Consider the following 57304-nt stretch of genomic DNA (forward strand, 5'->3'; position numbering starts at 1 on the left):
CGATCTTCAAGGCCGCCGAGGTCACGTCCTTCGTGCTGGACAGGGCCGTCCAGATCCACGGCGGGTCCGGCTATATGCGCGATACCGAAGTGAACCGGCTCTACCGCACCGGGCGTGTGCTTGAGGTGGGCGCGGGCACCCAGGAAGTGCGCAAACTGATCATTTCTGGCGAACTGCTGAAAAACTGAGGGGGGAAACATGAGCGAAGCAAAAGGACGGCGTTACGCGCCGGATCTCATGGCGGGCAAGGTGGCACTGGTCACCGGATCTGGATCAGGTATGGGTCGTGCGACGGCGCTCGAGATGGCCTCTTGCGGGGCCAAGCTTGTGCTGTTCGCACGCCGAGAAGAGCCGCTGGAAGAAACTGCCGAGATGATCCGCGCTGCGGGAGGCGAGGCGTTTGTCGTGCCCGGGGACACCCGCGACGAGGACAGCATCGAAAACGCGATGGGGCGGATCAAGGAACACTACGGACAACTTGACGTTCTGGTAAATAACGCAGGCGGACAGTACATCGCTGCCGCCCGCGATATCACCAACAAGGGCTTCGAAGCCGTGATCCGCAACAACCTGATCGGATCCTGGCAGATGACCCGCGCCGTTGCCGATCACTTCATGTATGACAACGGCGGGTCGGTCGTGTTCGTCACCGCCATTTCAGCGCGCACTGCGCTTACCGGTTTCACCCATACCGTTGCCGCGCGCGCTGGTGTGACGGGCATGATGAAGACGCTGGCAGCTGAATGGGGCGAATACGGTATTCGTCTGAACAGTGTTGCACCGGGAACGATCAAGACCGACGCTCTTGGCCGCTATCCAATTCCGCCCGAACGTTGGAAGGAACTGAACCGATCGGTCCTGAACCGGATGGGCCTGGCTGAGGATATCGCGGGAACGATCATCTTCCTTGCGTCTGATCTGGGCGGGTTCATCACCGGCGAAGACATCTATGTGGACGGCGGGGAAACTCTGCACCTGGGTCACGACGCCCGCGACATGATCAACCCCGACATGTTCGAGAAACGCGAACGCGGAGACGGTAAAGATGAATAAGTCACCAGTCCTTCTGGACATCTCTGACAGGATCGCCACGGTCACACTCAACGATCCGGAACGTCGCAACCCCGTCACCGGGAATGACATGATTGCAGCCCTTCTCGAAGCATTCGAGAAGGTCCAGGCTGATCCCGAGGTCAGCGTCATGATCCTGACCGGCGCCGACCCGGCCTTTTGCGCCGGCGGCGACGTCAAAGAGATGAACAATCCGGACAGCATCTTCCGCAAAGAGCCCCTTGGGGCAGCGCAGAGCTATGTCGACGGCGTGCAGCGTTTGCCGCAGGCGCTGTACAACCTCGACATACCGACCATCGCGGCCGTCAACGGCCCTGCGGTCGGGGCAGGATGCGATCTGACCATGATGTGCGATATGCGCATCGCTTCGGAAAATGCAAAGTTCGGCGAGGTGTTTCTGAATCTCGGGATCATTCCGGGCGATGCGGGCAGCTGGTTCCTGTTGCGCCGTCTTGGCCATCAGCGCGCTGCGGACCTGACCTATTCGGGACGCATGGTTGGCGCCCAGGAGGCGCTGGAAATCGGCATGGTTCTGGAGGTCGTGCCCCACGCCACGCTTCTGGACCGGGCGCGCGAACGCGCCGCTGTCATTGCCGCGAAACCACCGCGCGCTGTGCGTGTCGCAAAACGTCTGATGCGCAATGCCGAACGGATGGATCTGCCGGATTTCCTGAATTCCGCGGCGGCCTATCAGGCCCTCATGCATCAGACCGAAGACCACCACGAGGCGGTCGCTGCGTTTATCGAAAAACGAAAACCTAGCTTTACTGGGCGCTAAAGGAAAGACTGCATGGCTGAGATCACTCAGAAGAAGATGGAGCAAATCGCGCTGATGTGGAACGCGCGAGGCAAGGGTTTGATTACCCACATGGCGCTGGATATCGAAGAGGTTTCGACCGAAGGCGTTCGGGTGCGGATGCCATTCAATCCGGACTTTTGTGTCGATGCGGATCAAACCCTGCTGCATGGTGGCATCCTGACAGCCCTGCTGGACAGTGTCTTCGGACTGGCAAACTTTGTGGCCATTGACGGCGTCAGCACAATGGCCACTCTTGACCTCAGAGTTGACTACTTGCGCCCTGCCCGATCACGCGCCGATGTCATCGTTACTGCGCATTGCTTTCGGAAAACCCGCCACATCGCCTTTGATTCCGGCAGCATCTGGTTTGATGGCCATGAAGAAGCAGAAATCGCCCGTGGAACCGCGTCGTTCGCGTTGACGCGCGGTGAAACCAGTCTGTTTGATGCGATGACGGAAGGGAAAGCGTCATGATTGATCTGGAAACCGTCAATGCCAACGTATCCCGGGTGCCATTCTTCCGCTTTCTGAACATTGAAGTCTGTAGCCTGGACAGCCTGCATGCCGACGCGGAAATGACATTTGCTGACCGCCATATCGGAAACCCGGTGATGGAATATTACCATGGCGGCATTATTGCCAGCTTCATGGAAGCCACAGCCGCCATCGCGGTCCACCCCGAATTTGCGGATGTGCCGGCGAAACCGATTAATCTCACCGTGGATTATCTTCGACCTGCGCAAAAGGGACCGCTGTATACCCGCGCAAATGTCACCCGCAAGGGCAAGCGCATCGCGAGCGTCAGTGTCATTTCCTGGCAGACATCCCAGGAAAAACCCGTGGCGGAAGGGCTGTATCACTTCCTGATGGTCTGATTTCAGCGTGCTAGATCTGATCGCGGCGGGGGCTGCGATCAGTGAACCGTTTCTGACACCGGGTAAGCGGTGTTTTCCCTGTCGCAGATCCCTTCAAGAAGCAGCTTGATCAACATGCCCGAGAACTCGGGCAGGGAAAGATACCCTTCTTCGTCGGGTTTGTTCGGGTCAAACCATTCGACCGTCCAATTCAACGCACCAAGCATCACCTGGCGCAAGGGGACAATCTTGATATCCGACCTGATGGCGTCATCTTCCTGTGCTTCGCGCAGGATGCCGTCCCAGAGTCGCCCGTATTCATGACGAATTCCCCTGTGTCTCTCTCTAAACTGATTGGGCAGCATCCCGTAGCTTCGTATGTTTGCCGAGGTAAACTCGCTCGCCTTGAACAGAAAGCTCAAATGCGTCCAGATCGCCGCCGCTATCCTGGTATGATGGTCGTAGGGGGGATGGAATTCCTGAACGGTCGCGGTGACGCCCGATAGCAGATCGTTCAATCCGGCGTTCAGAACCTCGTCCACGATCTCATCCTTGGACTTGAAATGGTAATAAACACTGCCCGCTTTCAAATCCGCTTCTTCGGCAATCTGTCGCAGCGTCGTCGCCTTGTAGCCGTTGTCCCGGAGCGCGCGCGCCGCCGCCTTCAGGATTTGCGCGCGGGATTTCTCGGCCTTGCCAATGCTGTCCGGCAGTTCGACGGGAACGATCACGCTTGTCTTCAAGTCGTTCGTGTCTGCCCGGCGACGTGTACACATACCGTCCAGTATCAGTTTGCTCATTCGGTCAGCCAGAATGCTCACCGGATACCGATCCACGTCATACCATTCGACCGTCCAGTTCATCGCGCTCAGGATAAACTGTCGGATCGCAGTGACAGAAATGTCGTTGCGCAGAAATCCGGCCCGTTTGGCGTCATTCAGGAAACTGCTCCAGGCCCCGGCATAAGACGCACGCAGCTCGCGGTGCGGCGCGCGTGTTTCATCCGACAGCATTGGATAGTTGCGGATGTTGGCCGATGTGAAATCGCTGGCGGTCAACAGAAAGGTCAGGTGCGTTTCGATCAGCAATGCAAAGGTCTTGCGAAAATCTTCGGGATTTTTCTTTGCCGATTGAACAATTTCACTGACTTTTTCGTACAGCTGCCGTACGCCCAGTTCGAGAACCTCGCTCAGGATCTGATCCTTGGATTCGAAATGGTAGTAGATGCTGCCGGCTTCTATTCCGGATTCCTGCGCAATGTCGCGCATCGTTGTCGCGTAATAGCCTTCACGCCGAAAAAGGCGAGCTGCCGCAGAAAGAATGCCTTCGCGTGTTCTCTCCGACTTAGTCAGGTCGTCCTCGTTTTTGTCGGCCGCATCACTTTTTTCCATCTTTTATCGGTACTTTTCAGCCAGAAGACTGTCCATTGCATTAAATCTAACAAATGTTAGAATAAGGTAAGGAACGCATCGAATCAAGTTCTTTACTAAGATGTTAGCGGAAGAGGAGGACCTCCATATGCGAGGGTTGAGTGGAAAACGGGTAATCGTTACTGGTGGCGGCAGCGGCATCGGGCGCGCAGTTTGCGAACGGTTTGGACAAGAAGGCGCCGAAGTTGGCGTTTTTGACCTGAACGAAGATGGCGCCAAGGAAACGGCCCGCCTGATCACCGAGGCTGGCGGCAAAGCGCAGGCCTTCAAGGTGGATATCACCGATCGCGCGCAGGTCGACAAAGCAGTTGCCGACTTTGAGGCCGCAGGCCCGATCGACGTGCTGGTGAACAACGCCGGCTGGGATGTGATCAAACCGTTCCTCGATACAGATGCCGAAATCTGGAAAAAAGTCATCGACATCAATCTTTACGGTCCGCTGAACATGCATCACGCGGTGCTTCCGGGCATGGTCAAGAATGGCGGGGGCCGCGTGGTCAACATCGCTTCGGACGCTGGCCGCGTCGGATCATCCGGCGAAGCTGTCTATTCGGCTTGTAAGGGCGGTATCATCTCGTTCACCAAGACCGTGGCGCGGGAATTGGCGCGCAAAGGCGTTCAATTGAACGCTGTCGCCCCCGGCCCCACCGACACGCCGCTGTTTGCCCAGGTTGCCCAGGGTGAAGCTGGTGAAAAGATCGCCGAGGGCCTCAAGCGGGCCATTCCGATGAAGCGCCTGGCACAGCCGACAGATTATCCTGGCATCATCTGTTTCCTGTCGTCCGACGACGCCGGATTCATCACCGGCCAGGTGATTTCGGTTTCCGGTGGATTGTCGATGCACGGTTAATCCCTGGGTGCAGCGCCTGTCACAAGGCGCTGCGGCCAAGGCGTGCCAAGAATTACGTCCCCCGACTGGCCGCGCCTACGGTGCGGCCTTTTTCGCGTTGAAGAAAGGTGAAAAATGTTCCAGCCCGACTCTGACATTCAGCGTTCAAGCACACTTGCCGCGTTTTTGAACGACAGTGGCACCGACAGTTACGAGGATCTCGCCCGCCGCGCCAATGACGAACCCGAATGGTTCTGGGGCCGGATTATCGACTATGCGGGCATACGGTTCGATCGCCCCTACACCCAACTTCGCGATATCACCGAAGGTCCGGAATCGATCAAATGGGGCGTCGGTGGCACGCTGAATTTGACGGAAACCTGTCTCGATGCCCGCATTGCCGACGGCTTAGGTGAGAAGATTGCAATCGACTGGGTTGGCGAGGATGGGAGCCGCCGCCGCTGGACCTATTCTGATCTTGCCGCCGAAACCGCACGCGTCGCATCCGCCCTGGCCGCGCGCGGCGTAAAGCCAGGTCAGGCGGTGGGTATCTACATGCCAATGATCCCCGAGATCGAAGCCGCCCTTCTGGGTATCGCGCGACTTGGTGCCATCGCCGTACCACTGTTTTCCGGCTTTGCGCCCCACGCCATCATCTCGCGCCTGAACGATGCCGAGGCCGTGGCGGTGTTGACAGCGGATGCCACACCCAGACGGGGCAAACCGGTCTGGATGGAAGCCACGTTGGCCGAAGCATTGGCCGAAGTGCCTTCGGTCCACACCGTGTTCAGCCTGCGGCGCTTTGGCGGCGCGGTCGCAGACCCGGCCCGCGATCTTGACTGGGCCGAAACCGTGGGCACTGCCAGCCCGGAATTTGCGGCCGTTCCCGTCAAGACCGACGACACCTTCCTCATTGCCTATACCTCGGGCACGACCGGTCGCCCCAAGGGTGTCGTGCATAACCATCTGGGGGTGCAGGCCAAAGCAACGGCCGATTTCCTGCTGGGTCTCGACATGAAGCGCGACGACCGGCATCTTTGGATGACTGACATGGGCTGGGTCATGGGCCCGCTGACGCTTTTGTCGGTGCTGCTGTCGGGGGCCACGTTGGTTCTGGCCGAAGGCGCGCCTTCGATGCCCGGCGATCCGTTTCGGCTGCTGCGTCTCGCCGCTGACATGAAGGTGACCCATATGGGCATCGCGCCGACCCTGGTGCGGCAATTCATGACGCAAGATCGCGTCCCCCTGTCCGACTATGACCTGTCGCCACTGCGCATCGTCGCCTCGACAGGCGAACCCTGGACCGATGACGCTTGGCTCTGGCAGCTGGATCATATCTGCCGCCGCCGCGCGGTGCCTTTGAACATCTCTGGCGGGACCGAGCTTTTCGGTGCGATCCTGACGTCGACCGTACTGCACGAAGTCAAACCCGGCGGGTTCTCTGCCCAGGCACTGGGTGTCGGGGCCAAGGTGCTGCGCGAAGATGGCAGCGAAGCCGCGCCGGGCGAAGTGGGTGAACTGGTGGTAACCCAGCCGCCCTTGGGCTTGACCCCGGCCATTTGGGGCGACCGTGAGCGCTACCTTGAAACCTATTGGTCCACCTTCCCGGGCATCTGGCGGCACGGTGACTGGGTGCGCTGCGATCCGGACGGCACATGGTATATTCTGGGGCGCTCTGATGACACGCTGAACATCGCCGGAAAACGCATTGGCCCGCCCGAAATCGAGGCTGCCATGACCGAGACCGGGGAGGTGGTGGATGCTGCCGCTATTGCAGCGCCCGATGATATCAAAGGCGTCGCCGTGGTCTGTGTCTGCGTCGCGGCACAGGGTGTGTCACCGGACGAAGAGCTGGTGAACCGGCTCAAGGACAGGGTCGGAGAGATCGTGTCGAAACCCTTCCGCCCGCGCGAAATACACTTCGTCGAAGCGCTGCCCAAGACCCGCAGCATGAAGACCATGCGTCGAATCGTGCGCGCAGCCTTCCTGGGTGAAGACCCGGGCGATCTGTCGTCGATCAGCAACCCAGAAACCATCCAGCCCATCGCGGAACTGAGAAAGGACCAGTCATGATTACTGTTTTCGGAGCCACAGGCACTACCGGCGCCCCTCTTGTGGATACGCTGCTGGCCAAAGGCGCGAACGTGCGGGCCGTCACCAGCGATCCGACCAAGCTCGACGCGCTGAAAGCCAAGGGATGCGAAGCTGTCACGGCGAATTTTACCGATACCGCCGCGCTGGAGCAGGCCTGTGACGGGGCCGAAAAGATATATCTGGTTACGCCCGCACATCTGGACATGCGCCAGTGGAAAGCGAATGCGATCGAGGCTGCCAAGGCCGTGGGCGTGCGCCACGTTGTTATGGCCACTGGGCTGGGTGCGTCGCCCAAGGCGGGGCTGACCTTTGGCAAATGGCATTCCGAAAACCAGGAACAACTGAAGGAAAGCGGTCTTGACTGGACCTTTGTCCAGCCGACCTATTTCATGCAGAACCTTCTTTGGCAGGCCGACAGCATTGCAAAGGACGGCGTTTATCATGACGATCTGGGCGGACCCGTGGCCTGGATCGACGCCCGTGACATTGCCGATGTCGCCGCCGAGGCGCTGACCGCTCCGGGGTACGAAAGCAAGGTTCTTGGCCTGACCGGCCCCGAAGCTTTTGCCGCAGATGATATCGCCGCCATCCTGTCCGAAGTGACAGGTCGCACCGTTACTTCCGCGCCCCTGTCAGCCGATGAGGCCAAGGCAGCCATGATGGCCGGCGGGATGCAAGACGAGGTCGCCGCGGCCATGGTTGAACTGGCGTCAATCGCGCCCAAGGGCTACCTCGCCGGTATAGAAACCACGGTCAGTGACGTGCTGGGTCGCCCGGCGCGCCGCTTGCATGATTTCGTCTCCGAGAATCGGGATGCCTTCGTCTGATGACCTGACGGCTGCACCGCTCTACCTAGAGTTGGCGCCGCCTGCGGATGCGGCGGCGCAGGTGGACCATCTTTACGTCTTCCGCGACACCGGCGCGTTGAGCGGCCGCGGAAGCGGGCGGTTCGCGACAGACCTTTTCGCCCTTTCGGTCACGCGCGATGTCGACGCCGACGGTGCGCGTGTATCGCTTGCGCCACCGCGCCCGGAATTCACGCCGCGCCAGACGCCCTTCTGCGGCATCGTGGCGGGACTACGGCTGGCGTCGCGACCAGAGCGTTTGCCCGAGGCTCAGACCTTGGAGCAGTTGACTGCCAGACTTGAACGGGTCTGGCGTGGCGATGACGACCTGCCTTTGCTGATTTCTGCGCTGGATGATATTGCAAGGCAGCTGAGCTTCGCCCTGCCCCCGCAAACGTTCAGTGACCGGACCGAACGCCGCAAGACGCTGGCGCAGACCGGTGTGTCGCGGCGACGGCTGACTGCCACACGGCGTTTTCGCCTGCTGCTTGGGTCACTCGCACGTCCCGCCCCGCAATTGAGCGATCTGGCGCTGGATGCAGGATATTACGACCAATCTCATATGGCGGCGTTTTGCCGGGCTTTCGCCGGTAAATCACCCGGCGCGTTGCGCGCTCAGGCGGCACCGCGCCAATTTGGCCATTCGTTACAAGATACGCGCCTCAAGGACCGTCTAAGATTGGTCATCAACGAATGAAAGCGAGGAGCAAGACACGCCATGGCGCAGTTCGAGCCGAAAAATCCTGACTACGACGCACGCGTACGTGATAGTTTCAACCGCCAGAATGTGATGCACACACTGGGGATCAGCATTGCCGATCTGACACCCGGCCATATCGTATTGGAAATGGCGCACCGCGCCGATTTCACTCAACAGCATGGGTTCGTGCATGCTGGCATCGTGTCTACTGCGCTGGACAGCGCCTGTGGATATGCCGCTTTTTCACTGATGCCCGCCGAAGCAGCGGTGCTGACCGCAGAGTTCAAGATCAACCTGCTCAACCCCGCGGACGGCGAACAATTTCGCTTTGTCGCCGATGTGGTAAAGCCGGGCAGAACGCTGACCATCTGCGAGGCGCGCGCCTATGCGATCAAAGGCAAAGACGAAAAGCTCATCGCCACGATGACCGGAACGTTGATGGCGCTAGTGGGGCGGGCGGGCGTCGCGGGCTGATGTGCCGCGGGGCAAAGGCCGGGCCCTCCCCCCCAAGACGGGGGGCCCAAAGTTTGACCGGCCGCCAGACATTCGGGCGGCCGGGTATTGTGCAAAGCTGCGCGATCAGCTGTTCCAGCGTTTTGCGGTTTCCACCAACCGCTGGCCGTAGGAACGCGCCGTGTCCAGATCGCCGCCCGCCGGAAACTCATCGGGGGCGCTGTCAGAGGGGGCAATCGCCAGCAGGCCAGCATATCCGCCCGTCCAGTTCAGCTTTTCGGGACCGTCCGCCTTGGTGTTTGCCGGCATCAGGCCGACACCGCACCATAGCTGGCCGTGCTGCTGCGACAGCGTAATAAAGTACTGGATGGTCGAAAATTTGTCGCCGTTGATCGTAGCAGACGTCGTAAACCCGCCAGCGATCTTGTCTTTCCAGTTCTGCGTGAACCAGGGTTTTGAGCTGGCGTCGGCGAATTTCTTGAACTGCCAAGCTGGACCGCCCATGTAGGTCGGGCTGCCGTAGACGATGGCATCAGCGGCATCAAGCGCCGCCCAGCTCGCCTCGTCCAACTCGCCGTCGTCAGACAATTTCAGCAGTTCTACCTCGGTGCCGTCGACACCTTTGGCGCCTTCGGCAACAGCTTTGGCCTGAACTTCCGTGTGGCCGTATCCGCTGTAATAGACAATCGCGACTTTCGTCATGGCTCAGTGCACCTTTTGGTTGGAATCGGAATAGCTCCGAAATACGCGTCTGGTTACAAAATGAAAGCGGGTTATGTTTTGAAACCTTCGCCGACCCATCTAAGGCGAAACTTTAAGATCCACCCATAAGGCACTAAGATTAAACTATATTACCTGACATACCAACCAAGAGTCATCGGGGTTGCAAGCACAACTGCACACGCATTGTGCGCCAAGTCAGGCATCAAGTGCGCGTTTTTTCATCCGCGATCCAGGTTTCAAGAACGTGTCGCTGGACCTTGCCGCTGGTCGACCGGGGGAAGTCTTCAAACGGAATGAACCGAACTTCGCGTGGTCGTTTGTAACCGGCCAGATGTTTCCGACACAGTTGCATAAGTTCCGCCGCATCCGGCCCGTCGTCGCCACAAGCGACAAAGGCCACCGGGCTTTCGCCCCATTTCATGTCAAATGCCCGCACCACCGCCGCATCGACCACCCGTGGATGTGCCAGAAGCACACGTTCTATTTCCGCAGGATAGACGTTCTCTCCGCCAGTCTTGATCAGGTATTTCGCCCGATCCACGAAGTCGACCGTGCCATCGCGATTGCGCCGGAACAGATCTCCCATGTGGAAGAAGCCGTTGCGAAAATCGCTGGCGTTGGTGTCATCGGCATTCCAATAGCCTGAAAACAGTGTCGGTCCACGCACCGCCATTTCGCCCGGCGTTCCATCGGGCACTTCGCGGTCCTCGGGGTCGACCAGCCGTACCTCGCAGAATGCACTGATCCGCTTGGACAGACGATCGGGCGTGACGCCCGGTGCGATTCGATCTGCTGTCCCAGGTGGCAGGCCGGTTTCGGTTGCCCCGAAAGAATTCAGATAGGGCGTGTCCAAAAGCCCCGTCAGTTCTGCGATTTGATGCGGGGGTACCAAATCGGCCATCGCGCCACAGACCTTGATGCCTTTTATGGGCAGTGGGTTGGCGCGTCGTTCGGCGATGAAAGCGTCCAACGCGCCGGGCATCATCACAAACCAGCCAATTGTGTAGCGCGACAGCGCTTGGTTCATGATCTCAGGCTGCAACCCGTCTATCATAACGACAGTGCCCCCGCGCAAGATCGTCGCCAACGCATGGTCGGTGGACACCATGTGAAACATGGGGGCCCAGGCGATGAACCCGTCGGCAGGATCAAGTGCCAGTTGCGCGGCGAAAGCCATGGATCGCGCGATATGAGCACGGTGGCTGATGAGCGCGCCCTTGGGCAAACCTGTCGTGCCCGATGTGTAAAGTATCGTCAGACCGGCTTCGGGGTCGTTCACCAGGGTGCCCGTGCGTGGATCCGGCCTGGCCGCGGCGACAGACGTGTCCAGCTCCGGCCCGATTTCCAGACAGGGCGTCGTCGATACGGCGTGGTACGCATCGGCAAGTTCTGGCTCGACGACCGCCAAAACCGGTTCAACCAGAGTGATGCAATGCCGCAGTTCGTCGGGGGCAAGGCGCCAGTTCAGGCACGCGACGATTGCGCCGATTCCCGCAGCAGCCAGTTCGACCTCAAGGTATTCGGAGCGGTTGTGCGACAGGATCGCGATCCTGTCGCCCGGCGCGACCCCCCTGGCCAGAAAGACGGCAGCCAGCTGATCGACGCGCTTCAGCAAATCGCCGTATGTCAGCCGTTTGCGGCCGTCTTCGACAGCCAGAGCATCCGCGCAGTCGTGCGCACGGGTCCGAAAGATGGAATACAGATCGGCGCGCCCTGCACGCATGACCTCGGGCAGCATTGCATCCTCCTTTGCCGTGGCACCTGTTCAGAGACTTTGCGCCAAACGCACCCCTTCATCAATGGCGCGCAGTGCATCAAGTTCGGCGGCCTCTTTTGCGCCGCCGATCATTGTGACGGTAGTGCCGCGCGCGGTGAGGTCTTCGGCCAAGGCCCGTTCCGGTTCCTGACCGGTGCACAGCACGATGGTATCGGCAGGTAGAACCTTTGGTTCTCCATCGACAAGAATATGAAGCCCCGCGTCATCGATACGGTCATATACGACCCCGCCCAGGGCCTCGACGCCATGCTTGCGCAACGCGTTGCGTAGGATCCAGCCCGTCGAAACGCCAAGCCCCGCGCCCGGTTTCGTGGCCTTGCGCTGAAGCATGACAACCTTGCGGCGCGAAGATTTTGCGGCCAGCGGATCGCCCGCCAAGGCGCCCGCCATGGCGAAATCCGGATCCACGCCCCATGTTTCGCAGAACGTGTCGGTGTCGTGGGCCTCGGCCGATTCGGTCACCAGGAACTCGGCAACGTCATGGCCGATGCCCCCTGCCCCCATCACCAACACCGTGTCGCCCGCCGTGCGCTCCCCCGACAGGATCTCGGCGTAGGTCGCGACACTAGGATGGTCCACCCCCGGCAGATCGGGAATGCGCGGCGTGACCCCGGTGGAAATGACCACATGGTCAAAGCCCTTCAGATCATCCACCCCGGCCCGTTGCCCAAGACGCAGCTTGACGCCGTGCTTTTGCATCTTGCCGGTATAATAGCGCAGTGTTTCGTCGAATTCGTCCTTGCCCGGTGCGGCGCGCGCCAGATTCAATTGACCACCCAGCTTGTCCTGGGCTTCGAACAAAGTGACGTCGTGGCCCAGACTGGCGGCCTCGGCGGCCGTAGCCATGCCTGCGGCGCCGCCGCCAACGACGGCCACCTTCTTTGGTGACTCTGTCGGCGTATCGCGGAATTCAGTTTCATGCCCGGCCCGAGGGTTGACCAGACATCCGACCGGCCGATCCGAAAACAGGAAATCGAGGCAGGCCTGGTTGCAGGCAATACAGGTGTTGATCTCGTCCGCGTGACCTTCGCGCGCCTTCTTGACGAAATGCGGATCGGCCAGAAATGGCCGCGCCATCGAAATCATATCCGCCCCGCCAGAGGCAAGAATGTCTTCTGCAAGCTCGGGGGTGTTGATTCGGTTCGAGGCAACCACCGGGATCGATACCGCAGCCTTTACGTTCGCCGCTGCCTGACGCCAGGCCCCGCGCGGAACCGGATACGCAATGGTCGGCACGCGTGCTTCGTGCCAGCCAATCCCGGTGTTCAGGATATCCGCGCCTGCGGCTTCAATCTTGCGCGCCAGGTCTGCGATTTCATCAGCGGGCGCGCCGCCGTCGACCAAATCGGCGGCCGAAATCCGGTAAATGACAAGGAATTCGGGCCCGCAGCGTTCGCGCACCGCGCGCACGATTTCGACCGGGAAGCGGTGGCGATTCTCGGCGCTGCCGCCCCAGTCGTCTTCGCGCTTGTTGGTATGGGTGACGGTGAATTCGTTGATCAGATAGCCTTCGGACCCCATGATTTCGACGCCATCGAATCCCGCTGCCTGCGCATTGGCGGCAGATTTGGCGAAATCTTCGATGGTACGGCGAATGTCGGCATCGGTCATTTCACGCGGAACATAACGGTTGATGGGGGCGCGAATCGCACTTGGGGCAACGCAGCCTTCGATCTTGGCGTAGCGCCCGGCATGAAGAAGTTGCGCGCAGAGCAAGCTGCCTTCGGCCTGGACCGCCTCGCAGATCGGGCGCAGTTTTTTCGCCTCGTCAAGGTCATCGATTCGCGGACCTTCGGGATCGAATATGCCTTCGGCATTGGGCGAAAAGCCGCCAGTGACCAGAATCGCTGCCTCGCCCCGCGCCCGCTCGGCATAAAAGGCGATCTGTTTGGCAACGCCGTCAGGCTCGGTTTCCAAACGGGTATGCATCGACCCCATGATGACACGGTTTCGCAACGTATGCTGGCCCGCGCGGATTGGCGAAAGCATGGTCTCATAGTTTTTTGTTTGCTGGTTTTCCACTGGCGACGTCCTCCTCAAAACTACGCTTGATCTATATTCTAACATTTGTTAGATTTTTTGAAAGTACATATTTTTTTCGGTCATGGGGAGGAGCACCGATGCAATTCCAGCCAACAGAAGATCAAAAGGCATTTCGTGAAACCGCGAAGCGCTTTGCTACGGAAAAACTGGCATCCAGTTATCTTGAGCGCGCCAGCGGACACACCTTTGATCGCGCGCTGATCAAGGAAATGGGCTCGTTGGGCCTGATTGGGGCCGATCTGCCCGAAGAATTCGGCGGACTGGGCGAAAGTTCGGTCACGTCTGGCCTGATCGTCGAAGAAATCGCCTATGCCGATTTCAACGCCAGCTATGTGCAACTTCTGGGCTCTCTCATGGGCGGAATGGTTGCCAAATACGCGTCAAAGGATATCGCGGCGGAATGGGTGCCCAAGGTTGTTGCGGGTGAGGCCGTCATTGGTCTTGGCCTGACCGAGCCGCGCGGCGGATCGGATGCGGCGAACCTGATTCTGAAAGCCGAGAAATCCGGCAACGGATGGCGGCTGAATGGCGAAAAGACATCCATGAGCTTTGCCAGCCAAGCTGATGCGGCGGTGGTTTTCGCCCGCACCGGCGACCCGGACGGCGGCTCGCGCGGGGTCAGCGCCTTTTTCGTCGATCTGAATCAAGACGGCATCAAGCGCACCCATTTCGATGATATCGGAACCAAGCCTGTCGGCCGCGGTTCGGTGTTTTTCGACGATGTCTTCGTGCCGGCCGAAAACATGATGGCCGAACAGGACCGCGCCTTTGGCACGATCATGGCGGGCTTTGACTATTCCCGCGCGCTGATCGGGCTGGAATGTCTGGGCGCCGCGCAAGCGTCGGTAGACGAGACCTGGGCTTACGTCCAGGAACGCGAGGCATTCGGCGCGCCCATCGTGCAATACCAGGGCGTCAGCTTTCCGCTGGCCGAGGCCGAAACCCAACTGACCATGATGCGTCAGCTTTGCTACTATACGCTGGACCTGCGCGACCGCGGCCTGCCCCACACGTCGCAAGCGGCGATGTGCAAATGGTACCTGCCCAAGACCGCCTGCGAGATTCTGCATCAATGTCTGATCCTGCACGGCCACTACGGCTACACCACAGATCTGCCGCACCATCAGCGTTACAACGACGTTCTGGGCCTGCAGATCGGCGACGGTACCGCGCAGATCCAGAAACTGGTGATCGCCCGCGAAAAGGCCGGACGCGTGGCGCTGCAATACGACAAAAAGGCGAAAGGAGCTTCGAAATGAGCGATCCTGTCATTGCCAGCATCGAAGGTGCTACCGGCATCATTGATCTGGCCCGCCCTGAGAAATTCAATTGCCTGTCACTCGACGTGCATGAGCGGATCTCTGCCGCGCGCGCGGAATTTGAGGCGAACCCGGACATCCGGGCGATCCTCATCCGGGCGCAGGGCAAGCACTTTTGCACCGGCGCCGACCTGGTGGAAGTGAAAGGTAAATTGAACGATCCCGCCGCGCTCGACCATTTCATCGCCTTCGGCATGAAAAACCTGCGCGCGCTTGAGGCCTCCTCCCTCCCAGTCGTAGTGGCTGTGCAGGGCTTGTGTCTGGCCGGCGGGATCGAATTGATGCTGGCCTGCGATGTATGTTTCGCGGCCGAAAGCGCCCAGTTTGGCGATCAGCATGCGCAATTCGGTCTGATCCCCGGTTGGGGCGGATCGCAACGGCTGACGCGGTTGATGGGTCAGCGCCGTGCGCTTGATCTGATGTTCTCGGCCCGCTGGCTTGAAGCAGGCGAGGCGAAAGAGGCCGGTTTGGTCAACTACATCGTGCCGGATGCAGATCTACACACCGCCGCGCTGGAATATTGCCAAAAAATTGCCACCCGCTCGCGTCCCGGCATCGCCGAGATGAAGCGTTTGGCGCGGGAAGGTGCCGACCTTGGCATCGACCAACAAATGCGGCTTGAGCGCGACGCCGCCGTGCGCGCGCTGCCCAGTGATGACGTCGCCGAAGGTCTCGACGCATTCGAGAACCGGCGCAAACCCGCTTTCAAGGGCTGAGGAAGAACCATGGATTTCACTTTGAACGACGAACAGCGCCAGATTTACGAATATGGCGGACAATTGGCGCAGAAATACGACAATGCCTATTGGCTGGAGCATGCGCGCAAGCACGAGTTCCCGCACGAGATGTTCAAACAGATTGCCGACGACGGTTTTCTGGGAATCATGGTGCCCGAGGAATACGGCGGCGCCGGCCTTGGCATGACCGAAATGGCCTTGTTCATGGAAGGCACAGCCAATCACGGCATACCGCTGCTGATGATGGTGGTCGGCCCGACCATGTCGCTGGCCCACATCGCCAGCCACGGATCCGAATTCCACAAGAAAGAGCTTCTGCCGGCCGCCTGCCGGGGTGAAATTCAGTTCTGCTTCGCGATCACTGAACCGGGGGCCGGATCCAACACGATGAAGGCCACCACGCTGGCCAAGCGCCGGGGCAACCGGTTCAGCCTGTCGGGCGAAAAGACCTTTATCACCGGCGCCGAGGTATCGGACTATTGCCTGGTGGTGGCGCGCACCAAGCCGCACACCGAAGTCAGCCGCAAGACCGACGGCTTCACGCTCTTTGCCGTGGACCTGAAGAAAAAGGGCGTGGAAAAGCAGCGGGTGAATATTTCGATCCCCCTGCCCGAAGAACAGTGGACCCTGTTCTTCGACGAGGTCGATCTGGGCCCCGAGGACGTGGTGGGCGAAGTGGACGAGGGCTTCTCGATCCTGTTCGACAGCCTGAACCCCGAACGTATCATCCTTGGCGCGCTGTGCTGCGGCATCGGCCGCTTCGCGCTGAACAAGGGCGTGGCCTACGCGTCGGAGCGCAATGTCTTCGATCAGCCCATCGGGGCGCACCAAGGTGTGCAACATCCGATGGCCAAGGCACACACAGCGGTCGAGATGGCCAGCCTGATGACCCGCCGCGCTGCATGGGAATTTGACAACAAGCTGCCCGCAGGGGCGTCGTCGAACATGGCCAAATACGCGGCAGCCGAAGCCGGGATCGAAGCAGTGGACGCCGCGCTTCAGGCGCATGGTGGATCGGGCTTTACCGAAGATACCGGCCTGTACGAGATGTATCCGCTGGTCCGCCTTTTGCGCACGGCACCGGTGAACCGCGAACTCTGCCTCAGCTTTATCGGCGAAAAGGTCATGGGCCTGCCACGGTCCTATTGATCGCACTACCGTCACGGAGGACGACATGGAATTTGGAATGCGCTTTCGGCGGCAAGATGCCGCCGGCAAGGTGAATGATCGCTTCTGGCACGAGATTGAGGGCATGCCTCTCGATAAGGTGCGCCAGATTCAAGAAGAGCGGTTGCGCGATCAAATGGCCTATCTCAAGGCGAACTCGACCTTCTATCAGGAAAAGTTCGCTGAGGCCGGTGTGGATTTCGACGACATCCGCACCATCGAAGACCTGCAAAAACTGCCCTACACCTACAAAACCGAAATCCGCGAAAGCCTTGCGGCAGAGCCGCCCTTTGGCAAGCACCGGGCGGCGCCGATGTCGGACATCATTCAGATGCAAGCCTCATCAGGCACGACCGGCAGCCCGTCCTACGTGGCACTGACCGAAGCAGATTGCGAAATGTGGCACGAGATGACCGCGCGTTGTTTCTTTGCCAATGGCGTGCGTCCGGGCGATATGGTGCTGCATGCCTTCGCGCTGGCCAAAGGCTTTGTCGGCGGCATTCCGGTGGTGCAGGGCCTGCAATACATGGGCGCCATCGACGTGCCGGTGGGCGCCGATGGCGGCGCCGAACGGCTGCTGCGCGCCTGCGCCGACACCCGCCCGCGCTGCATCGTGGGCGCGCCGAATTTCGTTTTGCACCTGGCAGAAAAAGCGCCTGAGGTGCTCGGCTGCAAAGCAAGCGAGCTGGGCGTCGAACAGGTGATCGTCGGCGGCGAACCTGGCGGCGGCATCCCGGCCATCCGGGCCAAGATCGAAGAGGCCTGGGGCGCGAAATGCTGTGAAATGCTGGGCGGTACTGATCTGGGCGTGACCTACTGGGCCGAATGCGACGCCCAGTCGGGAATGCATATGGTCAACATGGACTATATCATCACCGAACTGCTCGATCCCGAAAGCGGCGAAATCATCCCGTGGGAAAAGGGCGCCGAGGGCGAAATGATCTATACAGCGATCGGTCGACAGGCCAGCCCCGTCGTACGGTTCCGCTCTGGCGATTATATCGAAGTCATCGACACAGAATGCACTTGCGGGCGCACCGGGCCCAAGATCCGCTGCACCGGCCGGACCGACGACATGCTGATCGTGCGCGGGGCCAATGTGTTCCCATCGGCCGTCAACAGCGTGATCACTGAAATGGTGCCCGAAACCAACGGCGTGATGCGCATCGTGGCTGATTTTGAAGGCCATACCACGCAGGGCGCGCTGAAAGTGATCGTCGAACGCGGTCCGGGACGCGACGCCGCAGATGACGGTGCCCTCAAAAAGAAAATCGAACAGCGCCTGCGCGACGCCCTTGTCTTCAAGGCCGACGTTCATCTGGTGCCGACTGATACATTCGAGAAACCCGGCGCCGCCAAGGTCGCCTTCGTTCTGAGAGAATATCCAACTCTGCCATGACAAAAATGAAATCCCTTCTCGACACCGGGTCCGATGACTTCCGGGAAAATGACGCGTTTTACCGCGACAAGGTCGGCGAACTTCATGCCCTTCGCCTGAAGCAACGTGTCGGCGGCCCCGAAAAGGCGCGCGAACGCCACGTGGAAAAAGGCAAGATCCTTCCGCGCGAGCGGATTGAGCGTTTGATCGACCCGGGTACGCCCTTTCTGGAACTCGGCGAACTGGCCGGACTGAACATGCACAAAGGCGTTCCGCCCGGCGCAGGCATCATCACCGGTATTGGTGTGATCGAAGGCCGTCAGTGCATGATCATCGCCAATGATGCCACCGTGAAGGGGGGCACCTATTTCGGGATCACGTGTCGCAAACACGTGCGCGCGCAGAAAATCGCCTGGAAAAACCGCCTGCCTGTCATCACGCTGGTGGATTCCGGCGGCGCGTTCCTGCCCGATCAAGCCAATCTGTTCCCCGATGAGGGGCAATTCGGTTCGATCTTTCACCAACAGATCGGCATGTCCGGTGACGGCGTGCCGCAGATCGCCGTGGTCATGGGGCCCTGCACCGCAGGCGGGGCCTATATTCCCGCGCTCTGCGACGAAGTGGTGATCGTGCGCGGTCAGGGCTTTATGTATCTGGGCGGACCGGAATTGACCTTTGCCGCAACCGGCGAAAAGGTCGAAGCTGAAGAACTGGGCGGCGGCAAGATGCATTCGTCCGTCTCCGGCGTGACCGACCATTTGGCCGAAGATGACGCCCACGCATTGGCTATCACGCGCGAAATTGTCAGCCATCTGGGCGAAAAACCCCAGCCCCGCAAGACGCCCGAGGCGCCCCGTGCGCCCGCCTACCCCGTCGAAGAGATTTATGGCGTCATCAGCCGCGACCCCAAGGTGCCGACCGACAACCGTGAAATTGTTGCTCGGCTGGTGGATGACAGCGACTTTCACGAATTCAAGCCGCTTTATGGTGACACCATCATGACCGGCTGGGGCCGCATTCACGGACACGAGGTCGGCATTATTGCCAACACCGGCGTGCTCTTTGTCGAGGCCGCGCTGAAGGCCACGCATTTCATCAATCTCTGTGTCCAGCGCGATATCCCGCTGCTGTTTCTGGCCGATGTGAACGGCTTCATGGTCGGCCGCGAGGTTGAGCAAATGGGCATCGCCAAGGCGGGTGCCAAGATGATCACGGCCATGTCCTCGGCCCGGGTGCCCAAGTTCACCATCATCACCGGTGGCTCATACGGGGCGGGTTATCTGGCCATGTTGGGCCGTCCGTTCCAACCCGACGCGATGTTCGCCTGGCCGACAGGCCGATCGGCGATCATGGGCCCCGAACAGGCCGCCAGCGTGCTGGCGCAGGTTCGCGCCCAGATCAACAAGCGCGAAGGCAAAAGCTGGACGCCCGAAGATGAAGAAGCCTTCAAGGCCCCGATCCGCAAGGAATACGAAGAATTCCAAGGCGCGTACAATTTCGCGTCAAATCTCTGGATCGACAGTGTGATTGAGCCTTGTGAAACCCGCGATGTGATGGCGCTCATGCTGGATGTGACGTCGCGCAGACCAAAGGTCGAAACCAATTTCGGCGTGTTCAGGATGTGAGGAGCGAACCATGAAAATCAAAACGCTTCTTATCGCCAATCGCGGCGAAATTGCCTGCCGGATCGCGCGCACCGCGCGGGCCAGCGGTATCACCCCTGTCGGCGTGCATTCGCAGGCCGACGCCAATGCCTTGCATGTCCGCGAGATCGGCCATTCGATTTGTATCGGCGCCGGCCCGGCCTCGGAAAGCTATCTGAAGATCGACGCGGTGATCGACGCCGCAAAGTCGGTCGGCGCGGATGCGATCCATCCCGGCTACGGCTTTCTGGCCGAGAACGCAGATTTCGCCCGTGCGGTCGAGTCTGCCGGCATGATCTTTATGGGGCCGACGCCAGACACTCTTGAACGTTTCGGCGACAAGGCCAGCGCCAAAGAGGCCGCCGTGGCCGCCAGCGTTCCGGTCATTTCGGGCGCCGAAGGTGCGCGCTCTGACCCGCAGCAGATCGCCGATGAAGTCCGCGCGATGGGCCTGCCCGTCCTGCTCAAGGCGGTCGGTGGTGGTGGCGGACGCGGCCAGCGTCTGGTGACCGACGAGACAACGCTTGTTGAGGACATCGAAGGCGCACTGCGCGAGGCAAAGTCGACCTTCGGTTCTGAAGGGCTGCTGCTGGAACGGTTCCTGCCCGAAGCGCGCCATGTCGAAGTGCAAATTGCGGGCGACGGCAAAGGGCACGTGGTGCACCTGTTCGAACGCGATTGCACGCTGCAGCGCCGTCACCAGAAGGTCATCGAAGAGGCGCCGGCCTGGGGCCTGCCTCGCGCCCTTCTGGACGAAATCGCACATGACGCGGTGCGTCTGGGCGAAACGCTTGACTATCGCGGTCTGGGCACGGTCGAATTTCTGGTCGCAGGGGAAGAATATTTCTTCCTTGAAGTGAACCCCCGTATTCAGGTGGAACACCCCGTGACCGAGGCGATCACTGGCTTGGATCTGGTTGCGCTTCACCTGCGGATTGCCGAAGGCGCGGGCCTTGGCTTGGTGCAGGATGACCTGAAGATCAACGGTCACGCGGTCGAGGCACGGCTATATGCCGAGGATCCGGCGATGCAATTCGCACCCTCGACTGGCACTTTGACCACGCTGAGCTTGCCGGAAGGTTTGCGCATTGACAGCGGTGTCGAAGAAGGCGACGCGGTGACACCGTTTTATGACCCGATGATCGCCAAGCTGGTGGTGCACGCGCCCGACCGGGAAACCGCATTGGCGCGCCTGGCGACAGCTTTGGATCACGTCGCGGTCGAAGGCGTGCAAACCAACCGGGCTTTCCTGACGGCGCTGGCGCGCAATCCTGAATTCGAACAAATGCAGGTGCATACCCGCTGGATCGACGGCAGGCTCGACGAACTGACACAGGCCAGCGTCCTGTCCCGTCCCGATCTGTGGAAAGCCGCAGCGGCCATTCTTTTCGTGGCCGCATCGCGGAGCGACGCAAGCAGCAATCCATGGGCAAACCGCGACACCTTTACCGGTTGGCGGCTTGGTCTTGGCGGCGATGCGATGGAAGCGGGACAGCATGTGACGCTGACCGATGCCGCCGACATCTCCGAGGAATTCCGCGTCGGGCCCATCAAAGGTGCAGGCACCTACACCGTCCTGTCGGAAAATGGCGAAGCCGCCACACTGGCAGTGCGTGAAGTCGTGCCGGGCCGGTGGCGCATCAGCGAAGGCGATGCGGTGTTTTTGATCGACGCGCGGTTGCATGCGGACGTGATCGAAATGGACACACCGGAAGGCCGTCTTGTCTTCCGTCCCGCTGCGCCTTTGGACTTCGCCGGCGGCGATGCCGCCGCGGATCGTTCTGTGGCCTCGCCCCTGACCGGGATGATCGTCGAGATCAAGGTGGCCGATGGTCAGGAGGTGGCCGAAGGCGACGTGATCGCGGTGATGGAATCCATGAAACTTGAAATCTCGATCCGCGCTACCGCTGCAGGGATCGCCAGCAACATATCCGTCTCGAATGGGGACATGGTCGATCGCGGCCAGGTCATCGCCGAGATACTGCCATCTGAGGAGTGACAAGATGAGCGATTTTCCGAAATTCGTCGAATTTCGTGAAGAAGGCCCGCGCGAGGGCTTTCAGATCGAAAAAAAGATCTATCCGATTGAAGAGCGGATCGAGCTGATCGATATGCTCAGCGATACCGGGTTGAAACGCATTCAGGTCGGCAGTTTTGTCAGCCCGCAATACGTGCCGCAAATGGCCGACACCGGCGAGCTGTTCCAACGCATCAAGCGCACGCCCGGCGTGAACTACACGTCGCTGTGGCTGAACGACAAAGGCTTTCGCAAGGCCCTGACAGCGCATGAGGTCGATATCGATCCGCGCCTGCTGTTTTACCCGTCCGAAGCTTTTGCCCAATCGAACAACAACTGTTCTTCGGTCGAAATGCGCGAAAAACAACGCAACTGGGTCCGCCTTTACAAGGAAGAAGGCTATACGGTTGATGCGGCCTATGTGATGACGGCTTTCGGCTGTAATTTCGAAGGCCCGATCCCGCAGGAACGCATTCTGGACGATTTCCGCTTTATCCTGGATCTTTGCGAAGAAGAGCAGATTCCAGTGCCGATCCTTGTCATCGCTGATACGATGGGCTGGGGAAACCCCGAAGCCGTCAAGCGGATGATCGGGGCGTTGCGCGAAATGGCGCCGGAAGCGCGGATCGGCATGCATATTCATGACACGCGCGGGCTTGGCATCGCCAATGTCTATGCTGCCCTGTCGATGGGTGTGGACATGTTCGAAAGCTCTGTCGCCGGCCTTGGGGGGTGTCCTTTCGCTGGCCACGGCCATGCCCGTGCCGCAGGCAACGTCTGCACCGAGGACGCGGTTTTCCTGTGCCACGAACTGGGCATTGAAACCGGCATTGATCTGGACAAGCTGATCGCCGCGGCCCTCAAGGCAGAAGAGATCATTGGCGCGCCGCTTATGGGCCGCGTCATGCACACTGGCGGTCTCGACAAATACCGCAAAGCAAGCTGAGGGAGGACGAAAATGACTAAGGCACTTGATGGAAAAGTGGTTCTGGTCACCGGAGCAGGTGGCGGAATCGGACGCGATATTGCCCTTATGGCGGCGTCCGAAGGGGCCGCTGTGGTGGTCAACGATCTGGGCGCGTCGCTGAAAGGCACCGGCCAGACCGAAACCGCAGCGCAAAAAGTGGTTGAAGAAATCAAGGCCGCCGGGGGCGATGCAATCGCCGATGGCGGCAGTGTCGCCGATCCCGACGCCGCGCGCGCGATGATCGAGGCCGGGGTAAAGGAATTCGGCCGCATCGACGCCGTGGTGAACAACGCCGGCATCCTGCGCGACGGGTTCTTCCATAAAATGACCTATGAGGATTTCGACGCGGTGGTGAAGGTCCATCTTTATGGCGCCTTCAACACCAGCCGCGCCGCCGCCGACTATTTCCGCGAGCAGGAAAGCGGCGCGCTGGTGCACATGACCTCGACCTCGGGGCTGATCGGCAATTTCGCACAAGCGAATTACTCCGCCGCCAAGCTGGGCATCGCCGCATTTTCGAAATCTGTGGCACTTGATCTCAAGCGCTGGAACGTGCGTTCCAATTGCATCGCGCCCTTCGCCTGGAGCCGGATGATCTCGTCGATCAAGACCGACACCGAGGAACAGCAAAAGCGGGTCGAGAAGGTCAAGAAGATGACCCCTGCCAAGGTCGCGCCGATGGCCTGTTACCTGATGAGCGATCGCGCGGCGGATGTGTCGGGGCAGATCTTTGCAGTGCGGATGAACGAGATATTCCTGTTCAATCAGCCCCGTCCGGTGCGCTCTGTCCACTCGGGTGACGGTTGGACCGCTGATGAAATCGCCGAGCACGCCATTCCGGCGCTCAAGTCACATTTCACACCGCTGGAAGTATCAGCGGATGTCTTTCCGTGGGATCCGGTCTGATGGGTAAACGCACAGAAAAAATCAGCTCGAACATCGGCTGGAGCACACCCGACAAAATCTGCGTGCGCGGGCTGGACCTGCCGAACGAGATTCTGGGGCACATGAACCTTGGCGATCTTGCCTTTCTGCAGTTGACGGGTCGCAAGGCCACGCCCGAGGAAAGTCGCGTCTTCAACGCCATCATCATCACCCTGGTCGAACACGGCATCACCCCTTCGGCTCTGGCGGCGCGCATGACCTATATGGGCGCACCGGAATCGCTGCAGGCGGCCGTCGCGGCCGGGCTGTGCGGGCTGGGCACGGTCTTTGTCGGATCAATGGAAGGCGCGTCCAAGATGCTTTACGAAGCGCTGCCCGAGGACAAGCTGGGCACTGGCGCAGATCTGGACGCCATCGCGCTGGAGACGGTCGAAAAATTCCGCGCCAAAAAGGCCATCGTGCCGGGGCTGGGCCATCCGGTGCACAAGCCGGTTGACCCGCGCGCACCACGTCTGTTCGAGATCGCGGCCGAGAACGGAAAATCCGGCGAATACATCGAACTGATCCAGAAAATTCAGGCCGTCGCCGAGGAAAAGTCGGGCAAGATGCTGCCGATCAACGCCACGGGCGCCATCGGTGCGATCTGCTGCGAATTCGGCTTCCCCTGGAAGATCGTACGCGGTTTCGGCGTGATGGCGCGATCCATCGGGCTGGTCGGTCATATCCTTGAGGAAAGCGAAAACCCGATCTCGTTCGAATTGTGGCAACGTGCCGAAGAGGAAATTCTGGAAACCTCCGGCCCAGGGGCGGCGTGACAGATGCAGACATCGGCACCTGAAACCCACAACGATCTGCGCGACGCAATGCGTGCGCTTTGCGCGCAGTTCCCTGCGGAATACCATCGCAAATTCGGCGAGGAAGGCGCTTATCCCGAAGAATTCGTCGATGCGCTGACCCGCGAGGGCTGGCTGGCGGCGATGATCCCTGAAGAATACGGGGGCTCGGGCCTTGGCCTGACCGAAGCCTCGATCATCATGGAAGAGGCGAACCGCGGTGGTGCCAATGCCGGCCACTTCCACGGGCAGATGTACAACATGGGCACGCTGCTGCGGCACGGCTCGGACGAGCAAAAGCAGAAATACCTGCCCGGCATCGCCAGCGGCGAGTTGCGCCTGCAATCCATGGCCGTGACCGAACCGACCACCGGAACGGACACGACCAAGCTGAAGACCACAGCGGTCAAGAAGGGCGACCGCTATGTGATCAACGGTCAGAAGGTCTGGATCAGCCGTATCCAGCATTCTGACCTGATGATCCTGCTGGCCCGCACGACGCCGCTGAAGGATGTCAAAAAGAAATCTCAGGGTCTGTCGATCTTTATGGTCGATTTGAAAGACGCGATCGGCAGTGGCATGGAGGTCCGCCCCATCGCCAATATGCCCGGCCACGAGACCAACGAAGTCTTCTTCGACAACCTTGAAATCCCGGCCGAAAATCTGATCGGCACCGAAGGGCGTGGTTTCTACCATATTCTTGACGGTCTGAACGCCGAGCGGACATTGATCGCGGCGGAATGTATCGGCGACGGATACTGGTTCGTAGACAAGGCCCGCGCCTATTCTGGCGAGCGCATCGTCTTTGACCGCCCCATCGGGCAAAATCAGGGCGTGCAGTTTCCCATCGCAAGGGCCTATGTGAACGTCGAGGCCGCCAACCTGATGCGGTTCGAGGCCTGCAGACGCTATGACGCGGGTCAGGATTGCGGGGCGCAGGCAAACATGGCCAAGCTTCTGGCGTCAGAGGCCAGTTGGGAAGCCGCCAATGCCTGCATCCAGACCCATGGCGGGTTTGGTTTTGCACGCGAATACGATGTCGAGCGCAAGTTCCGCGAGGCGCGCCTGTATCAGGTGGCCCCGATTTCAACCAACCTGATCCTGTCTTATGTCGGCGAGCATATTCTGGGTATGCCGCGGTCCTTTTAAGATTCGTCTGAGGGGGAATTGATCTCCATCATATGCGGTAGAAATCGAATCCTCCAAAATTGCTTTCAGAGCAATTTTGGAGGAGGTTTGAGATGAAACGACTTCAGGGCAAGACGGCACTGATCAGCGGTGCGGCCAAAGGAATGGGTGCTGCCGAGGCGCGGCTCTTTGCCGAAGAGGGGGCTCAGGTCATTGTCGCCGATGTCGATGACGCGAGCGCGAGTGCGGTGGTGAAAGACATTGAGGACGCAGGGGGGCGCGCGACGGCGGTGCATCTGGATGTATCCGACGCCGCAAGCTGGCAAACGGCCATCGCCGAAGGGAACAAGGCCTTCGGTAACATCAACGTATTGGTCAACAACGCCGGTATCCTGCTCATGAAGCCCGTTCAGGACACCACCGAAGACGACTGGGACAAGATTTTCTCGATCAATGCCAAGGGCGTCTTTTTGGGCACCAAGGCAGTCTTGGACAACATGAAGGCCGCAGGCGGCGGATCGATTGTGAATATCTCGTCGATCTACGGTTTGGTCGGCGCGCCCTCGGCGGCGGCATACCAAGCGACCAAAGGTGCAGTGCGGCTGTTCACCAAATCGACAGCGGTAGATTATGCCGAGTTCAACATCCGGGCGAACTCAATCCATCCGGGCGTCATACGCACCCCAATGACCGAAGACCTTCTGGGCGATCCGAGTGTCGAGAAGGCAATGCTTGGGACAACGATCATGCAGCGCCCGGCTGAGCCGGAAGAGGTCGCGCGGGCGGTGTTGTTTCTGGCGTCCGACGAGGCATCCTTTATGACCGGGGCCGAAATGGTGGTCGATGGCGGCTATACGGCGCAGTAGGTCCACCAAAATCCGAACAGATCGCCCGGTATCAATCGCCCTTTGATACCGCAAAGCGTAGGCCATTACCGACGCCAGCTGATGTCAAAATTTGGACCAGCTGGCGTCTTGGGCTGTGGACTGATCTTGACCAATCCGGTACCGATTGACTCGGCTGCGGCTGTCCGAAAAGTGCCGCGATACTTCTGAGGGGGGGGACATGGCAGAAAACGACATCGATTCACTTAAACCCTGGCTGGGGCGCACCGAAACCAGGGAAGATGTTTTGACGCCCGCGCTGATCGACAAGTTCCGCGCCACCTTCGGCCCGCACCTTTGGGACGGTGCGGATGATGTGCCATTGGGCATCCACTGGTGCCTGACGCTTGACGCTGTGCCAAACGCTTCGCTTTCGCAGGATGGCCATGCCGCAAGGGGTGGTTTTCTGCCGCCTGTTCCCCTGCCCGCCCGAATGTGGGCCGGTGGCGATGTCACGCATATCGCCCCGCTTTCGATCGGCGAAACCATCACCCGCCGGTCGACGATCGCCGATATTGCCGCCAAGCAGGGCCGCAGCGGCGCACTGGTTTTTGTGACCATCGAACACGAATATTCCAGTGACAGCCGCCTTTGCATCCGGGAACAGCAGTCGATTGTTTATCGGGACATCACCCGGCCCCAACCCGCAAAACGCACGCGCGTCGAACTGGACCCAAGCACACTCAAATCGACCCTCACACCGGATCCCGTGTTGTTGTTCCGCTATTCAGCGCTGACATTCAATGCACACCGCATCCACTACGACCACATCTACGCAACAGAAACAGAAGCGTATCCCGGGCTTGTCGTGCATGGCCCGCTACAGGCAACGCTGCTGCTCAATCTTGCCGCAAGTGCCTTGCAGGATTCGCCCCGTCGGTTTGCCTTCCGGGGGCTCGCACCGTTGACGCTGCCCTGCGAATTGCAGCTGCACAATGAAGGGACCGGCGGCTCGGGGGCGGTCTGGTGCCAGGACCAAACCGGCATGCGTAGTTTTTCCGCAGATTACTCCGCGAATTAGGCAATTTCTCTAGGCAGAGGATTAAGTTGTTGATTTAATTTTCTAACATGTGTTAGTTTTCAAAGATTGACTTGGCAGATAGGCCAAGCAAACCTCTGGAACAAGAGGTGGGAGGAGAAACGATGCGAGTTAATCTCGACGTCAACGGATCATCGCTTGATCACGTTGTGTACGGCCGTGTGGATTGCGGCAACAAAGCACGGGTTGCGTCATGAGCGCGGCCGAGACTCAGGTCGCCGCACCGCTTGCGGTCCGCGGAGCGACATTGAAATTTGGTGGCGTGACGGCGCTTGACGATGTCAGCATCACTGTAAACGATGATGAGCTGCTTGCGATTATCGGCCCGAACGGTGCTGGCAAAACGTCTCTACTGAACGTCACCGCAGGTTTTTATCGCCCGCAGAAGGGCCGTGTCGAATTGTCCGGGCGCGACGTGACTGGCAAGCGGGTCGATCAGATCGCCCGCCAAGGGCTGGCGCGAACGTTCCAAGGCACGCACCTCTTCGCCGGGCAGACCGTGGTGGAAAACATCATGATCGGCCGTCACATGCTGATGAAGTCGAACGTGATCCAGGCCTTTTTCCAGTACGGCCCAGTGATGCGCGAAGAATCCGAGCATCGCGAGGCGGCTGAGGAAATCATTGATTTTCTGGAAATCGAAGCGATCCGTACCCGGCCCGTGGGCACCTTGGGCTACGGGTTGCGTAAGCGAGTCGATCTGGGGCGTGCGTTGGCGCAGGAACCTTCGATCCTGCTGATGGATGAGCCGATGGCTGGCATGAATTCAGAAGAGAAAGAAGACTTGGCGCGCTTCATTCTCGATGTACGCGAGGCGCGCAAGATTCCAGTGGTTCTGGTCGAACATGACATGGGCGTCGTGATGGACCTGGCCGACCGGATTGTGGTGCTGGATTTCGGGCGGGTGATCGCCGAGGGTACGCCTGAGGAAATCCAGAAGAACCCGGCTGTGATCAAAGCATATCTGGGGTAACGGGATGGTTAAGCAAAGAAAAGCAATGGTCTATACGGACCCGGCCGTAACGCAGAGCGAAACGCTGCCACAGGTGTTGCTCGCCCGCGCCAAGTCCGCGCCAAATGCACTTGCCGAGCGCCACAAACGCCTTGGCATCTGGCGTGAATTCACCTGGACCGATGTGCTCGAACGGGTTCGCGATCTGGCGCTTGGGTTGGAAAGCAACGGCTTGGCTGCCGGCGATTCCGTGATGATGATCGGCGAAAACGAGCCCGAGCATTTTTGGGCGGAATACGCGGTTCAGTCACTGGGCGGCAAAGTCCTGTCTGTTTATCCAGACCAGACCGCCGATGAAATCCTCTATCTGGCAGAAGATTCGCAGACGCGGATTTTCTTTGCGCAGGACCAAGAGCAGGTCGATAAATGCTTGGAGATCGCAGAAAAATACTCAGGTGCGCTGGCGATCATTTACTGGGATGATTCGGGCCTTTGGGGCTACGAGCACCCGCTGCTGCATTCCTTCGAAAGCGTGAGCGAAACCGGGCGTCAGATACACGCCAAGGACCCCGCCCGTTTTGAAGAGCACGTCAAGCGCGGTCGAGCTGAAGATATCGCCATGCTGTCCTATACCTCTGGGACCACGGGGAAACCCAAGGGCGTTATCATCAGCCATCGCTACCTGTTCGATAACTGTTCGCGGGTGATGGGGGCGATCGAAATTGCGCCCGGCACCGAATATTTGACCTACATTTCCCCCGCCTGGGTGACGGAGCAGATTTTCGGCCTGTCGATCGGACTGATCGCGCCCATGGTCGTCAACTTTCCCGAAGGCCCCGAGGAAGTGCTCGACAATATCCGCGAGCTGGCGGTTGATGCGCTGGTGTTCAGCCCGCGCCAATGGGAAAACCTTGCGTCCATCGTTCAGGCCCGGATGCTGGGCGCGGGCAAGTTCCGCAACGCGATGTACAAATGGGGCATGAAGGTCGGCCGCGACGTTTATGTCGAACGTCTCGAGGGGCGCAACCCCAGTCTGGCCGCGCGCCTGCAACTGCCCTTTGCCGAAGCGCTGGTACTGCATCACCTGCGCGACAACCTTGGTCTGGGCAAGGCGAAGAACGCGATGTGCGGCGGTGCATTGATGGCGCCGGACGTCTTTCGCATGTTCCATGCCATGGGGGTCAAGCTGCGCAATGTCTATGGCGCAACTGAAATCGGACTGCTAACGGCGCATATGGGCGAAAGCTATCAGTTGGAAACAAGTGGCAGCTGGATGCAAAGCAACACCGCCTACGGCGACCCGCTGGAATACCGGGTTTCGCCGGAAGGCGAACTTCAAGTGCGCGGCGGATCGGGTTTTGGCGGCTATTACGGCAAACCCGACAAAACCGCAGAGGCGCTGACCGAAGATGGCTGGTATGCCACCGGCGACTCGGTGTCGATGACCGAAGACGAAGAGCTATTGTTCTTTGATCGGGTCAAGGACATGCGGCGTCTGGCAAACGGGCACAGTTACCCGCCGCAGTTCATCGAAACGCGTCTGCGCTACAGCCCATTCATCAAGGATCTGATGACCTTGGGCGACGAAACCCGAGACTTCGTGAGCGCCCTGATAAATATCGACATGGAAGTTCTGGGCCGGTGGGCGGAAGAGAACAAGATCAGCTTCTCGACCTATACCGATCTGTCCCAAAAGCCCGAGATTCTGGAACTCATCAAGGGTGAAGTGGCGCGCATCAATGCCCTTCTGCCTGAAGGCTCGCGCGTGGCGCGGTTTGCGAACTTTCCAAAGGAACTTGACCCTGACGAAGGCGAATTGACCCGCAGCCGGAAGCTCCGGCGCGCATTTCTTGAAGAGCGCTATGCGAAACTTGTCGACGCCATTTATAACGGCGACAGCCAGACCGATCTTGAAATCGCCGTGACCTATCAGGATGGCCGTCAGGGCGTGCTCAAAGCTACGGTTCGCGTATCGGATGTCGAAAACGCATCAATGGCTGCCGCCCGGCAGTCGCAAAATTAAGGGAGGTCGGGGACAATGGTCTATTTCATAAATGACATCATCACCGGAGCCTTGATCGGCCTGCTGTATGCATTGGTGGCCATGGGGTTCGTTGTGATTTACCGCGCCAGCAAGGTGTTCAATTTCGCGCAAGGCGAATTGGTGATCATCGGCGGCTTTATCGTCTGGTTCACGACCATGCAGGTCGGTCTCAGTCTTTGGTTGTCAATACCGCTATCGTTGATACTGGCCGGCTTTGTCGGCTATCTGATTGAGCGGATTTTCCTGACGCGGCTTATCGGTGAGTCGGTCTTTTCGATGGTCATGGTCACGGTCGGCTTGCTGATCTTGTTGCGCGGTCTTGTGTTGCTGCTCTTCGGTCCGGCCGTGCGGCCCTTCCCGATCATCTTCCCGCTGAAACCGCTTTTCCTAGGCGATATGTTGATCCCCATGAACCTGCTGATTGGCGGGATCATCACCATTGTCGCGGCCGTCGGCCTGTCGTGGTTCTTTAACCGGACCCGCTCTGGCTTGCGGATGACAGCGGTCGCAGAAGATCACGTCGTGGCATCTTCGATGGGGATTTCCGTCAAGGGCTCGATTGCCTTTGCCTGGGTTCTCGGGGCGATCCTGTCCACCATGGGTGCGATGATCTTTCTCAGCGGCAAGTCGCTGACATTCCTGGCATCGGATATCGGCTTTGCCGCGCTGCCGGTCGCACTGTTTGCCGGGCTTGAGTCCATCGGCGGGCTTATTCTGGCAGGAATAATCATTGGCATCGCGCAGAGCTTGACCACCAACTACCTTGATCCTTTGATCGGTGGCTCGCTCGGCAGTGTCGTGCCTTATATTATCATGCTCGCCATTCTGCTGATCCGGCCCACTGGCCTGTTCGGGTGGCGCACTATTGAGCGGGTGTAACCAATGGATCCTTCAGGAATTTTTCCCACAAGCTATCGCGCCGACAGGCGTGTAGTTCGCACACGCTGGCAGGCCCTTGCCCTAGCCATTTTCATGATTGTCATGCTGGCGGCCCCCTATCTTGTCAGCGGGCGCATCGTCGCAGTGCTGAACATGATGTTGATCAGCGCCGTCATCGCTGTCGGGCTGCAGATCTGCACCGGCTATGCGGGCCAGATCAACCTGGGTCAGGCGGCTTTCATGGGGGTGGGTGCCTATACGGCGTCGATACTGGCGTCGAAGACCGGTCTCACGTTCCTGTTGACCATTCCGCTGGCCGGGCTGTCGGCTGCAGTGTTCGGCTTTCTCTTCGGACTGACCGCATCCCGGATCAAGGGGTTTTACCTGGCCCTGACGACCATTGCGGCTCAGTTCATCTTTCACTTTGCCGTCCTGAACCTGCCATCCAACTGGATGGGTGGTTCAAACGGGATTACCGTGCCGCCTGCGGAACTTTTCGGCGTGCGCTTTGTCAGCGAAACCGCGCAGTTCTACATGAACTTCACAGTTGCCGTGATCATGATCGCCGGGGCCTTCGGTATCATCCGCTCGCGTTTCGGCCGCGCCTTTGTGGCGGTCCGGGACGATGACGTCGCCGCTGGCATCATGGGGATCAATGTCGCCGCTACCAAGGCGAATGCCTTCCTGATCGGCGCCTTCTATGCCGGTGTCGGCGGGGCGCTCTGGGCCTATATGATCCGTTTTGTAGGGGTGGATCAGTTTACCCTGTTTCACTCGATCTTCTTTGTGGCAATGATCATCGTCGGCGGTATGGGATCGATTGTGGGGGCCCTGGTCGGCGTCTTCATCATTCGTCTTATCCAGGAAGTCATCGCCACGGTCGGCCCCAATATTGCCGACTCGGTATCGTTCCTGGGCGGCGACATCGTGTTCGCCGGCATGAACGTCATTCTTGGCGGCGTCATCGCCTTGTTCATGATCCTCGAACCCAAGGGGCTGATGCACCGCTGGAACATCATGAAATCATCGTACCGCATCTGGCCGTTCCCCTATTGATCGGCGGAACGGCATTCAACCTGGGAGGAAGACATTATGATTTACGGAAAAAGACTGGGGCTTCGCAGCTTGGTGGCAGCAAGTGCCATCGCCGTTGCGGCAGCCATGCCCATGCAAGCGCAGGCGGAAACGGAATATAACCTTGCCCTGCTTTCGGACTTTTCAGGCCCGTATGCAGATATCATGCCGGTCCTTGCTGCAAGCCGCGAGACTGTCTTCGCATGGTGGAACTCTACCATTGGTAAGGAACTTGACGTCAAACTGAACTACAAGAACTACGAGACCCGCTATGACGCGGCGCAGGTGGCCAGCTTGTGGCCGGGGATCAAATCCGAACTTAACCCGATTGCCATTGCCGGGCTCGGCGGACCGGACGTTGCTGCCCTTTCCGAACGCTTGCCGGAAGACAAGATCCCGATGTTCATGGCCACGGCGGCCTACGGCTATGCCTGGCAACCCGATGCCTGGATCTTCAACCCACGTCCGACCTATTCGCACGAAAGCGCGGGCTTCCTTGCCTGGATGCGCGAGCAGCGTGGCGGCGATGAACCGCTCAAGGTTGCGATCCTGGCCTCTGAAGCCTCGCCTGCTTATGTCGACATGGCAAAGGGTCTCGAGCTTTATGCAGAAGAACATCCGGATGAACTCGACTTGGTCGAAATCATCTATACCGAAGTGCAGCCGACCGACCTGACAGCGCAAATGCGCCGCGTCGCACGGGCCGGTGCCGAAGCGCTGATCATCCAGACCAACACCTCGATTGTGGTTGCGGCGAAACGTGGGCTGCAGGCCAACGGCGCCGACATTCCGATCATGATGAGCTCGCACAACGGGCTGCCGGCTTCTGGTGGCGCGCTTGGTGGGCTTGAGCAGCTGGAAGGCGATTATGAAGCCTACGGTATGGCGATTGCGGCCGAAGAAGACACCCCCCCGCGCCAGTTCTACCAGACGCTGGTTGACGAATATGGTCTCGAAGCGCCCTGGAACGTTGTTACCGCCATGGGTATTTCGCAGGGTCTCTATACCGTGACCGTGATCGAACACGCGATCGAAGAAAATGGTGCCGAGGGCCTGACCGGCGAGATGGTGCGCGAGGCGCTCTTTGCCAAGCCGATCACCACTGAGCAAACCCACGGGTTCCTGCCGACCCTGACCTTTACCCCCGAAGCGCCCTTCCCCCTGGAAGGTCTCAAGGTGAATGTTGGTACCGTCAAGGATGGTAAGATCACCATCGAGGCAACTGGCGTCGACGTTCCCGACGTCAAGAAATGGTAAACCTAACCGGGCGCCGCAGTCGCGGCGCCCATCCTGAACCTTAGCCCGGGCACAATGACCATGCTGGAACTCAACAACGTAGAAGTGACCTACTCGGACGTCATCCTGGCGCTTAAAGGCGTGTCCATGACAGTGAGTGAAGGTCAATGTGTTGCTCTGCTGGGCGGCAATGGCGCGGGCAAGAGCACCACGCTGAAGGCCATTTCCGGAACGCTGAAATCCGAAGACGGAACAGTATCGGCGGGCACGATCATTCTGGACGGCAAGCCTGTTCAGAACATGGAAGCGTCGAACGTGGTAAAAAACGGCTTGATCCATGTGATGGAAGGCCGGCGCGTGCTGCGTCATCTGACGTGTGAGCAAAACCTGATCGTGGGTGGGCATATGGTGCCCAATTCCACCGAGCTGAAAAATCGGCTGGAACATGTTTACACGCTGATGCCGCGGCTTGCAGACCTGCGCAACCGCACATCGGGTTTCATGTCTGGCGGCGAACAGCAGCTGCTGCTGATTGGCCGGGCCATGATGGCGAAACCGAAAATCATCGCAATCGACGAACCATCGCTGGGGCTGGCCCCGATGATGATCCGGGATGTGTATGAGGTGCTCAAGCAGCTCAAAGCGGATGGCACCACGTTCTTCCTGGTTGAACAAAACAGTGCTGCGGCCCTGTCGATCGCAGACTACGCCTATGTGATGGAGAACGGGCGTATCGTGATGGACGGCCCGGCTGACAAGCTCGCCGATAACGAGGACATCAAGGAATTCTACTTGGGTGTCACCGCCTCGGGTGAACGCAAGAGCTATCGCGAAATCAAACACTATCGGCGCCGTAAGAGGTGGCTGGGATAGGACGGCAAAAAAAATGAGTGAACTGCTAGATATCAAGGGACGGACCGCATTTGTAACCGGGGCCGGTCAGGGCGTGGGCCGACAGGTCGCGCTTTATCTGGCCCAGCACGGCGCTGGCGCCGTTGTGATCAACGATTTCCACGCCGAGCGCGCCGAAAGCGTTGCTGCCGAAGTGGAAGCGGCAGGCGCAAAGGCGTTGCCGCTGGCGTTCGACGTCTCCGACTTTGACGCTGTCGGCAAAGCTTTTGCCACGGCGCAAGAGACCCTTGGCGGTGTGGATATCCTGGTCAACAATGCTGGCAACGCCGGGCCGACGTCGCGGCTTGACGATCTTGTGCCATTCTGGGAATCGGATCCCGACGAATGGCGCCGCTGGATGGCCACCAATTACGATGGCGTGCTGAACTGCACCCGCCATGCGATGCCGTTGATGGTCAAGGGTGGCTATGGGCGCATCGTGACGGTCATCTCGGACGCAGGCCGCGTGGGCGAGCCGCATCTGGCGGTGTATTCGGGTGCCAAGGCCGGCGCGGCAGGTTTCATGCGCGCCATTGCCAAGGCTGGGGGCCGGTTCGGGATCACCGCGAATTGCGTCGCACTTGGCGGCACAAGAACACCCGCTGTCGCCGACCTGATCCCGGATGCCGAGGCCGAAAAGCGCGCGCTGTCCCAATATGTGATCCGCCGCCTTGGCGAGCCGGAAGATCCGGCCGGAATGATCCTGTTCCTGTGCTCAGACGCGGCCAGTTGGATCACCGGACAGACATATCCGGTCAATGGCGGGTATTCATTTGCCTGCTAGCGCAAATAGTGGGCGGCCGCCGTTAGTCGGAGCCGCCCGCGAAGACGCGTGCATTGTCAGCGCCGATCGCAGGTTGCAGACAAAAATACACGATTGCGAATTGGCGCGCGATGGGCACAGTCATCAGCTTGCCGTTCTTGCGGGCGACCACAGCATGGCCCGACGCGGCGATGAACTCGCTCAGCTGAGTACCATTGGCGGGTTTCATTGCGCACGCGATACTGCGCATACCCCGGTTCAGCGCCCGAAACAAAGGCGCAAACCGCCGCGCCGGATCACCAACGCTGGGGCGTACAGACATGATCGCCGCCGCCCCGTCCGACGAATGGACTGTCGCATAAGAACCGGGGGAGTGTTCGCCAAAGCGAATGACCTACAGGCCGGCCCCGGGTGCCGTACCCATGCCGCGCATCTGATCTTGTTTCCTGCGTTTGCGGAACCGCCCTATTGCACCGACGTACGGGGCAACAACCCAAGGGAAACCGCCAAATTTCATTTATCTTCCGGAGGTTAAATTGACTGAAGCTCCCCAAACCCTGTCCGTAGAACGTGTAGCCCGGACCGAATGGATCACCTTCCAGCGCACCGAGCAGTTGAACGCCATGTCGACGCAGATGCTGCGCGAGATGGCAGCGGTTCTTGAAGCCGCGATAGCTGACGACGACGTGCGGGCCATCGCCCTGACCGGTTCGGGACGGGCGTTCTGCGCCGGCGCGGACCTGAAAGAGGTTGCGGGCGCAAAACATGAACCCGGTGAGCCGGATCTGCTTGATCTTGTTGAACACACCTTTGGGCTGATGCGCCATGGCCCCAAGCCGGTGATCGCCGCTGTAAACGGGCTGGCGATGGCGGGCGGTCTGGAAATGGTGATGGCCTGCGATCTGGTGTTTGCTGGCGAAAGTGCGCAGTTGGGCGATGCTCATTCCAATTTCGGCGTGTTTCCCGGTGCCGGCGGTGCGGCGATCCTGCCGCGCAGGATTGGGTTGAACCGTGCGAAATATCTGTTGTTCTCGGGCGAAAACATTTCGGCCCAGGACATGATGGATTGGGGTCTGGTGAACAAGGTCGTGCCGGACGCAGAGCTGCGCGACGCCGTGCAGGCCTTCACCGACAAGCTGGCGGACAAAAGCCCCGCCGTGCTGCGCCGCATGAAAACGGTGGCGAACCGGTCGCTGGACGTGGACGAAGCCGCCGCTCTGTCCGAAGAGATGCTGAACCTGCGCGCACATATGCGCTCATGGGACATGCGTGAAGGGCTGACGGCTTTCAATGAAAAACGAAAACCGCAGTTTCGCGGTTACTGAATAAGGAGACTGCAGGATGCAGGACATTTACGTCGTTGGCGTCGGGATGACGCAGTTCGGGAAATTCCGGGACAAAACCATCAAGGATATGACGGGCGAAGCCGTGTCTGCCGCACTGACCGACGCCGGGTTGGCGGCTGAGCGGATTGATGGAGCGTTCTTCTCGAACGCGGTGCAGGGCCATATGGAAGGCCAGCACATGATCCGCGGCGAAATTGCGCTCCGTGAAATGGGCATTCAGGGCATTCCGGTGGTGAATGTTGAAAACGCCTGCGCCAGCGCGTCGACCGGGTTCAAACTGGCGGTGGACTTCCTCAAGGCCGGCAATGGCGATTGCTGCCTGGCCGTAGGCGCCGAGAAAATGTATTCCGACGACCGCGCGCTGATGTTCTCGGCCTTTGACAGCGGTTGGGACGTCAGCAATGGCGAAGCGGTCGCGCAGCGCCTTGCCGATCTGGGCGCCGGGGTCGAAGAACCCGAAGGGTCGAAATCGCCCAAACCCTACAGCGTATTCATGGACGTCTACGCCGGTTTTGCGCGGCTGCACATGAAGACCTTCGGCACCACGCAAGAACAATTTGCAGCCGTTTCTGCCAAGAACCATGCGCATTCGGCGCATAACCCGCTGGCGCAGTACCGCGACGCGATGACCATCGAACAGGTGCTGCACGCGCCGCCCATCACCTATCCGCTGACCCTGCCGATGTGCGCCCCGATTTCGGATGGCGCAGCGGCGGCGGTGCTGTGCACTGGCGAAGGACTCAAGCGGTTGGGGCTCGATCCCGCGCGCGCGATCAAGGTCAAGGCCGCGATCCTGCGCTCTGGCACCGACCGTTCGCCCGATGATTATAAAAACCACCTGACCCGCCTTGCCGCGCTTCAAGCCTATGAGCAGGCAGGGCTTGGCCCAGAAGATATGTCGGTGGCAGAAGTGCATGACGCCACCGCCGTGGGTGAAGTGATCCAGATCGAGAACCTCGGATTTGTCGAATTTGGCGAGGGCGGCCCGGCCAGCCTGCGCGGCGAAACCAAGATCGGCGGACGTATCCCCGTGAACCCGTCGGGCGGGCTGGAATCCAAGGGGCACCCTGTCGGGGCCACCGGGATCGGCCAGGTTTTTGAACTGGTCACACAGCTGCGCGGCGAGGCTGGCGCGCGTCAGGTCGAAGGCGCGCAAAACGCCATTGCCGAAAACGGTGGTGGACTGCACGGCGTCGAAGAAGCCGCCGCCTGCGTCACCATTCTAGGTCGCTGAAACAAGGAAAAGAAAAAATGGAAAATGTGATCGCCGCCGCTCAGGCAATCTATACAGACGAACAACGCATGTTGCTGGAAAACTTCCGCAAGATGGCAATGACCGAGTTCGCTCCGCTGGCCGAGAAATACGAAAACCTTGGTCACCCGCCCGATGCGGAAACCCTGAAATCCCTGTTCGCCAAGGTTGAAGAATTCGGATTGATCAGCGGTCTGATTCCCGAAGAGGCCGGCGGCGCGGGCATCGACCGCATGACCTATGGTATCCTCTACGAGGAACTGGCCCGTATCTGGGCCGATCTGGCGATTGCGGTCCTGATTCAAGGCCACGCCGTGTTTGCGGTCAACCTGTTGGGAAATGCAGCGCAGAAAGAGGCCTATCTCAAGCCGCTTTTGCGCAGCGAACGCATCTGTGCCACTTGTATCTCGGAACCAGAGGTCGGCTCGAACGTGCGCGAGGTCAAGACCCGTGCGGAACGCGAAGGCGACAAGATTTTTGTCAGCGGGCAAAAGCTGTGGATTTCCAACGGTGCGCAGTCGGATTTCGCGATCGTTGTCTGCAATCTGGACGACGGCATTTCCATGGTCATCGTGGATCGGGACCAGGGCGGCTATGAAAGCCGCGAGTTGCGCAAGATGGGACTTGTCGGCGCATCGACCTGTGAATTGTTCTTTGACCGGGCCGAAACCACCGCCGACCATCTTCTGGGTAGCGCGGGCGGCGGCTTGTTCCAGACATTGAAACTGTTCGAAAGTGCGCGCGTGTTTGTCGGCCTGACCAGCATCGGCATTGGCCAAGCCGCACTGGAATGCGCCGTCCAATACGCGCAGGAACGTGAACAGCACGGCAAGCCAATCGGCGGCCACCAGTTGATCCAGGGCTATCTGGCAGACATGGCCACGCAACTGGATGCAGCGCGTCTGTTGTGCCAGCGGGGGCTGCAACTTCTGGATCTGGGCGTGCGGTGCGATACGCAGACCTCGATGGCGAAATGGTATGCGACGGAAATGGCCGTCGAAATCGCCGGCAAAGCGGTGCAGATCCATGGCGGCAACGGCATTACCAAGGAATTTCCCGTTGAACGGCACTTCCGCAATGCCAAGGTGATGCCGATCCCAGACGGAACCACCGAAATTCAGAAACTGGTCATCGGACGAAATCTGACAGGTTTGAACGCGTTCTAAACTGTGACCGGGCCGGGGCGACACAGGCGGTGAAACCGCGACTTGATCGCCCCGGCCCAATTGCGCAACGCAGCGTCGCGCACGCCTCGGCGGGGCGCTGCGGATAGGCGATTGGCCCCGCAGGGCCGAGATGCGCAAAGCCCCTGCGCCAGAAGCTAATCGGCAACTTCAGCAATCATCAGATGTCGCACATCGCGATAGGAGCATTCGACGGGGAAATCCCGCGTGTGCCCGGCCCCCGCCGTGCATTTGCACAGCGGGCTCACAATCCCTTATCGGTATAGTGGCGTTTGCCCATGGAACAAACCGCTTGGCGTTTCGGTGCGCGGTTTCGCCGACTGATTGCAGCTTTATGCGCCAGTGCTGAGCGAAACCCGGACAGCACCCTCAGGGCAATGGAAGGTCAGTAGGACTTCGGCATCCCCAACGCTTTTTCGGCCACGTAAGACAGGATCAACTCTTCGCTGACCGGCGCGATGAAGTTCAGCACGCTTTCGCGGAAGTAACGCTCGACGTGGTATTCCTGCGCAAAACCAAAGCCGCCATGGGTGCGCACGGCCCGGAACGCCGCGTCGTAGGCCGCCGAGCCGGCGAGGTTGCGCGCGGTATTGGCCTCCAATCCGCAGGGCCTGCCCTGATCGTATAATGCGGCGGCCTTGTAGGTCATCAATTCGGCCGCCTGAAGACGCATCCAAACCGAAGCCAGCGGGTGCTGGATCGCTTGGTTCTGGCCGATCGGACGGCCGAAAACGACACGTTCGCGCGCATAGGCGGCCGCCTTTTCCAGAACATGCATCCCGAATCCAACCGCTGCTGCGGCGACAATGATCCGCTCGGCGTTCAGCCCATGCAGAAGAACCTTGAAGCCTTCGCCCTCGGCGCCGATGCGGTCTTCCTCGGGCACTTCCAGACCGTCAATGAAGATCGCGTTGGAATCCACCGCCTTGCGGCCCATCTTGGCAATTTCGTGAACGTCGATCTTGCTGCGGTCGAAATCGGTGTAGAACACAGACATGCCGTCGGTCGGTCGCTTGCATTCCTCGATCGGCGTGGTCCGGGTCACCAGCAGGATATGGTCGGCACGCTGCGCGGTCGAGGTCCAGACCTTGCGCCCGTTGACCACATATCCCCCGCCCTCGCGGCGGCGTGCGAAGGTTGAAATATGCGTGGTGTCAAGGCCGGCGTCCGGTTCGGTGACACCAAAGCACGAGCGGTGTTCCCCCCGGATCAAAGGCGGCAGCATCCGGGCCTTTTGTTCTTCAGTGCCGAAGCCGACCACCGGTTGCAGCCCGAAGATATTGATATGCACCGAGGAACTGGCCGCCGCGCCGTAGCGCCCTATTTCCTGCATGACCAGCGATGCCTCGGTGATGCCCAGGCCCGAGCCGCCATATTGCTCTGCCATGGTCACGCCATAGAAACCGCCCTTTGCGATCTCGGCTGCGAAATCATCGGGAAAGGTACCGGTGCGGTCGCGTTCCAGCCAGTAGGAATCGTCGAAACCCGCGCAGATCCTGGCCACTGCGTCGCGGATAGCCCGTTGCTCTTCGGTGAAATCGAAATCCATGAGGTCACTCCTTGTTCTGACTTGGTTCTGGTCTGTCTGAAAGCTCGGGCGTGGCGGGTTCCGCCATATGCGGGCGCCACGATCCGGGATCGCCTGTGGCAAGATTCCCGAACCGGCGCTCGGCAGCGAAGACATCGCTGCGGATATGGACAAGGTGGGCCATGACCGGGCGGCCTTCGGGATCCAACAGGCGTGAGACCACATGGGCCACCGGCTCGCTGAGGGCGACGCCCAACAGGTGGGCGGTGGCGATATCGGCCCGGACGATGGTGATGATCTGGTCGCCTGACAGGTCCGTCAGGCCGGTGTGATCACGCAAGAGTTGCGAATACAGCTGCGTTTCATCTGCGCCCTCGGGCAGCATGTCGAAATAGCGCCGCGGCAGCCAGAGATCGACCAGCGAATAGGGCTGCGCCCCGGCATGATGACGCTTGCGCACATGAAGCAGCGGCGTTTCCATCCCCGTCAGGTCGCGGCCAAGATTGGGAAGCTCTTCACAAGGCGTACGCGACAGGATTTCTATGCGGACCTGTTCCCCCAGCGTCAGCGGATCGTAGGCGGGCGTATGCGCCTCTGTCTGCTCGGCCGACGCGGTAACAAAGGTGCCCAGCCCGCGGGTGCTGTCGATCAGTCCCTCGCTGCGCAGAACCCCCAAGGCCTGGCGGACGGTCTCGCGCGCCATACCGTATTCGTCGCGTAGGACCGGCAACGTGGGCAATTGGCTGTGCGCCGGCCATTGGCCGCGGCGGATCTTTTCACGAAACAGACTCGCCAGTTTGAGATAGAGCGGAATGCCGTCACGCTGGCGAAGCAGATCCCTGGTCGGGTCTTCGTCAGGGCGCGGGGCGCTCTTGGCGCCGGTGGTCCGGGCGCCGCTCAAGACTGGTCGCCAGACTGGCGCGCCGCTCCCGTCGGGCGGTCGGCGGTCGGCGGGTCCGGCTCGGGCTGGGCCAGGATACCGTCCGCGATCAACTGCGCAATCCGCTCTGGCGAAAAGCCGAACTCTTCCAGGATCTCCGTACCCTGTGCGCCGAGCGCCGGCGCGGGAAGATCAGGCCCCATTTCAACGCCGCGCATCGTGTAGGGGCTGCGGACCCGGCGCATCGGCCCCTGCTGGGGATGGTCATAATCCTCAATCAGGCCGACGGCGCGAACATGCGGGTCGTCGGGCAGATCGTCCATGGCCATCACCGGCGCATTGGGAATATCGAGCGCATCGAACAGCTCCTGCCACTCGACGGTGGTCCGCTGCGGCAGGATCTGCGTGGCTACCAGTTCGTAGAGTTCGGGAAAGTGGCGTTGTGCGGTTACGGCGTCGGTCATCATAGGGCCGTCGGCCACGTCGTCGCGGTCTACTGCGCGCAGAAATCGCTGCCATTGGTCGAATTTGTAGATCCCGTGCGCGATGAACCCGTCGCTGGTTTGCGCCGGTTTGCGGAACGGGCTCATGACCCGGGCGTAGCCGAACCCGCCTTCCGGCGGCCGGAACGCGGCCCCGTTGAAATGCTGGCTAAGCATTATCGATATCATGGTTTCGAACATGGGCGTTTCGATGTAGCACCCTTCGCCGGTGCTGCGCTGCCGGAACAGGCCGGCCAGCATCGCCTGCCCCAACGCCAGCCCGGTGATCTTGTCAGCCGCCACCATCGGCACGAAAGCCGGCGCACCTGCGTTGCGCCCGTTGGCCTCGGCCAGGCCCGAGCGGGCTTGAATCAGGTCGTCGAAAGCGGGCAGGTCGGCATAGGGCCCGTCCTGCCCAAACCCGATCGCGGCGCAATAGACAATGCGTGGATTGACCTTTCGCACGGCCTCATATCCAAGGCCCAGCCGCTCAATCGCCGGCACCCGCATGTTGTGGACCACGATATCAGCTTGACCCAGCATCTCCATCAGCGTGGCGTGCCCCTCGGGTGATTTGAGGTCGAGCGCGATGCTGCGTTTGTTGCGGTTCACCGCCATCCACTGCGCTGTCATGCCCGGCACGCGCGAAACGCCGAGCCGCCGGTAATAATCGCCGTCCAACGCTTCGACCTTGATCACATCAGCGCCGAAATCGCCCAGAAACTGGGTAGCATAGGGGGCCAGGAGAATATGGCCCAGCTCTACCACGCGCACCCCGTCGAGCATTTGAAACATGGTTCCCCCCCCCGGCACCGGATCGGCTGCACCGACCGCACGCTACAAAAGACTAAAAGACTGTATTGCTAGTTTTTTTTGCATGGGGAGCGTTGACATGCAAGGGGGCCTTGCTAAGTTTGGCGCCACAATGAGGCTAAGGCGGCTCGTTTCCGGCGTGGAAATCGCCGATGGAAATGGCCCGAAATAGCGCCAAAAAAAGGGGGGGGTGGTCGCAATGGAACCGCCGAAGAAAAGGGGGGCCGCGCGCGGCCTGTTGGCCGTTTCGCGGGGGCTGGCCGTGCTGGAGACCGGGTTTGCGGCGCTGGCCTGTGTCGCACTGGCGGCGATCATGCTAATCGTGGTCGTGGATGTCGCGATGCGCTACGCGCTTTCGATGCCACTGGGATGGTCGTACGACCTGATCGGTCTCTACCTTGTGGTGACGGTATTCTTCTTGATGCTGCCCGACACACTCCATCATCACGGACACGTGGCAATCGATCTGTTCCAGAACATACTTCCGCGACGGGTTCGCCATCTGGGGCTGGCGGTGGGCTATGCCGCAGGAGCGGTTGTCATGGCGCTGATCGCGTTCGAGGCCTGGGGCCGCTTCCAGAGCGCCTATGCCGGGCAGGACCGGATCGCCGCGCTGGTCCCGTGGCTGACCTGGCCGGCCTATCTGGTCGTCCTGATTGGCACCGCGCTGCTGACGCTGCGCCTGATCTACCGGGCGGTCGGGCACGCGCTTTCCATCTTCTCGCGTCACGATCTGGTTGAAATGCCGCCCCCGCCCGAGACCACCGCACTCCAAGGGGAGGACGTCCTGTGACGGTGGCTCTGGTAATTGCGCTTCTGGCCGGGCTGCTTGTGATCGGGCTGCCGGTGGCCCTGGCAATGGCGATTTCGGGGTCTGTAGGGCTCTATCTGTTCGGCGGCATGGCGGTACTGGGCGGCATCCTGAAGACCGCACCGCTAAGTACCGCGAATTCCTACGAAATCATCACCATCCCGATGTTCATCCTGATGGCCGAATTCGTGATCATCTCGGGCGTGGCGCAAGATCTCTTTCGCGCTGCAACCATATGGGTCGGGCGTCTGCGCGGCGGCCTGGCCATGGCTACCGCGGTGGCCGGGGCGGGCTTTGGCGCGATCTCGGGGTCGAGCACGGCAGCGGCGGCAACGCTGGCATCCACTTCGATCCCGGCGATGATCGACGAAGGCTACGACCCCAAGCTGGCCAGCGGCGTGGTGGCGATTTCGGGCACACTGGCGATGTTGATTCCGCCATCTGTGGCGCTGATTCTCTATGGGATCATTGCCGATGTGTCAGTCGGACAGCTGCTGGTGGCGGGGGTGATACCGGGGATTCTGGTCGCTCTGACCATCATGGCCACGGTCGCGGTTCTGGTGCGGATTGATCCCTCGGTCGCGCCTGCCGGCCAGCCTTACAGCTTTCGCGATAAATTTGCGTCGCTGTCGCGTGTCGGGCCAATGCTGCTGCTGTTCCTGGCCGTCACCGGCACGATCTACTCGGGCATTGCCACGCCGACCGAGGCATCGGGGATCGGCGCCTTCGGTGCGATGCTGTTGGCGCTGCACGAGCGCAAACTGGGATTCAGCCAAGCCTGGGGTTGCCTGAGACGGGCGGCGCAGACCACCTGCATGATCCTTTTCGTGATCCTCGGCGCGCATATCTTCGGCTATTTCTTCACCCTCACGCGGGTGACCAACGATCTGACCCAATGGATCGGCGGCCTCGGCATATCGCCGATGGGGGTAATGGTGGTGATCCTGATCATCTACGTCTTTCTGGGTGCCTTCATGGACCAGATCGCCATCCTCATCCTGACGGTGCCGGTACTTTTGCCGCTGGTCCTGTCGCTGGGCTTCGACCCGATCTGGTTCGGGGTGATTGTCGTGGTGACGGCCGAGGTCGGCATGGTCACTCCGCCGCTGGGCATGAATGTCTTTGTGGTGGCCCGATATACCCGGCGACCCCTGGGCGAAATCTTTCGCGGGACGTTTCCGCATGTTCTGGCGCATTTGCTTGTGATCGCACTGCTCACCGCATTTCCTGCGCTGGTTCTGTGGCTGCCCTCGACGATGAACTGACGTCGGCCTGCGCAATTGCGCCGAGCTATAACGAAGAATACAGGAGGAGAACGAAATCATGACCAGAAAACCCAAATTCTCGCGGCCCGTTCGCACGGCAGCCTTGGCTGTTGGCTTGTTGCCGCTCGCCGTGCAGCCGCTTACAGCGCAAGAGATCGAACTGCGCGCGGCCGACAGCTTGCCCACCGGCCACTACATCGCCCAAAGCCTGATCGAGCCCTTCATGGAGCGGGTAAGCGAGCGGACCGGGCAAACCGAGTTCGCCTATTTCCCGGCTCAGCAGCTTGGCAAGGCCAAGGATCTGCTGTCGCTGACCCAGACCGGCGTGACCGATATCGGCTATGTCGGCCCCTCATACGTCAGCGACAAGATGCCCCTTTCGGCGGTTGGGCAATTGCCCGAGGCGTTTTCAACCTCTTGTGAGGGCACGATGGCCTATTGGGAGATCGCCAAACCCGGCGGCGTACTCGATCAGGCTGAATTCGCACCGAACGGCGTGCGATTGCTGATGGCGATGGTGCTGCCACCCTATAACCTGCTGACGTCGAGCCGTGAGATCACCGGTTTGGACAGCATGGACGGCCTGAAGATCCGCAGCACTGGCGGCGCGCTTGACCTGACCGTCCAGAAAATCGGCGGCGTGCCGGTGCAGATGCCGGCACCCGAAGTGCGCGAGGCGCTGTCGCGCGGGACCGTCGATGCGGGGCTCTTCCCCTATCCCAGCGTCACCCCTTACGGAATGGAAACATTCCTTGACTGGGGTACGCAGGGGATGAACTTTGGTTCCTTTGTCGCGACCTACGTGATCAGGCAGGAAAAGTGGGACAGTCTGCCCGAAGACGTCCAGCAGGCGATCACCGAGATCGGCGAAGACGTGACCAAGGAAGGCTGCGCAACCGCCGACCGTCAGAACCTTGAAGTCAAGCAGCAGATCGCCGAGGCGGGCGTGACCTTCGTTGACTTGCCCGCCGCAGATGTCGAAAAGCTGGAGGAGATCCTGGCGACGGTGGGGACCGAATGGGCCGAGCAACTTGATGCCCAAGGCAAGCCAGGAACCGACATCCTGGAAGCCTTCCGGACCGCGCTGCAAAAGAACTGACAACAGATCGTGGTCGGCCCGGTTCCCTGCGTGGGGCCGGGCCACTATAGACGCGCAGAAACCTGCCGGTGGGTGCATCTACGCCCCGCCCTTGGGCACCCAGCCTGCTCACCTGCTCTGCAACCCAAGCCCGGGCGGGCCGTGTATACGTCCGGCATCGTCGATCTGGCGTAGATGCCCCACGCCGAAGCTGACCTTGGCGACCGGTGAAGTTTGGCTGGACCAGATGACGGCGCGCAGTGCATCCATCGCCCGTGGTGACGGTTGAAAACACTTCTGCTCTTGCCCGTCCGAACCTCGTCTTTCGCAAGTGTGAACCAGAAATGACAAGCGATCGGCGTTCCGTTCCTCAACAGACCCAAGGTGTTTGTTGCTTTCTTTTTCGGATTCTGAACATTTTCTTCACGCAAACCCATCTGCATCGTCAGAACTTGGCGCTCAACGTGAGACGTGCCGACTGGTGCCATGTCAGGCGCACGACTTCTTTCTTGGTGCCAGTACACTCAGCGAAAGCCAGAACTCTCGAATTTCAAAGTGACCCCTTACCAGCAACGTAGGGCATGGCTCATCTCGATATGGTCCCGAGGTTCTGCGACATCCCAGCAGTAGATCGCAGGCACCCGCGACACCAATGTGATTAGCCCCGCAGGGCCGAGATGCCCAAAGCCCCCTGCGCCAGAAGCAGCGCCTGAAGCTGGTTGGTGCCTTCGGCAATCGTCAGATGTCGCACATCGCGATAGTAGCGTTCGACGGGGAAGTCCCGCGTGTAACCGGCCCCGCCGTGCACCTGCAAAGCGGTCTCGCAAACCCGCAGTGCCGTGTCGGAATTGTGCCGCTTGGCCATGGAGCAGGCCCGGCCGCGATCCGGCGCGCCACGATCCAGCGCGTCGGCGGCACGGCAGGCCAGCAGCCGCGAGGTTTCCACGCCCGTCATCATGTCGGCGATCATCTGCTGCACCAGCTGAAACCCGCCAATCTTGCGTCCGAATTGCTCGCGCTCGCCTGCGTAACGCAGCGCTGCCTCATAGGCCGCGATTGAAAGGCCCAGGCAGGTGAAAGAAACGAAACAGCGACCCACGTTCAGATAGTGTTTGGCGATGGCAAAAGCCTCGCCCTCGGCGCCGATCAGGTGATCTGCCGGCAGCGTCACGTCCTCGAACAGCAACTCGCCCAAAGGACATGAGTTCATGCCCATGCTGCGGACCTCGCGGGATGAAAACCCGGGCGTGTCAGCTTCGACCACGAAGGCCGAGACGCCCGCGCTGTCCCCGTCCCCCGATCGTGCGAAGACCACCCCCAGATCAGCCCCCGTCCCGTTCGAAATATAGAGCTTGCGCCCGTTCAAACGCCAGCCGTCACCGTCGCGCCGAGCGCGCGTTTCAACGTTGCTGGCGTCCGAGCCGACGTTCGGTTCGGTCAGCGCGAAAAAGGCTGTCTTGCGGCCCGAAACCAAGTCGCCCAGCCACCTTTCCTGCTGCTCTGGCGTGCCACGCTGCGCAATGATCATCAGGACCAGATTCGAAGTGCTGACGATGCTGCGCAGCGACGGCCAGACCTGCGACAGTTCGCACAAAAGCGTGCAATAGGTCAGATAGTCGAGCCCCGCGCCCCCTTGTCCCTCTGGCAAAAGACCGCCCAGCAGACCGAACTCGCCCATCTTCTGCAACACCTCGGTGGGCGGCAGACGGTGGGAATCCTCGTGCTCTTCGACCAGCGGCGCCACCTCGGCGTCGAGGTATTTGCGAAAGCTGCGGCGCGCGGTTTCCTGCCAGTCGTCCAGTTCGAACTGCATCGGTTATTACTCCGTGTCTTCGGTTTGCGCCAATATTTCGGCCTGATGCTCGCCCACCGCCGGGACCTGCCCCGCCGGATCGCCCATGCCCGCCATCGGCACCGGGAAGGCCAACACCTGCGCATCGCCCGCCGCACGCACCATTCCGCGTGCTTTCAGATGCGGATCATTGGCCAAGTCCTTCAACGCGTTGACCGGTGCGAACGGCACATCCTCGGCTTCAAAGACCTTTGCCCAATGCGCGTAAGATTTCTGCGCAATCAGCGGGCCGAGCGCGGCCTGAATGTCATCGGTGCGCGCGGTGCGCACGGCAAAATCGTCAAGCGCAGGATCATCAAAGCCAGTCAGGCCCGTGGCCCGGATCAAGCGCCGGAAGAAATGCGTCTCGATGGCCCCGATGGTGATATATTCCCCGTCAGAGGTCTGAAAGATGCCATAGGCGGCCCGGCGCAGGATGTCCGCCTTCGTGATCTCGCGCCCGGCGCGACGCCCGGCGTCCCACACCCCGTAGCGCGGGGCAACCCAGCTCGCCAGTGCATCCGTGATCGCCACATCAAGGTACTGGCCGCGGCCAGTGGTATCGCGCGCGCGCAGCGCGGCAAGAATGGTGATGATCGCATACATGGCTGCTGACAGATCCCCAACCGGCACGCCTGTTGTGTATTCGGGCGGCCCGTCGGGCGTGCCCGATATTGCGACCGCGCCCGCCATCGCCGCATAATTCAGGTCGTGGCCCGGCCAGTCCCGCGCCGGGCCGGTCTGGCCATAGCCACTGACCGAACAGTAAACGAGCCCGGGATTGAGCGCCGAAAGCGTCTCATAGTCGATACCCAGGCGCTTGGTGACGCCGGGCCGGTAGCCCTCGATCACCACGTCGGCCCGTTTTGCCAGCCGCAGGAATGCCGCGCGGTCGGTGTCATCCTTGAGGTTCAGGGAAATGCTCTTCTTGCCGCGGTTCACTGCCGCAAAGAGGCCGGGAAACATCACCCTTGCCGCGTCGCCTGCGGGACGTTCGACCTTGATGACTTCGGCCCCCATTTCGGCCAATTGTTGGGTTGCGTAGGGGCCGGGCAAAAGCTCGGTCAGATCCAGAATGCGCAGCCCTGCAAGCGGTGCGATGGCGTTCATTGTTGTTTTCCCTTTCCATGCGCGCGGGCCGGGTCGGCGATCCCGGCGATTTCCGCCGAGTCGTCCTGGTCCAGGATCATGTCCCAGATCTTCTGGCCTTGCGGGTTCTCGAGTTCCTCCATCAAATGCGCCAAAAGCCCGGCGGAGCGACCAATCAGGGCGAAAGCCCTAGCCCAGATCGGGGCAAGCCCCATGTCCGACACGGTGGCCCCGACCGCGCCGGCAGCGTTGATCGGCAGCAAACGGCCATATTCCTCGCGCGCGGCGGTCTCGACGGCGGTCATGAAACGCCAGTGCCGCCCGTCGAACCCGTTCTCGCCCGCGATGCGGCGCAGGACAGGGGTACGGGGGTCGCCCTCGACATGAATTGGATGACCGATGCCCGGCACGATGCGGCGCGCGGCGCGAAAGGCGCGCACGACCTCTTGGGCGCGGGCGGCATAGGCCGCGTCATCGTCGCCCTCGGTCAGATCGCCGATTTCGTTGCGGGTAAAGGCGGCGGCGTTCTGCATGGTGCCCAGAAAATGATTCCCCGCGCCCAGAAGACCCGCCGCCACTGCGCCCTGAAGCGATTCCGGCGCGCCCAGAATGGTCATCCGCGCGGCGATGGCACTGGGCGTAAGGCCGTGATCAGTCGCGGTGACGATGATCGCATTGGTCATCGCGCGGGTTTTTGCATCGGGTTCTTTCCCCGTGGCGGTGAAATAGATCATGTCGATGAAATCCATCTTGCCGAGGATATCATCAGCAAGATCGCGCCCGCGCACGTAGATGCGGTCGCGGGTGGTGAAGCCGATGTCCGTCTTTACCGTCATTGTCTAACCTTTCCCTTGTGTGTCGGTAGGTGCGCGCAGGATCACCGCATCGAGCACCGTGGCGCCCGCCGGACCGGCGCGCACCGGATTAAGGTCCATTTCCTCAATGTCGCCGCGCGCGCCCAAGGCGGCCAAGGTCACAAGAACATCGGCCAACGCGCCCAAATCGGCGCCGGGGCGGCCGCGCAATGGACCCAGCAGCGCGCGGCCGCGGATCTCGTCAATCATCGCCAGCGCTTCGCTGCGCCCGAAAGGTGCGGCGCGGTGCGTGATGTCAGAAAGCGCCTCGACCATCACGCCGCCAAGGCCGAAGCTTACCACCGGGCCGAACACCGGATCGCGGTGCAGTCCGGCCATCACTTCGACCCCCTGCCCCTGTTCCATCCGTTCGACCAAGGCCCGTTTCAACTGATGCCCCTGCGCGGCAAGCGATGCGCTCATCGCGTCCCAGGCTGCCGTCAGCGCATCGGCATCCGCCAGCCCGACGGCCACAGCCCCGGCTTCGGTCTTGTGCAGAAGGCCGGGTACCAGCGCCTTGAGCACCACGGGGAAACCGATCCCACGCGCCGCCTGGACGGCCTCGTGGGCGCTGGTCACAACCCGGCCCTCGGGCACTGTCAGGCCGAGAGTGGCCAGCGCGGACTTGGCCGAAGCCTCGTCCAGTTCACCAGACGGAAGGGCGGGTAGCAACGGGGTGTCGGTGTCCGCGGCGATCCAGTCGCCGCGCCAGATCAGCCGCTTCAACGCCGTCACCGCCTTGCCGAGGCTACGAAAGGGCGCCAGCCCTGCGGCGTTCAACGTACCATAACCAGCGGCGCGATACCCGCTCATCCACACCGGCACCAACAGCGCCGCACTGTCCGGCGCAAGTGCGTCCATGTCGTCGGCGGATCGGTCGGTGATCGGGCCGTAGTCGGCCGGGATCGGCAAAAGCACTACATCGGTGGCCGGATCGCGCGCCACCAGCGACAGGCAGTCGCGGTTGAGCGTATCCTGGGTGAAGACCTGGGTGGTCAGATCCACCGGGTTATCGACCGCCGCATAGGACGGCGCCAGCGCGCGCAGCCCGGTGCGGGTGTCGGGGGCCAGTTCCGACAGGGCCAGCCCGGCGCTGCCCACCATGTCGGCGGCCAGCGCTGCGGTGCCGCCCGAAAAGGAATAGACACAGATGCCCCGACGACGGGCGATGCCCGCACGCTCGAACAGCGCAGCGGTATCGATCAATTCGTCCAGATCGTCCACTTCGACAATGCCATGCTGGCGAAACAGTGCCGAGGTGACCGCCGCCGACCCCGCCAGCGCGGCGGTGTGCGAACGGGTGGCGGCAACGCCGTAGTCGGATTTGCCCACCTTCATCGCCACCACCGGCTTGCCGGCGCGGGCGGCGGCGCGAGCAGCAGCCAGAAAACGTGGCCCGTCGCGAAAGCCTTCAGCGAGAAGCGCGATTACCTTTATGTCGGGATCGCCCACCATGTGGTGCACAACATCGGCCATGGTCAGGTCGGCTTCGTTGCCGGTAGAGCACCACAGGCCAACGCCGATTCCCCGCTCGCTTGCCTGGATGAAAGCACGGCCAAGTCCGCCGCCCTGGGTGACAAGCCCGATGCCGCCGCCCAGCGTGTCGTTCTTGAACACCGGCGAAAAGGTCAGCCCAAGGCGGCGGTTGATGTTGCTCAGCCCTGGCGAGTTCGGCCCATAGATGCGCATCCCGCTTTGCCGGGCGATTTCGGCCATCTCGGCTTCGACGGCACGGCCCTCATCCCCGGTTTCGCCAAAGCCAGAGGTGAAGACGACCGCAAACCCCGTTCCTGCTGCCGCGCATTCGCGCAAGGCGCCCACCACCGCATCGGCCGGAAGGCACACCACCGCCACATCGACGGGGCCAGGCAAGGCCGACATTGCAGAATAGGCGCGCAAGCCATGCACCCTTTCACGCCCGGGGTTGACCGGAAAGATCTGCCCATCGAAGTCGGAATGCTCGGCAAGGTTCAGCAAGGTGTCGCTGCCCACGCTACGGGGCCTTTCACTGGCCCCCAGGATCGCCACGCTGCGTGGCGACAAGAGCCGCGAAAGATCGGGAAAGTCGCGGGCGACCACCGGCTCAGCCACCTTGCGGCGCCCGCCGGACGAGCAGTTTCCAGACCCCTTCCACCACGGTTTCGCCGCGCTGGTTTATGACCTCGCGCCGGAAGGACAGGATGCCGCGTTCGGGTTTCGAAGTCTCGCGCTTCTCGGCTACGGTGACGCGCACGCCAATCGTGTCGCCGATGAAGGTGGGGTTGGGAAAGCTGCACTGCATGTCGAGCAGCCCCAGAAGCGAGGGTTCCAGGAACGTGTTCATCAGCATCCGCGTGGTCAGCCCGGACATCACCGACACCACCAGAAGCCCGTGCGCGATACGCTGGCCAAAGGCCGAATCGGCGGCGTATTCGGCATCGACATGCAGCCGGTTGAAGTCGCCCGACAGGCAGGCGAAATTCGCCACGTCGGCCTCGGTAATGGTGCGGGTGGGGCTGTCGAACTGGTCGCCTTCGTTCAGGTCCTCCCAGTAGAGTTGCTGGCCCTTCAGGGCCGAAAGATCGGGCCGTGTCATTGGGTTTCCTCCTCTGGCAGCGCCAACACTGCCTCTTTCAGTTCAGCCTTGAGAACGCGGCCGGTCAGGTTGCGCGGCACCGCCGCCATAAAGACCACGCGCCGCGGGCGCTTGTATCGGTCAAGCCGGGTTTCGGCATGGGCGATCACATCGGCCGCCGTCAGCTGCGCGTCCGGCGCGGGCACGATCACTGCGCAGATCGCCTCGGTCCAGCGCGGATCGGGCAGACCCACGCAATGCGCTTCGGCGATCGCCGGGTGGCTGGCCAGCGCTTCTTCGATCTCGGGGGCGTAGACATTGATGCCGCCGCTCTTGATGATGTCGCGCTTGCGGCCGGTGAACCAGAGCAACCCTTCGGCATCGATCCGGCCCAGATCGCCCACGGTCAGATAATCGCCGCGCCGGGTTTCGGCGGTCAGCGCGTCGTCCTTGTAATACCCGTCATAGCGGCTTTCGCTGCGGGTGCAGATTTCGCCGACTTCACCCTGCGGCACCTCGTTTCCATCGTCGTCGAGGATCTTCAATTCGACGCCAAAGAACGGGCGGCCAACGCAGTTGCCCGCCAGATTCCGACGCAGGTCCTCAGCAGTGAGGTTGGCGTAGGGGCCCGCCTCGCTTGACGCGGCATAGATCATCAGCGCATCGCCAAACTTGTCCAGCGCAGCGTGCTTGAGATCAGGATACATTTCGCCGCCGCCCGATTGCAGCGTGCGTAGCGACGACAGGTCGGCGCTGGCGAAGCCCTCGGCCTCGACCATCCGCTGGAGCATGGCCGGCAGCAGCATCGTGGCGGTCAGCCGTTCGTCCTCGATCAAGCGCAGGGCACCGGCGCCGTCGAAGCGGCGCATCAGATAGACGCTGGCCCCCAGATAGAGCGGTAGCAGCGTGTATGTGCAGCCAGCCGACAGGCAGATCGGCAGCGCAGATAGCGCCCGGTCGTCGGGGCGAAAGCGCTGTTCAATGGCGCGTTCTTCCATGCCAAACAGGCTGCGCAGCGCGCCCTTGGGCTTGCCGGTAGTCCCCGAGGTGTGCAGCATGATCGTGGTGCCATCCTGCCCTTGCGGTGGATCGGGCGGGGTGTCTGCCAGAAGGTCCGACAGGCGCGGCAGGCCTTGCGCGCCCTCTGCCACGTCGCCCAAGGCGATGATGTCACTCACCACAGTTCGAAACAGATCGGCATGGTCCAGCGCCGCATCGCCCAGCAGCAGGGTCTTGCTGTCCGAGCGCGCGACCACATCGGCCATGACGTCGGGCGCGATGCGATAGTTGATCGGCGCAGGGATCGCGCCCAGCCCCGTCACCGCCACATAGGCGGCAAGGAAATCGGGATGGTTTTCCGAGATCACCGCAACCTTGTCGCCCGGTCCGATGCCGCGCCGCGCCAGCACGGTCATCATCCGTTCCACCCGGTCAAGGAAATCTGTGTAAGTCTGGCTGCGCCCCTCAAACACCACTGCGGGTTTCGTCGGAAACCGCCGTGCATTCAGCCTGAGGGCATGGAGAAAGGTCATCGGCATGGCCGCCTCCTCAGGTGAAGGCCGAGATCCCGAGAACCTCGCGCCCTATGATCAATGTCTGAATTTCCGATGTGCCTTCGGGGATCAGCCCGCCGCGCGTGTCGCGGAACAACCGCTCGACGGGGTAGTCGGTGGAATAGCCCAGCCCCCCGTGCGCCTGCAGCGCCATCGAGGCCACCTCATGCGCCGCTTCGCTGGCATAAAGCTTGGCGATCGAGCATTCCTTGCGCCCGGGCAGACCCGCGTCCAGCGCTTGGGCGGCACGGTCAGTCAGCGCGCGCGCCGCTTCGGTGCGGATGGTCATGTCGACGATCAGCTTTTGCACCAGCTGGTAGCTTGCGATCACGTTGCCGAACTGCTTGCGCGTCTTGACGTAATCGGTGGACAGGTCCAGCGACCGCTGCGCCGCGCCAACCGCGCCGGCGGCCACGTTGAGCCGGCCATAGTTCAACCCCGTAAGGATCGCCTTGAGGCCCTTGCCCGCCGGACCCAGCAGGTTTTCCTTAGGCACCTTTGCGTCGTGAAAGGCCAGCTGCGATGTCGCCGTGGCCTTGATGAACATCGTTCCCACGCGCGAGGCTTCGAAATCGGTTTCCTCGGGGTCCACGATGAACAGACTCAGATCGCCATCACAGCCTTCGGTGAAGGTCCGTGCCACCAGGATTCCGACCCGCCCGTGAACGCCGTTCGTCGTCCACAGCTTGCCGCCATTGATCAGCCAGTGGTCGCCCTTGTCCTCGGCCCGGGTCTGGACCGAGGCGACGTCCGAGCCGTGGTCGGGTTCGGTGATCCCGACCCAGACCGGCATTTCGCCAGCCATGACGGGTTTCAGCCATTTTTCCTTCTGCCGCGCGTCACCCAGATGGTGCAGCAACGCGGCGACGATATTGACGGTGTTGAGCAAGACCCGGAGCGAGAGCCAGCGATACCCCGCCTCTTCCATCATCATCGCCCAGGTGCGGTAGCTGAGGCCGTACCCGCCAGCCTCTTCGGGCAAAAGCCCGCCGAGATAGCCGAACTGGCGCAACTCGCCCACCATTTCCCAAGGCAGCTCGCCCGCCGCCTCGCATTCGGCGATCCGGGGTTCGGTCAGCTTGTCTGCCATGAAACCCCGAATGCTGTCGCGCAACATTCGGGTCTCTTGTTCCTGGTCCTCCGCGGATGGCGGGACGTGTTCAGCCATACCGCCCCCCTGTGACATGCAGCGTCTCGCCCGAGATGTATTCGGCCGCATCCGAGGCCAGGAAGACCACCCCGTTGGCAATGTCGCGCTCGGTGCCCAGACGCGGCACGGTGTTCATCGCCAGCGCGCGGGACTTGATCCGATCATAGTTCGGAAGCGATTCGATCATGTCCGTGGCGATGAAACCTGGCGCGATGGCATTGACGGTGACGTTGAACCGCCCCTGCTCCATCCCGAGTGCCCGGGTGAAGCCAATGATGCCGGCCTTGGCGGCCGCATAGTTGGTCTGCCCCGGATTGCCGAGATAGGCCCGCGACGAGATATTGATCACGCGGCCCCAATTTTGCTGCATGAAATGCGGCACCACCGCGCGCGAACAGTTGTAGGCGCCCTTCAGGATCACGCCGACGACGGCATCCCAATCCTGCTCGGGCATCTTGGTGATGTAATTGTCGCGCGGAAATCCGGCGTTGTTGACCAGGATGTGGACGGCGCCAAATGCCTCAATCGTGCGCGCGACGAGGGCTTCGACCTGTGCCTCGTTCGTGACGTCGCAGACCACGCCGATCGCGTCGTATCCGTCGGCCTCAAGAGCGGCGCGGGTGGCCTCTGTTGTTTCGGGGTCGATATCTGTGATCACCACCTTGGCCCCCTCTTCGGCCAGCGCGCGCGCGGTCACTGCGCCGATGCCGCGTCCCGATCCGGTGACGATAGCCACCTTGTCCTTTAGTCCCAGTTCCAAGTTACGCTCCTTCAGGTTGTCAGTATTCGCCCGAGAACACGGTTACGATCTCGGGAAAGAATGCGATCAGGGCCAAGACCGCGAATTCGGCCAGCACGAAAGGCAGCACCCCGACAAAGACCCGTTTAAGCGGCACGCCGGTGATCGAGCTGGCGACGAAAACGTTCATTCCGATTGGGGGGGTAATCAGCCCGATTTCGACCGTTTTGGTCACCAGGATGCCGAACCAGATCGGCGAATACCCCAGCTCCATCACCATCGGAAAGACAATCGGCATGGTAAGGATCAGGATCGCCAGCTGATCCATGACGCAGCCCAAAAGCACGTAGATCACGATCAGGATCAGGATCACCACGCCGGGCCCGATCTCAAGCCCTTGCACAAAGGTGACCAGCGCCTGCGGCGCCATGGTCAGGGTGACAAAATAGCCAAAGATATGCGCCCCGATGATAATGGTGAAAATCATCGCCGTAGGGCGCGTGGTGCGTTCGAGCGCGCCCATGAAGTCGCGCCAACCCATGCGTCTCAGCATCCCGGCGGCAATCAAAATCGCGCCAAAGCAGCCGACCGCGGCGGCTTCGGTCACGGTGACAGCGCCAGAATAGATCCCAGCCACGACAAAGACGAACAGCAGAACCACCGGCCAGATATCGCGCAGTGACGCGAAGCGCTCACGCCACCCATGGCTTTGCACTGGTGGCGCCAGATCGCGGTTCAGCGTCGCCCAGACCATCGTGATTCCGGCAAAGCTGAGCGCGGTAATGAGCCCCGGCAGAATGCCGGCAATGAACAGCCCGCCGATCGAGGTTTCGGTGATGATACCGTAAACCATCAGCACAACCGAAGGCGGGATCATGATTGAAAGCGTCCCGGCCGCCGCAACCGTGCCTACGATCATGCCGCGGTCATAGCCATATTTTTCAGCCTCGGGCGCGACGGTGCGCGCCATCGTGGCCGTCGCCGCGGTGGACGATCCCGAAACCGCCCCGAAGCCTGCGCTGGTAAAGACCGTGGCCACGGCCAGCCCGCCGGGCAAATGGCCCACCCACCTGTTGGCGGCGCGAAACATGTCCGACGAAATCCGACTGGCCGACAGGATCTCGGCCATAAGGATGAACAAGGGAATGGCGGTCAACAGCCAAGAGGCGGTGTTGCGATACGGGGCCACCGACAGGATGCCGAGCGCCAGATTGAGCCCACCGATCAGATACAGGCCGACGGTGCCGGCGATGCCCATGGCAAAACCAATCGGCATCCCGACGACGAGAAGAGCCGCCAGCAAAAGCGACACAGGTGCGAGAAATTCCATGGTCAGTCCGTCCGATCTGTCGCGTCGCGAAGGCGCTGCACGTCACCCGCCGCATTCACGAGAAGCCGCAGAACGATCAGCACGCAGCCGATCGGCGCAATCACAAGGGTG

Annotated in this window: 53 protein-coding genes (1 of these 53 cut by a window edge); 35 read left to right on the plus strand and 18 right to left on the minus strand. The window is 60.8% G+C overall.

All coding sequences use genetic code 11. From position 1 onward, the window contains the following. The 5 genes from ACP2AV_RS10395 to ACP2AV_RS10415 all read left to right on the plus strand — a co-directional run. Positions 1-188, plus strand: a 188-nt coding sequence (locus ACP2AV_RS10395) for an acyl-CoA dehydrogenase family protein (protein ID WP_426372637.1), incomplete at its 5' end; no start/stop codon positions are given. Positions 189-198: 10 nt separating this feature from the next. Next, positions 199-1053: an SDR family NAD(P)-dependent oxidoreductase gene (locus ACP2AV_RS10400; RefSeq protein WP_426372638.1), complete on the plus strand. Its 855-nt coding sequence runs from the start codon at positions 199-201 to the stop codon at positions 1051-1053. Further along, positions 1046-1849: an enoyl-CoA hydratase-related protein gene (locus ACP2AV_RS10405; RefSeq protein ID WP_426372639.1), complete on the plus strand. Its 804-nt coding sequence runs from the start codon at positions 1046-1048 to the stop codon at positions 1847-1849. The genes ACP2AV_RS10400 and ACP2AV_RS10405 overlap by 8 nt, the downstream gene beginning before the upstream one ends. A gap of 12 nt (positions 1850-1861) precedes the next feature. Then, entirely contained in the window at positions 1862-2344 is a 483-nt protein-coding gene (locus ACP2AV_RS10410; protein WP_426372640.1) for a PaaI family thioesterase, read from the plus strand. Then, positions 2341-2745, plus strand: a complete 405-nt coding sequence (locus tag ACP2AV_RS10415; protein ID WP_426372641.1) for a PaaI family thioesterase — start codon at positions 2341-2343, stop codon at positions 2743-2745. Before ACP2AV_RS10410 ends, ACP2AV_RS10415 begins: the two co-directional genes overlap by 4 nt. A 38-nt stretch (positions 2746-2783) precedes the next feature. On the opposite strand, the gene ACP2AV_RS10420 is transcribed toward ACP2AV_RS10415, so the two are convergent. Next, positions 2784-4115, minus strand: coding sequence for a TetR/AcrR family transcriptional regulator (locus ACP2AV_RS10420; RefSeq protein ID WP_426372642.1), 1332 nt, complete (start codon positions 4113-4115; stop codon positions 2784-2786). A 127-nt stretch (positions 4116-4242) separates the two neighbouring features. On the opposite strand from ACP2AV_RS10420, the gene ACP2AV_RS10425 reads away from it, so the two are divergent. From ACP2AV_RS10425 to ACP2AV_RS10445, 5 genes are all read left to right on the plus strand, one after another. After that, positions 4243-5004, plus strand: a complete 762-nt coding sequence (locus ACP2AV_RS10425) for a glucose 1-dehydrogenase (RefSeq protein WP_426372643.1) — start codon at positions 4243-4245, stop codon at positions 5002-5004. Positions 5005-5118: 114 nt separating this feature from the next. Further along, positions 5119-7056, plus strand: a complete 1938-nt coding sequence (locus ACP2AV_RS10430; RefSeq protein ID WP_426372644.1) for an AMP-binding protein — start codon at positions 5119-5121, stop codon at positions 7054-7056. After that, positions 7053-7904 (plus strand): SDR family oxidoreductase, encoded by an 852-nt coding sequence (locus ACP2AV_RS10435; RefSeq protein WP_426372645.1) that lies wholly within the window; start codon positions 7053-7055, stop codon positions 7902-7904. The genes ACP2AV_RS10430 and ACP2AV_RS10435 overlap by 4 nt, the downstream gene beginning before the upstream one ends. After that, complete coding sequence (locus ACP2AV_RS10440) at positions 7891-8619, plus strand: helix-turn-helix domain-containing protein (RefSeq protein ID WP_426372646.1); 729 nt, start codon at positions 7891-7893, stop codon at positions 8617-8619. Before ACP2AV_RS10435 ends, ACP2AV_RS10440 begins: the two co-directional genes overlap by 14 nt. 21 nt (positions 8620-8640) lie before the next feature. Further along, positions 8641-9096, plus strand: a complete 456-nt coding sequence (locus ACP2AV_RS10445; RefSeq protein ID WP_426372647.1) for a PaaI family thioesterase — start codon at positions 8641-8643, stop codon at positions 9094-9096. A 105-nt stretch (positions 9097-9201) separates the two neighbouring features. On the opposite strand, the gene ACP2AV_RS10450 is transcribed toward ACP2AV_RS10445, so the two are convergent. The 3 genes from ACP2AV_RS10450 to ACP2AV_RS10460 form a co-directional block, all read right to left on the minus strand. After that, entirely contained in the window at positions 9202-9777 is a 576-nt protein-coding gene (locus ACP2AV_RS10450) for a flavodoxin family protein (RefSeq protein WP_426372648.1), read from the minus strand. Between the two features lie 223 nt (positions 9778-10000). After that, the gene (locus tag ACP2AV_RS10455) at positions 10001-11536 is read right to left on the minus strand and encodes a class I adenylate-forming enzyme family protein (RefSeq protein ID WP_426372649.1); all 1536 of its coding nucleotides are present in this window, start codon (positions 11534-11536) and stop codon (positions 10001-10003) included. 27 nt (positions 11537-11563) lie between these two features. Then, complete coding sequence (locus tag ACP2AV_RS10460; RefSeq protein WP_426372650.1) at positions 11564-13564, minus strand: FAD-dependent oxidoreductase; 2001 nt, start codon at positions 13562-13564, stop codon at positions 11564-11566. A gap of 131 nt (positions 13565-13695) precedes the next feature. On the opposite strand from ACP2AV_RS10460, the gene ACP2AV_RS10465 reads away from it, so the two are divergent. From ACP2AV_RS10465 to ACP2AV_RS10555, 19 genes are all read left to right on the plus strand, one after another. After that, complete coding sequence (locus ACP2AV_RS10465; RefSeq protein ID WP_426372651.1) at positions 13696-14877, plus strand: acyl-CoA dehydrogenase family protein; 1182 nt, start codon at positions 13696-13698, stop codon at positions 14875-14877. After that, positions 14874-15653, plus strand: a complete 780-nt coding sequence (locus tag ACP2AV_RS10470) for an enoyl-CoA hydratase/isomerase family protein (protein ID WP_426372652.1) — start codon at positions 14874-14876, stop codon at positions 15651-15653. The genes ACP2AV_RS10465 and ACP2AV_RS10470 overlap by 4 nt, the downstream gene beginning before the upstream one ends. A gap of 9 nt (positions 15654-15662) precedes the next feature. Then, positions 15663-16823 carry an acyl-CoA dehydrogenase family protein gene (locus ACP2AV_RS10475; protein ID WP_426372653.1) on the plus strand — a complete coding sequence of 387 codons (1161 nt, stop codon included), beginning with the start codon at positions 15663-15665 and terminating at the stop codon, positions 16821-16823. Positions 16824-16848: 25 nt separating this feature from the next. Further along, positions 16849-18240 (plus strand): phenylacetate--CoA ligase family protein, encoded by a 1392-nt coding sequence (locus tag ACP2AV_RS10480; RefSeq protein WP_426372654.1) that lies wholly within the window; start codon positions 16849-16851, stop codon positions 18238-18240. Next, positions 18237-19844: an acyl-CoA carboxylase subunit beta gene (locus tag ACP2AV_RS10485; RefSeq protein WP_426372655.1), complete on the plus strand. Its 1608-nt coding sequence runs from the start codon at positions 18237-18239 to the stop codon at positions 19842-19844. Before ACP2AV_RS10480 ends, ACP2AV_RS10485 begins: the two co-directional genes overlap by 4 nt. A gap of 10 nt (positions 19845-19854) precedes the next feature. Further along, complete coding sequence (locus tag ACP2AV_RS10490) at positions 19855-21861, plus strand: biotin carboxylase N-terminal domain-containing protein (RefSeq protein WP_426372656.1); 2007 nt, start codon at positions 19855-19857, stop codon at positions 21859-21861. Positions 21862-21865: 4 nt separating this feature from the next. Then, entirely contained in the window at positions 21866-22825 is a 960-nt protein-coding gene (locus tag ACP2AV_RS10495) for a hydroxymethylglutaryl-CoA lyase (protein WP_426372657.1), read from the plus strand. Between the two features lie 12 nt (positions 22826-22837). Continuing rightward, the gene (locus tag ACP2AV_RS10500) at positions 22838-23752 is read left to right on the plus strand and encodes an SDR family NAD(P)-dependent oxidoreductase (RefSeq protein WP_426372658.1); all 915 of its coding nucleotides are present in this window, start codon (positions 22838-22840) and stop codon (positions 23750-23752) included. Beyond that, complete coding sequence (locus ACP2AV_RS10505; protein WP_426372659.1) at positions 23752-24546, plus strand: citryl-CoA lyase; 795 nt, start codon at positions 23752-23754, stop codon at positions 24544-24546. Before ACP2AV_RS10500 ends, ACP2AV_RS10505 begins: the two co-directional genes overlap by 1 nt. A gap of 3 nt (positions 24547-24549) precedes the next feature. Further along, a complete protein-coding gene (locus ACP2AV_RS10510) occupies positions 24550-25713 on the plus strand; it encodes an acyl-CoA dehydrogenase family protein (RefSeq protein ID WP_426372660.1) in 1164 nt (387 codons plus the stop codon). 92 nt (positions 25714-25805) lie between these two features. Next, complete coding sequence (locus ACP2AV_RS10515) at positions 25806-26558, plus strand: SDR family NAD(P)-dependent oxidoreductase (protein ID WP_426372661.1); 753 nt, start codon at positions 25806-25808, stop codon at positions 26556-26558. Between the two features lie 199 nt (positions 26559-26757). Further along, positions 26758-27597, plus strand: coding sequence for an FAS1-like dehydratase domain-containing protein (locus tag ACP2AV_RS10520; RefSeq protein WP_426372662.1), 840 nt, complete (start codon positions 26758-26760; stop codon positions 27595-27597). Between the two features lie 211 nt (positions 27598-27808). Then, positions 27809-28588 (plus strand): ABC transporter ATP-binding protein, encoded by a 780-nt coding sequence (locus ACP2AV_RS10525; RefSeq protein ID WP_426372663.1) that lies wholly within the window; start codon positions 27809-27811, stop codon positions 28586-28588. A 25-nt stretch (positions 28589-28613) separates the two neighbouring features. Continuing rightward, positions 28614-30590 carry an AMP-binding protein gene (locus ACP2AV_RS10530; protein WP_426372664.1) on the plus strand — a complete coding sequence of 659 codons (1977 nt, stop codon included), beginning with the start codon at positions 28614-28616 and terminating at the stop codon, positions 30588-30590. 15 nt (positions 30591-30605) lie between these two features. Next, positions 30606-31490 (plus strand): branched-chain amino acid ABC transporter permease, encoded by an 885-nt coding sequence (locus tag ACP2AV_RS10535; RefSeq protein ID WP_426372665.1) that lies wholly within the window; start codon positions 30606-30608, stop codon positions 31488-31490. 93 nt (positions 31491-31583) lie between these two features. Continuing rightward, entirely contained in the window at positions 31584-32546 is a 963-nt protein-coding gene (locus ACP2AV_RS10540) for a branched-chain amino acid ABC transporter permease (protein ID WP_426372666.1), read from the plus strand. A 36-nt stretch (positions 32547-32582) separates the two neighbouring features. Beyond that, complete coding sequence (locus ACP2AV_RS10545; protein ID WP_426372667.1) at positions 32583-33821, plus strand: ABC transporter substrate-binding protein; 1239 nt, start codon at positions 32583-32585, stop codon at positions 33819-33821. Between the two features lie 60 nt (positions 33822-33881). Then, entirely contained in the window at positions 33882-34673 is a 792-nt protein-coding gene (locus ACP2AV_RS10550) for an ABC transporter ATP-binding protein (protein WP_426372753.1), read from the plus strand. A 13-nt stretch (positions 34674-34686) separates the two neighbouring features. Next, on the plus strand, positions 34687-35475 hold the full coding sequence (locus ACP2AV_RS10555) for an SDR family NAD(P)-dependent oxidoreductase (RefSeq protein ID WP_426372668.1): 789 nt from the start codon (positions 34687-34689) through the stop codon (positions 35473-35475). Positions 35476-35497: 22 nt separating this feature from the next. Here the strand turns inward: ACP2AV_RS10555 and ACP2AV_RS10560 are convergent, their stop codons facing one another. After that, entirely contained in the window at positions 35498-35683 is a 186-nt protein-coding gene (locus ACP2AV_RS10560) for a hypothetical protein (RefSeq protein WP_426372669.1), read from the minus strand. A gap of 307 nt (positions 35684-35990) precedes the next feature. Between ACP2AV_RS10560 and ACP2AV_RS10565 the strand changes: the two genes are divergently transcribed. From ACP2AV_RS10565 to ACP2AV_RS10575, 3 genes are read left to right on the plus strand one after another with little or no spacing between them, the layout of a single operon-like run. After that, positions 35991-36779, plus strand: coding sequence for an enoyl-CoA hydratase/isomerase family protein (locus tag ACP2AV_RS10565; protein ID WP_426372670.1), 789 nt, complete (start codon positions 35991-35993; stop codon positions 36777-36779). A gap of 16 nt (positions 36780-36795) precedes the next feature. Further along, positions 36796-38034 (plus strand): thiolase family protein, encoded by a 1239-nt coding sequence (locus ACP2AV_RS10570; protein WP_426372671.1) that lies wholly within the window; start codon positions 36796-36798, stop codon positions 38032-38034. A gap of 17 nt (positions 38035-38051) precedes the next feature. Then, positions 38052-39218 carry an acyl-CoA dehydrogenase family protein gene (locus ACP2AV_RS10575; RefSeq protein ID WP_426372672.1) on the plus strand — a complete coding sequence of 389 codons (1167 nt, stop codon included), beginning with the start codon at positions 38052-38054 and terminating at the stop codon, positions 39216-39218. Positions 39219-39621: 403 nt separating this feature from the next. On the opposite strand, the gene ACP2AV_RS10580 is transcribed toward ACP2AV_RS10575, so the two are convergent. The 3 genes from ACP2AV_RS10580 to ACP2AV_RS10590 are packed head-to-tail and all read right to left on the minus strand — an operon-like array spanning position 39622 to position 42921. After that, a complete protein-coding gene (locus tag ACP2AV_RS10580; RefSeq protein ID WP_426372673.1) occupies positions 39622-40785 on the minus strand; it encodes an acyl-CoA dehydrogenase family protein in 1164 nt (387 codons plus the stop codon). Between the two features lie 4 nt (positions 40786-40789). Further along, a complete protein-coding gene (locus ACP2AV_RS10585; RefSeq protein ID WP_426372675.1) occupies positions 40790-41665 on the minus strand; it encodes a GntR family transcriptional regulator in 876 nt (291 codons plus the stop codon). Further along, positions 41662-42921 (minus strand): CaiB/BaiF CoA transferase family protein, encoded by a 1260-nt coding sequence (locus ACP2AV_RS10590; protein WP_426372676.1) that lies wholly within the window; start codon positions 42919-42921, stop codon positions 41662-41664. The genes ACP2AV_RS10585 and ACP2AV_RS10590 overlap by 4 nt, the downstream gene beginning before the upstream one ends. A 217-nt stretch (positions 42922-43138) precedes the next feature. Here ACP2AV_RS10590 and ACP2AV_RS10595 point away from each other — a divergent pair, with 217 nt between their 5' ends. Genes ACP2AV_RS10595 through dctP form a run of 3 tightly spaced genes read left to right on the plus strand, consistent with a single transcriptional unit; the run spans position 43139 to position 46114 of the window. Then, complete coding sequence (locus tag ACP2AV_RS10595) at positions 43139-43732, plus strand: TRAP transporter small permease (RefSeq protein ID WP_426372677.1); 594 nt, start codon at positions 43139-43141, stop codon at positions 43730-43732. Continuing rightward, entirely contained in the window at positions 43729-45015 is a 1287-nt protein-coding gene (locus ACP2AV_RS10600; protein WP_426372679.1) for a TRAP transporter large permease, read from the plus strand. The genes ACP2AV_RS10595 and ACP2AV_RS10600 overlap by 4 nt, the downstream gene beginning before the upstream one ends. Positions 45016-45073: 58 nt before the next feature. After that, positions 45074-46114, plus strand: a complete 1041-nt coding sequence (gene dctP / locus ACP2AV_RS10605) for a TRAP transporter substrate-binding protein DctP (protein ID WP_426372680.1) — start codon at positions 45074-45076, stop codon at positions 46112-46114. Between the two features lie 637 nt (positions 46115-46751). On the opposite strand, the gene ACP2AV_RS10610 is transcribed toward dctP, so the two are convergent. The 10 genes in view from ACP2AV_RS10610 to ACP2AV_RS10655 are tightly spaced (at most 19 nt apart) and all read right to left on the minus strand, a layout consistent with a single transcriptional unit that may run on beyond the window. After that, a complete protein-coding gene (locus tag ACP2AV_RS10610) occupies positions 46752-47906 on the minus strand; it encodes an acyl-CoA dehydrogenase family protein (RefSeq protein ID WP_426372681.1) in 1155 nt (384 codons plus the stop codon). A 6-nt stretch (positions 47907-47912) separates the two neighbouring features. Continuing rightward, positions 47913-49034: a CaiB/BaiF CoA transferase family protein gene (locus ACP2AV_RS10615; RefSeq protein WP_426372682.1), complete on the minus strand. Its 1122-nt coding sequence runs from the start codon at positions 49032-49034 to the stop codon at positions 47913-47915. After that, on the minus strand, positions 49031-49849 hold the full coding sequence (locus ACP2AV_RS10620) for a citryl-CoA lyase (protein WP_426372683.1): 819 nt from the start codon (positions 49847-49849) through the stop codon (positions 49031-49033). Before ACP2AV_RS10620 ends, ACP2AV_RS10615 begins: the two co-directional genes overlap by 4 nt. Before the next feature lie 3 nt (positions 49850-49852). After that, positions 49853-51958, minus strand: a complete 2106-nt coding sequence (locus ACP2AV_RS10625) for an acetate--CoA ligase family protein (protein WP_426372684.1) — start codon at positions 51956-51958, stop codon at positions 49853-49855. Continuing rightward, positions 51951-52442 (minus strand): MaoC family dehydratase, encoded by a 492-nt coding sequence (locus tag ACP2AV_RS10630; RefSeq protein ID WP_027264371.1) that lies wholly within the window; start codon positions 52440-52442, stop codon positions 51951-51953. The genes ACP2AV_RS10625 and ACP2AV_RS10630 overlap by 8 nt, the downstream gene beginning before the upstream one ends. Continuing rightward, the gene (locus ACP2AV_RS10635; protein WP_426372686.1) at positions 52439-53959 is read right to left on the minus strand and encodes a class I adenylate-forming enzyme family protein; all 1521 of its coding nucleotides are present in this window, start codon (positions 53957-53959) and stop codon (positions 52439-52441) included. The genes ACP2AV_RS10630 and ACP2AV_RS10635 overlap by 4 nt, the downstream gene beginning before the upstream one ends. 10 nt (positions 53960-53969) lie before the next feature. Further along, positions 53970-55142, minus strand: a complete 1173-nt coding sequence (locus ACP2AV_RS10640; RefSeq protein WP_426372687.1) for an acyl-CoA dehydrogenase family protein — start codon at positions 55140-55142, stop codon at positions 53970-53972. Continuing rightward, positions 55135-55884 (minus strand): SDR family NAD(P)-dependent oxidoreductase, encoded by a 750-nt coding sequence (locus tag ACP2AV_RS10645; RefSeq protein WP_426372689.1) that lies wholly within the window; start codon positions 55882-55884, stop codon positions 55135-55137. The genes ACP2AV_RS10640 and ACP2AV_RS10645 overlap by 8 nt, the downstream gene beginning before the upstream one ends. A gap of 19 nt (positions 55885-55903) precedes the next feature. Continuing rightward, complete coding sequence (locus tag ACP2AV_RS10650) at positions 55904-57193, minus strand: TRAP transporter large permease (RefSeq protein ID WP_426372690.1); 1290 nt, start codon at positions 57191-57193, stop codon at positions 55904-55906. A 2-nt stretch (positions 57194-57195) separates the two neighbouring features. Beyond that, positions 57196-57304, minus strand: the 3' portion of a protein-coding gene (locus tag ACP2AV_RS10655; protein ID WP_426372692.1) for a TRAP transporter small permease. The gene runs 461 nt beyond the window's last position; only the last 109 of its 570 coding nucleotides appear in the window; its start codon lies off the right edge, out of view — the gene reads right to left on this strand; it ends in the stop codon at positions 57196-57198.

This window comes from Aliiroseovarius sp. PTFE2010 (assembly GCF_049943335.1).
Taxonomy (GTDB): domain Bacteria; phylum Pseudomonadota; class Alphaproteobacteria; order Rhodobacterales; family Rhodobacteraceae; genus JBNFVY01.

What these genes read in the sequence shown, in the direction of transcription:
- ACP2AV_RS10595 (WP_426372677.1), top strand. Translation starts at nt 43,139, where the DNA reads ATGGAACCGCCGAAGAAAAGGGGGGCCGCGCGCGGCCTGTTGGCCGTT.
- ACP2AV_RS10620 (WP_426372683.1), bottom strand. Translation starts at nt 49,849, where the DNA reads ATGACGGTAAAGACGGACATCGGCTTCACCACCCGCGACCGCATCTAC.
- ACP2AV_RS10635 (WP_426372686.1), bottom strand. Translation starts at nt 53,959, where the DNA reads ATGCCGATGACCTTTCTCCATGCCCTCAGGCTGAATGCACGGCGGTTT.
- ACP2AV_RS10520 (WP_426372662.1), top strand. Translation starts at nt 26,758, where the DNA reads ATGGCAGAAAACGACATCGATTCACTTAAACCCTGGCTGGGGCGCACC.
- ACP2AV_RS10445 (WP_426372647.1), top strand. Translation starts at nt 8,641, where the DNA reads ATGGCGCAGTTCGAGCCGAAAAATCCTGACTACGACGCACGCGTACGT.
- ACP2AV_RS10550 (WP_426372753.1), top strand. Translation starts at nt 33,882, where the DNA reads ATGCTGGAACTCAACAACGTAGAAGTGACCTACTCGGACGTCATCCTG.
- ACP2AV_RS10410 (WP_426372640.1), top strand. Translation starts at nt 1,862, where the DNA reads ATGGCTGAGATCACTCAGAAGAAGATGGAGCAAATCGCGCTGATGTGG.
- ACP2AV_RS10540 (WP_426372666.1), top strand. Translation starts at nt 31,584, where the DNA reads ATGATTGTCATGCTGGCGGCCCCCTATCTTGTCAGCGGGCGCATCGTC.
- ACP2AV_RS10450 (WP_426372648.1), bottom strand. Translation starts at nt 9,777, where the DNA reads ATGACGAAAGTCGCGATTGTCTATTACAGCGGATACGGCCACACGGAA.
- ACP2AV_RS10615 (WP_426372682.1), bottom strand. Translation starts at nt 49,034, where the DNA reads ATGAACGCCATCGCACCGCTTGCAGGGCTGCGCATTCTGGATCTGACC.
- ACP2AV_RS10400 (WP_426372638.1), top strand. Translation starts at nt 199, where the DNA reads ATGAGCGAAGCAAAAGGACGGCGTTACGCGCCGGATCTCATGGCGGGC.
- ACP2AV_RS10485 (WP_426372655.1), top strand. Translation starts at nt 18,237, where the DNA reads ATGACAAAAATGAAATCCCTTCTCGACACCGGGTCCGATGACTTCCGG.
- ACP2AV_RS10500 (WP_426372658.1), top strand. Translation starts at nt 22,838, where the DNA reads ATGACTAAGGCACTTGATGGAAAAGTGGTTCTGGTCACCGGAGCAGGT.
- ACP2AV_RS10545 (WP_426372667.1), top strand. Translation starts at nt 32,583, where the DNA reads ATGATTTACGGAAAAAGACTGGGGCTTCGCAGCTTGGTGGCAGCAAGT.
- ACP2AV_RS10490 (WP_426372656.1), top strand. Translation starts at nt 19,855, where the DNA reads ATGAAAATCAAAACGCTTCTTATCGCCAATCGCGGCGAAATTGCCTGC.
- ACP2AV_RS10465 (WP_426372651.1), top strand. Translation starts at nt 13,696, where the DNA reads ATGCAATTCCAGCCAACAGAAGATCAAAAGGCATTTCGTGAAACCGCG.
- ACP2AV_RS10580 (WP_426372673.1), bottom strand. Translation starts at nt 40,785, where the DNA reads ATGGATTTCGATTTCACCGAAGAGCAACGGGCTATCCGCGACGCAGTG.
- ACP2AV_RS10440 (WP_426372646.1), top strand. Translation starts at nt 7,891, where the DNA reads ATGCCTTCGTCTGATGACCTGACGGCTGCACCGCTCTACCTAGAGTTG.
- ACP2AV_RS10590 (WP_426372676.1), bottom strand. Translation starts at nt 42,921, where the DNA reads ATGTTTCAAATGCTCGACGGGGTGCGCGTGGTAGAGCTGGGCCATATT.
- ACP2AV_RS10525 (WP_426372663.1), top strand. Translation starts at nt 27,809, where the DNA reads ATGAGCGCGGCCGAGACTCAGGTCGCCGCACCGCTTGCGGTCCGCGGA.
- ACP2AV_RS10470 (WP_426372652.1), top strand. Translation starts at nt 14,874, where the DNA reads ATGAGCGATCCTGTCATTGCCAGCATCGAAGGTGCTACCGGCATCATT.
- ACP2AV_RS10530 (WP_426372664.1), top strand. Translation starts at nt 28,614, where the DNA reads ATGGTCTATACGGACCCGGCCGTAACGCAGAGCGAAACGCTGCCACAG.
- ACP2AV_RS10515 (WP_426372661.1), top strand. Translation starts at nt 25,806, where the DNA reads ATGAAACGACTTCAGGGCAAGACGGCACTGATCAGCGGTGCGGCCAAA.
- ACP2AV_RS10535 (WP_426372665.1), top strand. Translation starts at nt 30,606, where the DNA reads ATGGTCTATTTCATAAATGACATCATCACCGGAGCCTTGATCGGCCTG.
- ACP2AV_RS10475 (WP_426372653.1), top strand. Translation starts at nt 15,663, where the DNA reads ATGGATTTCACTTTGAACGACGAACAGCGCCAGATTTACGAATATGGC.
- ACP2AV_RS10435 (WP_426372645.1), top strand. Translation starts at nt 7,053, where the DNA reads ATGATTACTGTTTTCGGAGCCACAGGCACTACCGGCGCCCCTCTTGTG.
- ACP2AV_RS10570 (WP_426372671.1), top strand. Translation starts at nt 36,796, where the DNA reads ATGCAGGACATTTACGTCGTTGGCGTCGGGATGACGCAGTTCGGGAAA.
- ACP2AV_RS10575 (WP_426372672.1), top strand. Translation starts at nt 38,052, where the DNA reads ATGGAAAATGTGATCGCCGCCGCTCAGGCAATCTATACAGACGAACAA.
- ACP2AV_RS10510 (WP_426372660.1), top strand. Translation starts at nt 24,550, where the DNA reads ATGCAGACATCGGCACCTGAAACCCACAACGATCTGCGCGACGCAATG.
- ACP2AV_RS10505 (WP_426372659.1), top strand. Translation starts at nt 23,752, where the DNA reads ATGGGTAAACGCACAGAAAAAATCAGCTCGAACATCGGCTGGAGCACA.
- ACP2AV_RS10560 (WP_426372669.1), bottom strand. Translation starts at nt 35,683, where the DNA reads ATGAAACCCGCCAATGGTACTCAGCTGAGCGAGTTCATCGCCGCGTCG.
- ACP2AV_RS10420 (WP_426372642.1), bottom strand. Translation starts at nt 4,115, where the DNA reads ATGGAAAAAAGTGATGCGGCCGACAAAAACGAGGACGACCTGACTAAG.
- ACP2AV_RS10405 (WP_426372639.1), top strand. Translation starts at nt 1,046, where the DNA reads ATGAATAAGTCACCAGTCCTTCTGGACATCTCTGACAGGATCGCCACG.
- ACP2AV_RS10425 (WP_426372643.1), top strand. Translation starts at nt 4,243, where the DNA reads ATGCGAGGGTTGAGTGGAAAACGGGTAATCGTTACTGGTGGCGGCAGC.
- ACP2AV_RS10415 (WP_426372641.1), top strand. Translation starts at nt 2,341, where the DNA reads ATGATTGATCTGGAAACCGTCAATGCCAACGTATCCCGGGTGCCATTC.
- ACP2AV_RS10460 (WP_426372650.1), bottom strand. Translation starts at nt 13,564, where the DNA reads ATGCTTTCGCCAATCCGCGCGGGCCAGCATACGTTGCGAAACCGTGTC.
- ACP2AV_RS10650 (WP_426372690.1), bottom strand. Translation starts at nt 57,193, where the DNA reads ATGGAATTTCTCGCACCTGTGTCGCTTTTGCTGGCGGCTCTTCTCGTC.
- ACP2AV_RS10630 (WP_027264371.1), bottom strand. Translation starts at nt 52,442, where the DNA reads ATGACACGGCCCGATCTTTCGGCCCTGAAGGGCCAGCAACTCTACTGG.
- ACP2AV_RS10480 (WP_426372654.1), top strand. Translation starts at nt 16,849, where the DNA reads ATGGAATTTGGAATGCGCTTTCGGCGGCAAGATGCCGCCGGCAAGGTG.
- ACP2AV_RS10430 (WP_426372644.1), top strand. Translation starts at nt 5,119, where the DNA reads ATGTTCCAGCCCGACTCTGACATTCAGCGTTCAAGCACACTTGCCGCG.
- ACP2AV_RS10610 (WP_426372681.1), bottom strand. Translation starts at nt 47,906, where the DNA reads ATGCAGTTCGAACTGGACGACTGGCAGGAAACCGCGCGCCGCAGCTTT.
- ACP2AV_RS10455 (WP_426372649.1), bottom strand. Translation starts at nt 11,536, where the DNA reads ATGCTGCCCGAGGTCATGCGTGCAGGGCGCGCCGATCTGTATTCCATC.
- ACP2AV_RS10640 (WP_426372687.1), bottom strand. Translation starts at nt 55,142, where the DNA reads ATGGCTGAACACGTCCCGCCATCCGCGGAGGACCAGGAACAAGAGACC.
- ACP2AV_RS10555 (WP_426372668.1), top strand. Translation starts at nt 34,687, where the DNA reads ATGAGTGAACTGCTAGATATCAAGGGACGGACCGCATTTGTAACCGGG.
- dctP (WP_426372680.1), top strand. Translation starts at nt 45,074, where the DNA reads ATGACCAGAAAACCCAAATTCTCGCGGCCCGTTCGCACGGCAGCCTTG.
- ACP2AV_RS10495 (WP_426372657.1), top strand. Translation starts at nt 21,866, where the DNA reads ATGAGCGATTTTCCGAAATTCGTCGAATTTCGTGAAGAAGGCCCGCGC.